Source organism: Kitasatospora sp. NEAU-69 (assembly GCF_057158765.1).
The window spans coordinates 1-48,999 of record NZ_JBWXUE010000049.1 but is presented as its reverse complement, the minus strand read 5'-3'; the positions used below and the strand labels follow the sequence as shown (position 1 = coordinate 48,999).

General features: G+C 69.4%; 33 protein-coding genes and 8 pseudogenes. 23 read left to right on the top strand and 18 right to left on the bottom strand.

Annotated elements, in window-relative coordinates; genetic code table 11:
• Nucleotides 1-830: 830 nt before the first annotated feature.
• Nucleotides 831-1,661 (bottom strand): M55 family metallopeptidase, encoded by an 831-nt coding sequence (locus tag AC060L_RS34775; RefSeq protein ID WP_483802968.1) that lies wholly within the window; start codon nucleotides 1,659-1,661, stop codon nucleotides 831-833.
• A 141-nt stretch (nucleotides 1,662-1,802) separates the two neighbouring features.
• On the opposite strand from AC060L_RS34775, the pseudogene AC060L_RS34770 reads away from it, so the two are divergent.
• The 5 genes and pseudogenes from AC060L_RS34770 to AC060L_RS34750 form a co-directional block, all read left to right on the top strand.
• Nucleotides 1,803-1,967 (top strand): annotated as a pseudogene (locus AC060L_RS34770) (transposase); the annotation flags it as partial.
• Between the two features lie 78 nt (nucleotides 1,968-2,045).
• The gene (locus tag AC060L_RS34765; protein WP_483802967.1) at nucleotides 2,046-2,828 is read left to right on the top strand and encodes a GNAT family N-acetyltransferase; all 783 of its coding nucleotides are present in this window, start codon (nucleotides 2,046-2,048) and stop codon (nucleotides 2,826-2,828) included.
• Between the two features lie 140 nt (nucleotides 2,829-2,968).
• Nucleotides 2,969-3,656: pseudogene (locus tag AC060L_RS34760) on the top strand (transposase family protein); the annotation flags it as partial.
• A gap of 273 nt (nucleotides 3,657-3,929) precedes the next feature.
• Nucleotides 3,930-4,193: a hypothetical protein gene (locus AC060L_RS34755; RefSeq protein WP_483802966.1), complete on the top strand. Its 264-nt coding sequence runs from the start codon at nucleotides 3,930-3,932 to the stop codon at nucleotides 4,191-4,193.
• Nucleotides 4,194-4,350: 157 nt separating this feature from the next.
• A pseudogene (locus tag AC060L_RS34750) lies at nucleotides 4,351-5,540 on the top strand (IS110 family RNA-guided transposase).
• 951 nt (nucleotides 5,541-6,491) lie between these two features.
• Here AC060L_RS34750 and AC060L_RS34745 read toward each other — a convergent pair.
• Nucleotides 6,492-6,839: a 3-isopropylmalate dehydratase small subunit gene (locus AC060L_RS34745; RefSeq protein ID WP_483802970.1), complete on the bottom strand. Its 348-nt coding sequence runs from the start codon at nucleotides 6,837-6,839 to the stop codon at nucleotides 6,492-6,494.
• Nucleotides 6,840-6,879: 40 nt separating this feature from the next.
• A pseudogene (locus tag AC060L_RS34740) lies at nucleotides 6,880-7,735 on the bottom strand (aconitase family protein).
• Between the two features lie 414 nt (nucleotides 7,736-8,149).
• Here AC060L_RS34740 and AC060L_RS34735 point away from each other — a divergent pair.
• Nucleotides 8,150-9,622 (top strand): NF041680 family putative transposase, encoded by a 1,473-nt coding sequence (locus AC060L_RS34735; protein WP_483802965.1) that lies wholly within the window; start codon nucleotides 8,150-8,152, stop codon nucleotides 9,620-9,622.
• 364 nt (nucleotides 9,623-9,986) lie between these two features.
• Here AC060L_RS34735 and AC060L_RS34730 read toward each other — a convergent pair whose 3' ends face one another.
• From AC060L_RS34730 to AC060L_RS34720, 3 genes are read right to left on the bottom strand one after another with little or no spacing between them, the layout of a single operon-like run.
• The gene (locus AC060L_RS34730; protein WP_483802964.1) at nucleotides 9,987-11,000 is read right to left on the bottom strand and encodes an NAD(P)/FAD-dependent oxidoreductase; all 1,014 of its coding nucleotides are present in this window, start codon (nucleotides 10,998-11,000) and stop codon (nucleotides 9,987-9,989) included.
• Entirely contained in the window at nucleotides 10,997-11,518 is a 522-nt protein-coding gene (locus tag AC060L_RS34725) for an isoprenylcysteine carboxyl methyltransferase family protein (protein ID WP_483802963.1), read from the bottom strand. Before AC060L_RS34725 ends, AC060L_RS34730 begins: the two co-directional genes overlap by 4 nt.
• Before the next feature lie 6 nt (nucleotides 11,519-11,524).
• Nucleotides 11,525-12,589 (bottom strand): type III polyketide synthase, encoded by a 1,065-nt coding sequence (locus AC060L_RS34720; protein ID WP_483802962.1) that lies wholly within the window; start codon nucleotides 12,587-12,589, stop codon nucleotides 11,525-11,527.
• Nucleotides 12,590-12,669: 80 nt separating this feature from the next.
• Between AC060L_RS34720 and AC060L_RS34715 the strand changes: the two genes are divergently transcribed.
• Nucleotides 12,670-13,554, top strand: coding sequence for a UbiA family prenyltransferase (locus AC060L_RS34715; protein WP_483802961.1), 885 nt, complete (start codon nucleotides 12,670-12,672; stop codon nucleotides 13,552-13,554).
• Between the two features lie 178 nt (nucleotides 13,555-13,732).
• Here the strand turns inward: AC060L_RS34715 and AC060L_RS34710 are convergent, their stop codons facing one another.
• From AC060L_RS34710 to AC060L_RS34690, 5 genes are all read right to left on the bottom strand, one after another.
• Entirely contained in the window at nucleotides 13,733-14,212 is a 480-nt protein-coding gene (locus AC060L_RS34710; RefSeq protein ID WP_483802960.1) for an NUDIX hydrolase, read from the bottom strand.
• Nucleotides 14,213-14,427: 215 nt separating this feature from the next.
• Complete coding sequence (locus AC060L_RS34705; protein WP_483802959.1) at nucleotides 14,428-15,201, bottom strand: PP2C family protein-serine/threonine phosphatase; 774 nt, start codon at nucleotides 15,199-15,201, stop codon at nucleotides 14,428-14,430.
• 322 nt (nucleotides 15,202-15,523) lie between these two features.
• Entirely contained in the window at nucleotides 15,524-16,048 is a 525-nt protein-coding gene (gene pyrE, locus AC060L_RS34700) for an orotate phosphoribosyltransferase (protein WP_483802958.1), read from the bottom strand.
• Nucleotides 16,049-16,669: 621 nt separating this feature from the next.
• A complete protein-coding gene (locus AC060L_RS34695) occupies nucleotides 16,670-19,738 on the bottom strand; it encodes an nSTAND1 domain-containing NTPase (protein ID WP_483802957.1) in 3,069 nt (1,022 codons plus the stop codon).
• A 477-nt stretch (nucleotides 19,739-20,215) separates the two neighbouring features.
• Entirely contained in the window at nucleotides 20,216-23,326 is a 3,111-nt protein-coding gene (locus AC060L_RS34690; RefSeq protein ID WP_483802956.1) for an NACHT domain-containing protein, read from the bottom strand.
• A 330-nt stretch (nucleotides 23,327-23,656) separates the two neighbouring features.
• Here AC060L_RS34690 and AC060L_RS34685 point away from each other — a divergent pair, with 330 nt between their 5' ends.
• Both AC060L_RS34685 and AC060L_RS34680 read left to right on the top strand, forming a co-directional pair.
• Nucleotides 23,657-24,892, top strand: a complete 1,236-nt coding sequence (locus AC060L_RS34685) for a hypothetical protein (RefSeq protein ID WP_483802955.1) — start codon at nucleotides 23,657-23,659, stop codon at nucleotides 24,890-24,892.
• Between the two features lie 590 nt (nucleotides 24,893-25,482).
• Nucleotides 25,483-26,853, top strand: a complete 1,371-nt coding sequence (locus AC060L_RS34680; RefSeq protein ID WP_483802954.1) for a hypothetical protein — start codon at nucleotides 25,483-25,485, stop codon at nucleotides 26,851-26,853.
• Nucleotides 26,854-26,885: 32 nt separating this feature from the next.
• On the opposite strand, the gene AC060L_RS34675 is transcribed toward AC060L_RS34680, so the two are convergent.
• The 3 genes from AC060L_RS34675 to AC060L_RS34665 all read right to left on the bottom strand — a co-directional run bounded on the left by AC060L_RS34675 (nucleotide 26,886) and on the right by AC060L_RS34665 (nucleotide 28,581).
• Nucleotides 26,886-27,632, bottom strand: coding sequence for a hypothetical protein (locus tag AC060L_RS34675; RefSeq protein WP_483802953.1), 747 nt, complete (start codon nucleotides 27,630-27,632; stop codon nucleotides 26,886-26,888).
• Nucleotides 27,629-28,117: a GNAT family N-acetyltransferase gene (locus AC060L_RS34670; RefSeq protein ID WP_483802952.1), complete on the bottom strand. Its 489-nt coding sequence runs from the start codon at nucleotides 28,115-28,117 to the stop codon at nucleotides 27,629-27,631. Before AC060L_RS34670 ends, AC060L_RS34675 begins: the two co-directional genes overlap by 4 nt.
• A 116-nt stretch (nucleotides 28,118-28,233) precedes the next feature.
• Complete coding sequence (locus AC060L_RS34665) at nucleotides 28,234-28,581, bottom strand: GNAT family N-acetyltransferase (protein ID WP_483802951.1); 348 nt, start codon at nucleotides 28,579-28,581, stop codon at nucleotides 28,234-28,236.
• A gap of 753 nt (nucleotides 28,582-29,334) precedes the next feature.
• Here AC060L_RS34665 and AC060L_RS34660 point away from each other — a divergent pair.
• From AC060L_RS34660 to AC060L_RS34645, 4 genes and pseudogenes are all read left to right on the top strand, one after another.
• Nucleotides 29,335-30,356 (top strand): annotated as a pseudogene (locus AC060L_RS34660) (IS5 family transposase).
• 199 nt (nucleotides 30,357-30,555) lie between these two features.
• Nucleotides 30,556-31,761 carry an IS701 family transposase gene (locus tag AC060L_RS34655; protein ID WP_483802969.1) on the top strand — a complete coding sequence of 402 codons (1,206 nt, stop codon included), beginning with the start codon at nucleotides 30,556-30,558 and terminating at the stop codon, nucleotides 31,759-31,761.
• A 319-nt stretch (nucleotides 31,762-32,080) separates the two neighbouring features.
• Nucleotides 32,081-32,605 carry an NUDIX domain-containing protein gene (locus tag AC060L_RS34650; RefSeq protein ID WP_483802950.1) on the top strand — a complete coding sequence of 175 codons (525 nt, stop codon included), beginning with the start codon at nucleotides 32,081-32,083 and terminating at the stop codon, nucleotides 32,603-32,605.
• Nucleotides 32,606-32,710: 105 nt separating this feature from the next.
• Nucleotides 32,711-33,364 (top strand): annotated as a pseudogene (locus AC060L_RS34645) (transposase); the annotation flags it as partial.
• Here the strand turns inward: AC060L_RS34645 and AC060L_RS34640 are convergent.
• The gene (locus tag AC060L_RS34640; protein WP_483802972.1) at nucleotides 33,305-33,562 is read right to left on the bottom strand and encodes a hypothetical protein; all 258 of its coding nucleotides are present in this window, start codon (nucleotides 33,560-33,562) and stop codon (nucleotides 33,305-33,307) included. The pseudogene AC060L_RS34645 and the gene AC060L_RS34640 sit on opposite strands and share 60 nt — an antisense overlap.
• Before the next feature lie 933 nt (nucleotides 33,563-34,495).
• Between AC060L_RS34640 and AC060L_RS34635 the strand changes: the two genes are divergently transcribed.
• The 3 genes from AC060L_RS34635 (at nucleotide 34,496) to AC060L_RS34625 (ending at nucleotide 37,458) form a co-directional block, all read left to right on the top strand.
• On the top strand, nucleotides 34,496-35,857 hold the full coding sequence (locus AC060L_RS34635) for an AAA family ATPase (RefSeq protein WP_483802949.1): 1,362 nt from the start codon (nucleotides 34,496-34,498) through the stop codon (nucleotides 35,855-35,857).
• A gap of 44 nt (nucleotides 35,858-35,901) precedes the next feature.
• A complete protein-coding gene (locus tag AC060L_RS34630; RefSeq protein ID WP_483802948.1) occupies nucleotides 35,902-36,684 on the top strand; it encodes an HNH endonuclease in 783 nt (260 codons plus the stop codon).
• Nucleotides 36,685-36,891: 207 nt separating this feature from the next.
• Nucleotides 36,892-37,458, top strand: a complete 567-nt coding sequence (locus AC060L_RS34625) for a hypothetical protein (protein WP_483802971.1) — start codon at nucleotides 36,892-36,894, stop codon at nucleotides 37,456-37,458.
• Nucleotides 37,459-37,513: 55 nt separating this feature from the next.
• Here the strand turns inward: AC060L_RS34625 and AC060L_RS34620 are convergent.
• A pseudogene (locus tag AC060L_RS34620) lies at nucleotides 37,514-37,960 on the bottom strand (integrase); the annotation flags it as partial.
• 390 nt (nucleotides 37,961-38,350) lie between these two features.
• On the opposite strand from AC060L_RS34620, the gene AC060L_RS34615 reads away from it, so the two are divergent.
• Together AC060L_RS34615 and AC060L_RS34610 are read left to right on the top strand one after the other, a co-directional pair.
• Nucleotides 38,351-40,063, top strand: coding sequence for a hypothetical protein (locus tag AC060L_RS34615; RefSeq protein ID WP_483802947.1), 1,713 nt, complete (start codon nucleotides 38,351-38,353; stop codon nucleotides 40,061-40,063).
• Nucleotides 40,064-41,792: 1,729 nt separating this feature from the next.
• Entirely contained in the window at nucleotides 41,793-42,659 is an 867-nt protein-coding gene (locus AC060L_RS34610; protein ID WP_483802946.1) for a PhzF family phenazine biosynthesis protein, read from the top strand.
• Here the strand turns inward: AC060L_RS34610 and AC060L_RS34605 are convergent, their stop codons facing one another.
• Entirely contained in the window at nucleotides 42,660-43,415 is a 756-nt protein-coding gene (locus AC060L_RS34605; protein ID WP_483802945.1) for a metallophosphoesterase, read from the bottom strand.
• Nucleotides 43,412-44,296: an NAD(P)-dependent oxidoreductase gene (locus AC060L_RS34600; protein WP_483802944.1), complete on the bottom strand. Its 885-nt coding sequence runs from the start codon at nucleotides 44,294-44,296 to the stop codon at nucleotides 43,412-43,414. Before AC060L_RS34600 ends, AC060L_RS34605 begins: the two co-directional genes overlap by 4 nt.
• A 68-nt stretch (nucleotides 44,297-44,364) precedes the next feature.
• Between AC060L_RS34600 and pdxR the strand changes: the two genes are divergently transcribed.
• The 5 genes and pseudogenes from pdxR to AC060L_RS34575 form a co-directional block, all read left to right on the top strand.
• Nucleotides 44,365-45,786: a MocR-like pyridoxine biosynthesis transcription factor PdxR gene (gene pdxR / locus AC060L_RS34595; protein ID WP_483802943.1), complete on the top strand. Its 1,422-nt coding sequence runs from the start codon at nucleotides 44,365-44,367 to the stop codon at nucleotides 45,784-45,786.
• A gap of 268 nt (nucleotides 45,787-46,054) precedes the next feature.
• Nucleotides 46,055-46,666 carry an ISAs1 family transposase gene (locus tag AC060L_RS34590; RefSeq protein WP_483802942.1) on the top strand — a complete coding sequence of 204 codons (612 nt, stop codon included), beginning with the start codon at nucleotides 46,055-46,057 and terminating at the stop codon, nucleotides 46,664-46,666.
• The gene (locus AC060L_RS34585) at nucleotides 46,633-46,761 is read left to right on the top strand and encodes a hypothetical protein (protein ID WP_483802941.1); all 129 of its coding nucleotides are present in this window, start codon (nucleotides 46,633-46,635) and stop codon (nucleotides 46,759-46,761) included. The genes AC060L_RS34590 and AC060L_RS34585 overlap by 34 nt, the downstream gene beginning before the upstream one ends.
• 456 nt (nucleotides 46,762-47,217) lie before the next feature.
• On the top strand, nucleotides 47,218-47,427 hold the full coding sequence (locus AC060L_RS34580) for a hypothetical protein (RefSeq protein WP_483802940.1): 210 nt from the start codon (nucleotides 47,218-47,220) through the stop codon (nucleotides 47,425-47,427).
• Between the two features lie 1,156 nt (nucleotides 47,428-48,583).
• A pseudogene (locus AC060L_RS34575) lies at nucleotides 48,584-48,999 on the top strand (hypothetical protein); the annotation flags it as partial.

Here is a 48,999-nt window from a genome sequence, read left to right as displayed (position 1 = left end):
TCGACCGGACCCAGTGCCGTGTAGCACGCGATACGGGTAGCGTGTGTTGCGTGACGGAGGACACGCGGCAGCAGACGGAACAGGCACTTCGAGGCCGGGCTCGACACGGGGACGAGATCGAGGCCGAGCGGGACCCGCTGATCCTCCCGGCCGGGGTGGCGCAGGCCGACTGGGCCTCCCGTACCGACACCGACCGCATCCTGGCTCTGGTCCAGCAAGGTGTGCGCACACAGGAGATCGCAGGCCTGAGGGCCGCAGATGCCGACGGCGGAGCCGTCAAAGTGAGTCCGGGTCACGCCCGCTGCCGAGAGCTGCCGTTGCCCGACGAGGCTGCGCAGCGACTTGCGGACATCCTGGGTGCGGCCGGTGCGACCGGTCCTGTGTTTCCCGGCGAGCCTCGGCGTCGGCCACGGCCCGACTCCTCCGCTCCGCCCGCTCCGCCGGCTCCGCCCGCCGTGCACGAGGTCGGCGAAGGGCGGCGCCCGGGCCGGCCGACCGTCATCGAGATGCGCCCTGTCAGCTCCGTCGATCTCCAGGCCCGCGAGATCGATCCTGCCCGCTACCGCATGCCATAGGGCCAGCGTGCCGAGCCGTTCGTCGGCACGGGTTCGCCTGATAGTGCATGCCTGAGCAGAGGCGTCGCTGGATCGGAGACTACCCCGCCTGCACCAGCTCCTCCGCCGGCACGGCGGACGGCGACCATCGAGCCGACCTCGCCGCGGACGACCCCACCGGCCAAGAACGTTGGGCCCGGCTGTCAGTGAACGTTGCGAAGGCCCGGAGGCCTCTGACTGCGGCGTCCTGATCCGGACCAGGGGCGGAACGTGCGGTCAGCAGTACGGCTGCTGGTTGGTCAGGGACGCTGCCACTCGCGTCCACACGCCGAACAGCCGGTAGAGGACGGGCTGGCTGCCCTGAGCCTGGACGGTCCGGGCATCGACCGAGGTGACCCCTGGAATTCCCAGAAGCGTTGAGGCCACGGAAGCCGACTGCCAGCGGACCGTGAGAGTGGATGGGGCCGCATCGATGACCGGGGCCTTCGGAGGTACGGAGAGACTTGTAGCGACCGCTTGCTCGATTGCGGCACGCGCTTCTTCCGCCGGGCGCAGATCTGCCGCGAACCGGTCCCGCGCGTACTTCACGGCCACGGTCGTCACCGAGGCGTCCCATTCCGTCATCTCCGTGCAGGCACGGTCGTCACCGGTCAGGGCCGTCACCGGCACGCCGATGGCGGCCGCGGTGGCGTGTGCCAGGCCTACCTCACCTACGGGCCGACCGTCCAGCCACATGTCTTCGATCTCGTGCCCCATGAAGCTGTGACTCAGCACGCCGAGGGCACCGGCCCGCGCGTGGTAGCCGACGCAGATCACGGCGTCGTGCTCGGGGGTGAGGCCTTCGAGCATGCCCATCTGTTTGGGTTTTCCGCGGATGAGACGCGCCGCCGGGTGCAGCGACTCGGGCAGGAGGTTGCGCATCGGGCCGTGCGCGTCGTTGACGGTGATGTCGGTGGCGCCGGCCCCGAGGGCGCCTCTGATGGCGGCGTTGACGTCCTCCGCCATCATCAGCCGTCCACGCTCGTAGTCCCGGCCGCCCGGCTGGACGTCGTCGGCGTCCACGAGACCTGTGACGCCTTCCATGTCCACGCTGATGTAGATCCGCACTGGGTCATCTCCTCAAGCTTGATCGCTTGGGAGACGTCAACCGCTCTTCGCCTGGTTCCCCGTCACTAGGGCCTGTGTGTGTTGTGATCAGTATTGCGGTTTTGCGCCCGCCTGAAGGTGCGACACGGTAGGACGCCGTGCGTGTCGCGCAGGCAACTCACTGATGGGCAGTGGATGTTCATCGAGACGTACTTGCCGATCGGCGAGTACGGTCCCTATCCAGAGAGACTGCGCGACCAGTTCGAGGGAGTGATCTGGCGGTTTCGCTCCGGCGCCCAGGGGCGGGAGATGCCCTCCGAGTTCGGTCGCCGGTAGTGGCCCCACCACGGGCCCCGGGGTTTGGCACCGCCGGGCGGCCACGACGGGACGGTTAGGATGCGGCGCATGTTAAGAGCTGCTGATGTTGCGGCCGCGAGTGCGGCCTGGATGTGGGCCCCGGACGATGCGGAGGTCGTCGAGGGCGACGAGTTCACGATCGTGCGGCTGCCCGAGCATTTCGCCTGGGACCTCTCGGTGCTCGCCTTCACACCGACCGGGCCGCTCGGTCCGGCCGTGGACGCGGTGATCGAGCGGGCGCGGGCGTTCGAAGTGCCGGTGTTGGACTGGGAGGTGGGGCTCGGCGCTCCAGCCGGGCTGGCCGCCGAGCTGACAGCGCGCGGCGGGCAGGTGAAGCTGACCGCGGAGGTCCTGGCCAGGGACCTGAGCCAGGACGTGCCCGCGCTGCCGCCGCCCACGGCGGACATGACGATGCGGTGGGCGACGGACTTCGAGACCGCACGGGACGGATCGGCGGTCGCGGTCACCGGGTTCGGTGGGGCGCTGCCGCCCGACGAGCAGATCGAGGCAGCGGCCACCAAGCACGCGGCCGCCGTCGCCGCGGGTGGTGGCGGCATGCTGGTCGCCTACGTGGACGGGACGCCGGTCGGCTTCGGCGGCCTCTCGCTGGTGGACGGTGTCGCACGGCTGTCGGGTGGGAGCGTGGTGCCCACCGAACGCGGCCGGGGCATCTACCGGGCGCTCGTCGAGGCGCGGCTGTCCTACGCGACGACGCACGGCGCGACGATGGCCCTGGTGAAGGGGGACGTGGTCACCTCGGCCCCGATCCTGCGCAAGGCGGGCTTCACGTCCTTCGGTCAGGAGCCGATCTACGCCGTCCCGCTGAGCTGATCCCCTGCTGCCCGGCCTCGCCGGCGGGGCTACGCTCGGGCTGGGAGCTTCTGCCAGCAGGCATTTCAAGTGGTGAGCAGAGCAGGCACGGTTCACCCGATCATGGAATTCTCTGCACTTCATGATCACCGGGGGGATCCCTGCCTGCTATCCCAGGATGCATTCCCGACCCGATGCGAGACCAATTGCTCGCACTGCTGTCCCCGTGTGAGGACCGGCACCCACTCGGCTGCCACCGGCCCCGGATCAGCGACGCCATCGTCTTCGGCCGCCTGGTACAGGTCCTGGTCTTCGGCTGCGGATACGAACGAGCCGCCGACGAACAATGCTCGGCCACCACCATGCGGCGCCGCCGCGACGAGTGGGCCGCCGCCGGCGTGATGGGCCAGCTCCACTTGCTCGTGCTCGCCGCCTACGACCGCGTGGTTGGCCTCGAACTCGACCGCCTGAGTGCCGACGGCTGCATCGCAAAGGCACCCTCCGGCGGTGAATGCGCTGACAAGAGTCCAGTTGATCGAGCCAAACTCGGCCTGAGCGCTCGCAGTTGACCGATGGCGCCGGCATACCTCGGTCATCGAGCCGGCACCCGCCAACATTCGCGACGACACCCTGCTGCCCGCCACCCTCGACCGCTTCACTGCCCTGGAACCGGCCCTTGGCCCCCTGCCGGAGCATCCGCGCCTGGCTTTGGACGCCGGCTACGACTACCGCCCGGTCCACGACCACCTGGCCGAGCGCGGGATTGGCGCCCACATCGCCCCGCGCGGCGTGAATACCCCGATCCAAGCCCGCGGCCGCTGGGTGGTGGAGCGCACGAACTCCTGGGTGACGTGGGCGGCTCGCTGAGTAGGGCGGTCGCCTGACGTTCGAAGACGAGGTTCGGAGTTCTCGGCTCAGCCTTGTCTGTGATCCGGGGATGGGGAGCAAGGTCCGCGGTTGTCGATCCGAGCGTGCGGTTTCGTGGTCGGCGGTGGCGTGGATCTTCGTCGTCTGGCGCAAGGACAGTTCGTAGGTGAGTGCTCCCGTGGGCTGGTCCTCGCACAGGCACCCGTACGCCTGGCCTGGCTGGCCTATCCGGGCGGGCCTGGTTACACCAGAGGCATGGACGCTGGCGACGCGATCGAGGTGGGCGAGGCGGGCGAGGAGCCTTCGAGTCCGGGGGTGTCCCGCCGATGCGACCTGTGCGGCTCCCCTCCCACTGACGATCCTGAGATCTTCGCTCTCGTCCTGGATTCTTCGTTCGTTCATGGCACCGACCGGAGGTTCGACGGGCAGCGCTTCCTGACCTTGTCCTACCTTTCAAGCGGGTCGGATCTGATCATTCGTAGGATCGGGGAAGCCCAGGGGTTACGGGTATGGCTGTGAGCTTGTCGCCGCCTGATGGCCCAGACGACTTGGCCGCCCGGAGCTCCGCGACGACTCGACCGCTAATTGGGATACGCGACTTGATCGCTTCGTAGGACAACGCCGGCGAGGTCGTCTGCTGGGAGTCATGTGAGACGACGAGCTGACGGAGGTGACCGTGCCCCAGATATGGGCCGGAGTGGACATCGGCAAGGAGTATCACCACTGCGTGGTGATCGACGCCCAGGGCAAGCGACTCCTGTCGCGCCGGGTCCTGAACGACGAGACGGTCCTGCTGGAACTGATCAGCGACGTGCTCGCGATCTCCGCCGACGTCCTGTGGGCGGTGGACATCAACCACGGCGGCGCGGCCCTGCTGATCGGACTGCTGCTGGACCACGGCCAGCCGATGGTCTACCTCACCGGCCTGGCGGTCCACCAGGCATCCGCCGGCTACCGCGGCCAGGGCAAGACGGACGCCAAGGACGCCTTCGTCATCGCCGACCAGGCCCGGATGCGCAACGACCTCGGCCGCCTGCGGCCCGGCGACGAGATCGCGGTCGACCTGCGCACGCTGACCGGACGCCGCACCGACCTGATCTGCGACCGTACTCGGCAGATCAACCGGATCCGGGCCCAACTCCTGGAGATGTTCCCAGCGTTGGAGCGAACGCTTACTGTGACAAACCGGGGCCCGGTCATGCTGCTGACCGCTACCAGACCCCGGCCGCTATCCGACGCAGCGGCGCGAAGCGCATCGAGACCTGGCTTCGGAACCGCAAAGTCAAGAACGCCGCCGTCATCGCCGCCACCGCGGTCGAGGCAGCAGTCGGCCAGCAGGCTTCCCTGCCAGGCGAGAAGCTGGCTGCCGCCATGGTGGCCCGCCTCGCGAAGGGGATCATCGCCCTCGACGAGGAGATCGCCGAGCTCGACGCCCTCATCGAAGCACGCTTCCGTGACCATCCACACGCAGAGATCATCCGCAGCATGCCCGGGATGGGCACCCTGCTCGGTGCCGAGTTCATCGCCGCGACCGGTGGCGACATGGACGCGTTCGGCACACCGGACCGCCTGGCCGGCTTCGCCGGCCTGGCCCCCGTGCCACGAGATTCTGGACGCGTCAGCGGCAACATGCGTCGCCCTCGCCGCCACCACCGTGGCCTCCTCCGGGCCTTCTACCTGTCCTCCATGGCCAGCATCAGATCGTGCCCGGCATCGAGGGCCTACTACCAGCGCAAACGCGACGAGGGGAAGGGCCACAAGCAAGCCGTGCTCGCCCTCGCTCGCCGCCGGGCCAACGTCCTCTGGGCGATGATCCGTAACGGAGCGTTCTATCAACCGGCACCATCAGTCACGCTCACCGTTTGACATCCGCATTGGGAAGTCGTTTAACGTCCGGCTTCGAACAGCCGGGTGGCATGCCCTTCCGCGCCCGGGCGGGCGCGGAAGGGCGCGAGCGGTCGTGTCGATGGTCAGCCGAGCCGCTCCAGCCACCAGAACAGGAGGCCGACGGCCCCAGCTCCCAGCGCGGACCCGGCTCCGCTGACCATCCGACTGACAAACTGCTTCTTGTAGCGCTGGACCGCGTTCTGGGCGACACGCGGACTAGGCCCCGCACCTGCCCCTTCCTTGGACATATCCTTCACAGTGGTGACCTCCTTGTTTGAAGCACGGGTGATCGCCGAACGGGCCCCGACCCTTCTCGCCAAAGATCCGGTTGGGGCCCTTCTGCTCAATTCACACGCTAGGCGTGTGTTTGCGGACCTTCAATTGCCAGACGCGCGAATCACCCTAGTGTCGCAATGGATTTGCGCGTCCGTGACCTCAGCCGTGGGGCGGTCGCCCCTCATCGAGGTCCTACACAAAGCGGGTCAACCACCGCGCCGCCTCCAGGAGATCGCGCTTGGCGGTCTCGGTTGCGATCAACAGCCGCCGAATGGGGCACGGTCTTTGCTTCTGCCTGCCGGCTACGGCTGCAGACCAGGGCTACGGGCTGACGAAAGGAAAGCGAAGTCAGGCCATTCAAAAGAGCTAGATCTTTATATATCGACCTGCGATAAAATGGCACAAATTGGCCTGATGTCACATTGGGAATTCTCTGGGTGGGTGGCGGGCGGCGGTGATCTATTCCTATCTGCCCCGCCGGTGCATGCTCTGATTGTGCCATCAACTCGGAGTTGTGACGTGTGAGCCCCGTCTTCCGGCAAATGGAGACAGCATCCGGGACGTACTCCCAACCGGGTGTGAGGAGTGAACTCCCCCCCGCTACGACCGATGGTCCGCCCCCAGGAAGGGGGCGGGCCATCGGATTTGCGGTGGTCAGGCGACCGGTTGGGCGCGGGGCTTGAAGATCGGCCGGGCCGTCTCGAAGGCCGTGATGTCATCAGCGTTCGCCAGCGTGATGCTGATGTCGTCCAGGTCGTTGAGCAGGCGCCAACGGACGTTCTCGTCCAGCTCGAACGCGGCGGTCACGCCCTCCGCGCCCTCCGCGCGCGCCTCCAGGGCCACGGTGATCTCGGTGTTCGGGTCGGCCTCGACCAGCTCCCAGGGCTGATCGACCGTCGGCTGCGGCAGCACCACGGTCAGCAGGCCATTCTTCAGCGAGTTGCCGCGGAAGATATCGGCGAATCGCGAGGAGATCACGGCCTGGAAGCCGTAGTTCTGCAGCGCCCAGACCGCGTGCTCGCGCGACGATCCGGTGTCGAACTCAAGGACCGGCGACCAGCACGGTCGCCCCCCGGTACTCGGGCTGGTTCAGGATGAATGACTCGTCCTTGCGCCAGGCTTCGAACAGGCCGTCCTCGAAACCCGAGCGGGTGACCTTCTTGAGCCAATGGGCGGGGATGATCTGGTCGGTGTCCACATTGCTGCGGCGCAGCGGGACGGCCCGGCCGGTGTGGGTGGTGAACTTCTCCATGGGAACATTGACGGTCGACAGGTCGGCGGGCGCGGCCAGGTGGCCCAGCACTGCGGTGGCGACGGCGACGAACGGGGTCAGCCGGCTGGCGTCGATCAGCACCTCGGCGTCGAAGACCGCGTCCTCGTCGGTGGCCAGGGTCTCCCAGTAGGCGACCGCGGCGTCCCAGTCCTCGCCCTGCGGGGCGTGCGGACGGCCCTGCATGTAGGGGAGGTGGTCCGGTCCGGGGTGATCATGCCGGCCCGGGCGCCCGCCTCGATGGACATGTTGCAGATGGTCATCCGAGCCTCCATGGGTCAGGCCCTGCTGCGGTCCCACCACGTGGACGACACCCTGCTCGACGTCGCCCAGCGAGTGGTTCCGGACGCCGAACTCGGCCGCGTTGCGGCGCACGGTCTCCAGCTGCATCTTGGAAACCGGGTCGGCGATCGGCTTGTCGATGTCCAGGGTCGGGGTGTTGTGGTCCTCGGTGGCGATCGTGAGGTCGGTCCGGCGGACCTGGCGGTCGGCCAGGCGCAGGCCGTCGAAGGCCTGCGGGCTGGTACCCCGTGCAGTAGGTGCAGGTCATGTAGAGCAGGTCGGGCTCGCCCTCGGCGCGCCGGACGACGTGGTCGTCCCAGACCTTCTCTGCCAGTGTCCGTCCCATCGCGTTCGATCCAGCCGGCCGCTCTGCTGGCCTGGTCGTGGTCGTTGGGTGCCCGGTCCCCGGGGATTTGTCCGGGGTGCTCCGTCCAGGGTGGCGGTCTTCTCGCGAGATTGAACTTGCGTCTCGCTCACTGAGACTGCAGTATCGGCATATGGGCAACACTAGCGGCGTCGGCGTTCTCGGCAAGGCCGCTTTGGTGCTCAGCGCACTGGAGGCGGGGTGTCGCGCGCCGTGCTCAGGTCGTGCCGGTTCGGTGCGTACTGCGCGGTAAGTCTCACCTTGTGATCTATCCAGCGGCCTCGAACAAGCGGCCCCGGTGATCACTCGTCCGGGTGTTCCCGGGACAGCAGAACGGCCTTCGCGTGATCCTGAACTCGACCAAGAGGTAGAGGACTTGACGCGAAGGCCGTAGTGATGAGTGTGGTGGAACAGGGCGTGCAGTGCGAGCCGTTCGCGGAACTGTCACGCTTCCGGGGGGTCTTCTACGACTGCCTGACCGGACGGCGCGACGCCCTGTTCGAGCTCACCGATGCGGTGCTGTGCACCGACGGCCCGGTGAAGACCCTGGTCGGCCTGGCGCTGGCTCCCGAGCACCGGCGCGGCCACGGCGCTCTGAACCGGGGCCGCCTGGATGTCGACCGGCTGCGGGCCGAGCTGGCCGAGCTGGCCGACCTGCCGCTGCCCCGCGCCGCCGACGGCCGTCTGGTGCTGGCGGTGGACGTCTCGCCGTGGCTGCGGCCCGACGCCGGCACGAGCGACGCCCGCTCATTTTGCCACACCTACGGCCGTGGCGACGCCAAGCACCAGATGATCCCGGGCTGGCCCTACTCGTGGGTCGTGGCCCTGGAATCGGGCCGGACCTCCTGGGTCGCTCCTCTGGATGCGGTGCGGCTGCGGCCCGGCGACGACCTCGCCGCGGTCACCGCCGCACAGCTGCGGGCCCTGGTCGAGCGCCTGATCACCGCCGGCCAGTGGAGTCCGGGCGACCCGTCGGTGCTGATCGTGGCCGACGCGGGCTACGACGTGATGCGGCTGGCCTACCTGCTGCGCGACCTGCCCGTGGAGATCCTGGGACGTCTGCGTTCGGACCGGGTGATGCGCCGCCCGGCACCGACCCGTGCAGAGTTCGCCCTGGCCAACCCGGCCGCCGGGCGGCCGCCCAAGCATGGCAGCGAGTTCATCTTCAAGGACGCCAGGACCTGGGGCGCCCCGGACGCGGAGGGGAAGACGGAGATCACCCGCTACCGCACCGCCCACGCCCAGAGCTGGGACCGGCTCCACCCCAAGCTGCAAGGGCGCGCCGCCTGGCGGGACCACCCCGGCCAGCTCCCGGTCATCGAGGGCACCGTCATCCGCCTCCAGGGCGACGACCTGCCCAGCGGCGGCGACCCCAAGCCGCTGTGGTTGTGGTGGTCACGGCCCGTGGCCGATCCCGCGGAGACCGACCTGGCCTGGCAGACCTTCCTGCGGCGCTTCGACATCGAGCACTTCTTCAGGATGATCAAGCAGACACTCGGCTGGACCGCTCCGAGACTGCGGGAAGCCGAGGCGGCGGACCGCTGGACCTGGCTGATCGTCACCGCCTGCACCCAGCTCCGCCTCGCCCGCTATCTGACCACCGACCTGCGACGGCCATGGGAGAAGCCGGCCGAACCGAACAAGCTCACCCCGGCCCGAGTCCGACGCGGATTCCGACACCTGCACGCCAGAACCTCAACGCCGGCCGCAGTGCCGAAACCCGCTCGCCCCGGCCCCGGGCGCCCGCCCGGCTCCAAGAATCGCCGCCCCGCGAACCGCTACGACGTGGGTCTGCTCCTGGTCACCGGCGAGTCCTACCGCCGACCGGCTCACCACAAGGTCGGCACCAAACCACGCCGCACCGGATAAATCACAAGCTGACGGCATGTGGCCGAGTGCATCTGGCAGTTCTCGTGGAGCGATATCAGCATCGGCCGTTTGTCGAGGAAGAGCTGTGGGCTGGCCAGATCGCGGTCGCGGCCGAGCGGCTCGGGCGCCTGCGCGCCCCCTATGACCTTGGCTCCTTGGCGGAGGCGGCGGGTTTGACGCTGGACGAGCTCTCGTGTGCCGTCCGTTGGACGGCCGAGCGGGTTGGACGGCATCCCGAGCACGAGCCGCACTCCGCTCCCGCCCAGGGCGCCGGCAGCCGGCAGGGTGCGATTGCCGCCGGTCCCTGTCTGCCGGCCGGATCCGGGAGCCGGCGGCGATCGGGCGGCAGTCCAAGCCGTCGTGGTCAGGTGAGGTGGTTGACCAGGGCGGTGAACAGTGCTGGTGCGCGGGTGGCCAGCGGGACGATTCCCGGGGCCAGCATGGAGCTGGCGCGGATGCGGACCAGTGTGTCGGTGAGCAGGCGGTGGCGTCGGGTGGAGCGCCGCCACGCGTGCTCGTACTCGTACGGTCGGTCGGTGCGCAGGCAGCGCACCAGGTGGGCGGCGCCGGTGAGGGCGAGGGAGATGCCTTCGCCGGTGAGTGCGTCGATGTAGCCGGCGGCGTCGCCGACCAGCAGGACGCGTCCGGCCACCCGGGCCCGGACGCGGCGGCGCATCGGTCCGGCGCCGCGCACGGCGGAGGCGGACCGGGTGGGGAGGCGGTGGCGGAGGGCGGGGAACGCGGCCAGCAGCTCGTCGAACGGCAGGCGCTCGCCGGTGAGGATGGCCACGCCGATCGACTCGGGGGCCAGCGGGGTGACGTAGGCCTCGCCGAGCGCGGACCAGTGGACCTCGACGCAGTCGGTCCAGGGCGCCACCGCGAAGTGCCGCCGCAGCCCGTAGCGCGCGCGTCGGGGGTCGGGGCGTTCCAGGCCCAACTGCCGCCTGATGGGCGAGTGCAGGCCGTCGGCTGCGACCAGGTAGCGGGCGGCGAGGCCGGCGGCGGTGACGCTGCCGCTGTCCTGGTGGATGGTGGTGACCTTCCTCGCCAGCACGGGCACGCCGAGGTCGGCCGCCCGGCGGTGCAGGGCAGCGTGCAGGACGGTCCGCCGCACGCCCATGCCGACCTGATGCCGGAACCTGCCCTCGGCGAGGTGGCGCTGGTCCAGATAGCGGATGCCGTGGATCGGGTACCCGTCGAGTGTGACGCCGAGTTCGGCCAGGGCGCGGACGGCCCCGGGCATCAGGCCCTCGCCGCAGGCCTTGTCGATCGGTGCCGGGCGTGGTTCGAGGACCGCCACGTCGAGCCCGGCCTGGGCGGCGTGGATCGCGGTGGCGAGGCCTGCGGGGCCGCCGCCGACGATCAGCAGGTCGATCACGCCGGCACCGGTGTGCAGCGGGTCAGGGCGGCGTTCTCGCAGCGCAGCCGGGTGGCGAGCAGCGGCAGGTTGAGCAGGGTGAAGCCGGTTGCGGTGAGCCAGGCGCCGTGGACGAGCGGCAGCGCGGCCCCTTCGGCAACGACGGCGAGGTAGTTGGGGTGGCTGAGCAGCCGGTAGGGACCCGTGGTGACCAGGGGTAGGCCGGGCACCACGATGACCCGGGTGTTCCAGCGCGGCCCCAGCGCGTGGATGCACCACCAGCGCAGCACCTGGGCGCCGAGTGCCAGGGCGAGCATCGGCCAGCCGAGGGCGGGCGGGAACGGGCGGTGGGCGAGGTGGACCTCGGCCAGGCAGCCGGCCAGCAGCCCGGTGTGCAGCAGCACCATCACGGGGTAGTGGCCGCGCCCGTACTCGATGCCACCGCGCGCCAGGCTCCAGGCCGCGTTGCGGCGTGCGACGGCAAGCTCGGCGAGGCGTTCGGTGGTCACCAGCAGGATCAGCAGGGTGTAGGGGGACACGTGGACCTACCAGCGCAGCAGGACGAGTTCGGAGCAGAAGCCGGGCCCCATGGCGAGCAGCAGGCCGGGCGTGCCGGGCGGCGGCGGGCGCAGGGCGAGGGTGTCGCGCAGGATGTGCAGCACGGAGGCGGAGGAGAGGTTTCCGACCCGGGCCAGCGAACGCCGGGTCAGTTCCAGTGCCCGGTCGTCCAACCCGAGTGCCTCGCGCAGGGCGTCCAGGACCTTGGGGCCGCCCGGGTGGGCGACCCAGCCGGTGACGTCCGGCGGCTTGAGGTCGTGCTCGGCGAGGAAGGAGCGGACGTCCTCGCCGACGTGCAGGCGGACCAGCTCGGGCAGCTCGGCGCCGAGCACGATCTTGAAGCCGGTGTCGCCGATGTCCCAGCCCAGCGCGCGCTCGGTGCCGGGGTACAGCCGGCTGTGGGTGGCCACCACCTCCGGACCCGCGTACTCCTGGCGGCTCGGGTGTTCCCGGCCGACGGCCACCAGGGCGGCGGCGCCGTCACCGAAGAGAGCGCCGGCCACCATGTTCTGCACCGAGGTGTCGGTGCGCTGCAGGGTCAGGGAACACAGTTCGACCGAGAGCAGGACCGCGACCTGATCGGGATGGCCCAAGAGGTAGTCGTGCAGCCGGGCCAGGCCTGCGGCCCCGGCGACACAGCCCAGACCGAAGATCGGCACCCGCTTCACGTCCGGGCGCAGGCCCACGCGCCCGGCCAGCCGGGCCTCCAGCGAGGGCGCGGCGATACCCGTCACGGAGGTGGAGATCACCAGGTCGACGTCCTCGGCCGCCAGCCCGGCCGCCGCCAGGGCGCCGGTCAGCGCCTGCTCGGCGAGCCGCACGCCGGCTTCGATGAACAGGTCGTTGGCCTGCCCGAACCCGCTCAACTCCCGGTACTGCTCCAGCGGCAGGACCAGGTGACGGGTGCCCACCGTGGCGGTGGCGTGCAGCCGCTCCAGGACGCCGCGCTCCGCGTCCTGCGGCAGGCAGATCGCCGCCAGGGCCTCGGTGATCTCGCCCTGTTCGTACCGGTACGGCGGGAGGACCCCGTGGACGGCGGCGACTCTGGTCATCGGGCCAGCATAGGGTCGAGCTGACCATTCATCACGAAATGGTCGGGATTCGGCAATTCGCCCGATCTAGGATGAGGGGCGTGCACACCGCCGGAGCCCAGCACACACCTGCAGCCACGGAATCGCGTTCCGGCGCGGGCGGGCTGCTCCGGGGGCTGCTCGCCGCCTCCCACGCCGTCCCGTCCCTCGCCGTCACCGCCGTGATCACCGCGCTGGCCGCCGCCTCGGGGCGGGGCATGACCGGCATCGTGCTGGTGGCCCTGGCGGTGTTCGCCGGGCAGCTGTCGGTGGGCTGGTGCAACGACCGGGTCGATCTTCACCGGGACCTGGCCACCGGCCGGGGCGACAAGCCGCTGGTGAACGGCGCGGCACACCCACGGACCGTGGCCGTGGCCGCCGGGTGCGCGCTCGCGCTGTGCGTTCCGCTGTCACTGGCCGGCGGGCTCGCGGCCGGCGCGGCCCACCTGGCCGGTGTCGCCGCGGCCTGGTCGTACAACCTCGGACTCAAGCGCACGGTGCTCTCCTGGCTCCCGTACGCCGTGGCCTTCGCGCTGCTGCCCGCCTTCGTCACCCTCGCGCTGCCCGGCCACCCCTGGCCTGCCACCTGGGTGATGGCAGCCGGCGCGCTACTCGGCGTGGGCGCCCATGTCACCAACGTCCTGCCCGACATCGACGACGACCTGCGCACCGGCGTCCGGGGCCTGCCCCAGCGCCTCGGCCCGCGACGCTCGCGGATCCTGGCGGGCGTTCTGCTGCTCGCCGGGGCCATCGTCCTGGTCCTGGGGCCGACCGGGCCGGTCGGTACCGTCGGCTGGATCTCGCTCGCCGTCACCGGCGCGCTCGCACTCGGCACGTCGGCGCCGAGCCGCACCGACCAGCGAAGCCGGCTGCCGTTCCTCGCCACCCTCGCCCTGGCCGCCCTCGACATCGCGCTGCTCCTGCTGCGCGGCACCGCTCTCACCTGACATCCCGTTGCGCGCGGGGCGGCCATCTGCCCAGGGTTGCGCCGGCGGTGAGGGGTGCCGCTGACGGTGTCGGCCGAGCGCCAACCGCCCCCGTCGGCTTGCTGCCCTCAGTGGCGTCGGTGCTGTCAGCTTTGATTCCCTCCGGGGAGTACCGGACGGCAGGCGCTGTGACGGTCCGTCATGCACGATCCCCATCACGCCACGGACCGTCTGGTACCAGGGCGCCGAGCACGGCCAGCAACTGTGGAGGCTCAACCGGGTCCGGCAGGGAGCTCAGATCCGACCATTCGATCCAGACGTGCGTGTCCAGGTTGACCTGCTCATCGGGGAGCAGGCCGGTCCGCACTAGCGACGGTTGCTCGTCGGCGAACTGCGCAACGAAGAAGTGCTCCGTTCCGATGTACCGCTTGCCGTTCCACTGGACATCACGGTCGACTGGCCCAGACCGATCAATCACCGCGGCCGGGTCGAGTCCGGTTTCCTCGGCCACCTCGCGTCGTGCCGCCACCAGCGGCGTCTCGCCTGGCTCGATACCGCCACCGGGGGGCTCCCAGAGCCACGTCCCATCGAACGGATCACGCCAGTGCAGAAGAAGCAGGCGATGGGCAGCGTCCAGACATATGACCCGGGCGGCGGGCCGGTGCGTTGTTTCCACCATCCTGACGCTATGCGAGGCTCGAAATGTGGATCAAGACCTGGGTCTTGTTGATCGACATTTCAAACACGCTCTAGTCCAGGAGGATTGCCTGGGCAACTCAACGGTGGACGCCTCACCCGGGTCCAGTACTTGCCATGTGCGAGCGGTTGTCGGGGCAGTGATTGTCGCAGCAGCAGCCACCGCCTGCCCCCTGGGGGGCTGGAGGTGCCAGCGTTTCATGGCGCGCGAAGGGATTCAGAGGCGACACGGGTCTTGTGGCCGGCGTAGGTCAAGTTCGGGAGGTGGTGGCCGGACTGCGGGGCGGGCGTGCGTTGAACCGCGATGAGAGCGGCGTCGTCGCTGAGGTATCCGCCGACGTGGGTGAGGAGGTCCTGGTGGATGTGGTGGAGGAGTTCCTCGGGGCTGCTGTCGGTCCACTGGGCGACCCGTTCCGCGAGCGGGTAGAAGACTCCGTCAGGGTCGCGGGCCTCGATGACGCCGTCGGTGCACAGCAGGAGGATGTCGCCGTGTTCGAAGCTGAACGTATCGATGGTGTGACTCGCTGGTCTCATGCCGCACAGGCCCAGTGGGGGCGCGGGGTCGGGACTCGAGACTGTGGTGACGTGGTCTCGGCTCAGCAGCAGGGGTGGAGGGTGTCCGCAGTCGGTCATCCGGGCGGTAGCGGAGTTGCCGGGGATCTCCAGTAGCAGGGCGGTGATGAAGTGCTCGCCGGCGTCGTCCTGTGTCTCGGCAAGATCGTTCAGGTACTGGCAGACGCTCTCGTCGAGGGCTGCGGCGAGGGCGGGCAGCGTGGCGCATTGGCGCGAGGCCTGGCGGAAGGCGCCGACCAGGAGGGCGGACTCGCCGATGGCTGCCAGGCCCTTCCCACGGACGTCGCCGATGATCATTCGTGCGCCCGTGTCGGTGCGTGTCGCCGCGTACAGGTCGCCGCCGATTTCGGCCGGGACCGCGACCCGCTGGAGCCGGCCGCGACCCGCGACTGCCCGCACTGCGATCAGCCGATCACCATCGTCGCCCTGCTCGCGACGCCCGAGGCGGCCCGGCCGAGCCTGTCCAGCTGCCTCCCCGAACCCGCCCCGCTGAGGAGGGTTCCCTGACCCGGCCGACCACCGGGAATCGCTGACCCGCTGTCAACCATCGGGCCCGGGGGGGGGGGGGGGGGGGGGGGGGGGGGGGGGGGGGGGGGGGGGGGGGGGGGGGGGGGGAGAGGGGGGGGGTTGGAGGCAGCCGAAGGTGGAGTCCCCCCCCCGCCCCAACCCTTGGTCCCTCCCCCTTTTTGTTCGCCGTGCCCCGGCACGGCTGGAACGGAGTTTAGGCAGAGGCACGCAGGTCGGTGGCCGTCAGCAGCGACAGCAGGTCGATCCCCTCGGCCTTGAGAGCCTCGGCACCGCCCTGTTCGCGGTCGATGACGCAAAGAGCCTCGCGAACATCGGCTCCCAAGGCACGCAGATCGGCAGTCGAGAGCACGATCTGTCCGCCGCTCGTGACCACGTCTTCCACCACCAGCACACGTCGACCAACGATGTCCGAGCCCTCGGCCAGGCGGCAAGTGCCATACTCCTTGGCCTGCTTGCGGACGAAAGCGCACGGCAAGCCCGTGTGTCGGCCGAGCGCGGTGACCACAGGGATGCCGCCCATCTCCAACCCCGCCAGCACCTCGATGTCAGCCGGCATCAGCGCGGCCATCTCCTTGGCGATGGCATCCAGAAGAACCGGATCGCCCTCGAAACGGTACTTGTCGAAGTACTCGGTGGCGGTCCGTCCTGATCGAAGGACGAACTCACCAGTGAGGTGAGAAACGGAATGAATACGGCTGGCAAGCTCTGAGCGCGTCACAGACAACCAGTGTCCCAGCACGCCGCTACGACCCCGCAGCCGGGGGCACCCCAGGCGATGGCCGCCGCCAACGGCACCGCAAGCCATACCAAGGACCACGCGGCGTACAGGCGAGTGCACTTGGCCATGCTGCAGGCCTATCTGGAGTTCGTGAACGCGGCCAGGCTGTCTCTGGACAGATCGCAGGGCCGGCTCGATGACCTCGCCGGGGGCCCTCCCCCCTGGCTTATGGTCGAACGCTTCCTGGTGCGATGACCGCATGTGTTCTGAGCTGGTCGGCCGGCCGGCGGACCACCACATCTTCACCTGAGGTCAGGTGGCAACTCTGCAGGGGTACCCGGCTCGGCCCGCTCCGGCGGCGGTCTGGCGCTGCTCGGCCCAAGTATGGTGGGCAAGCTGCTGGGCAAGCCGGCCCGGAGTCGATCAGGGCTACGCCGTTCTCTCGCAGCTGGCTCGGAGGGAGACGGAACCAGGCACGGCCACCAGCGATTACGAGGCCAAGGAATCCCCGATCGCCACAGCGGAAGACCATGCCTGCACGTTCATCATCGCCCGTACCCACGGGCCTGCACCGACATCGCCGCAGGGCTTCGTCACCATGCCCGCGACCTCACGGGGGTGTCAGCGCTTCTCCGGCAGCAGGAACGCGCGGCGCTCCTCGGCGCTGAGTTCTCGGAACACCCTCGTGTGGGCGCGCCGCAGTAGGCCGTCAACGTCGTGTCCGGCCAGGGTCCAGATGCGTACGGTTCGGTCGCGGGAGGCGGTCGCGAGGCGCGTGCTGTCGGGGTGCCAGGCGAGGCTGTTGCCCCAGTCGGCGTGGACGCCGAGTACGGCGGCCTGGGTGGCGGTGTCCGGGTGCCAGAGTCGGACTGTGCGGTCGCGGGACACGGACGCGATGCAGGTGCCGTCGGGTGACCAGGCGACGTCCTGGACCGGGCCCTCGTGGCCGGCCATGAGGGCGAGTTCGGTGCCGCCGAAGGGGTCCCACAGGCGGATCGTGCGGTCGCGGGAGCCGGTGACCAGGCGGCGGCCGTCGGGTGACCAGTGGACCTTCCAGACGGAGTCCTGGTGGCCGTGCAGGGTGGTGACGGGGGTGCCGTCGGTGGTGTCCCAGACGATGGCGGTACGGTCCGTGCCGGACGTGGCGAGGTAGCGGCTCTGCGGTGACCAGGCCGTACCGCCGATCCAGTCCGTGTGGCCGCGCAGGATGTGGACGGTCGCACCGGTGGCGGCGTCCCAGATGCGGGCCGTGCGGTCGCGGGAGGCGGTGGCTATGCGGTTGCCGTCGGGGGACCAGGTGACGTGGGACAGTTCATCGGTGTGCCCGTTCAGGACGATGTCATCGCCGCTGCCGGCCGCCCGCCGCACGACGGCGGCACCGTCGCGCAGGGCGGCGACCAGACGGGTGCCGTCGGGGGACCAGGCCACCGCGGACGCCTCACCGCCGCTGTGGAGGCGGGTGGTGCGGCCGGTGGCGATGTCCCGGATGCGTACGGAGCCGTCCCGGCAGGCGGAGGCGATGGACGTCCCGTCGGGCGCCCAGGCGACCTGGAGGACAGCGTCGGCCTGGCCGCCGAAGACATCGGTCGATTCGGTGACGTCCCACACGGCCGCGGTCCGGTCGCGGGAGGCGGTCGCCAGCCACCTCCCGTCGGGGGACCAGGAGACGCCGTAGATGGTGTCGGCGTGGTCGGTGAGCCGGAGTTCGAGTTCGGTGCCGTCGAGACTCCAGACGTGGGCCGTACGGTTCGCGTCACCGCCGGCGAGGCGGGTGCCGTCCGGAGACCAGGCCAGGGAGTTGATGACCTCCGGGTTTACCAGCGTCCGCTGTGCCTGCCAGCTGATGGTGCCCCAGATCCGGACGGTGCGGTCGCCGGAGGCGGAGGCGAGCCGACGGCCGTCCGGCGACCACCGCACGGACTCGATGTTGCTCCGGTGGTCGGTGAGCACCGTGACGACGACTGCCTCGGTTGCGGCCCAGACCCGCACCGTGCCGTCTTCTCCGCCGCTGGCCAGGTGTTCTCCGTCCGGTGACCACGTCACGCTCCAGACCATGCGCTCGTGCCCGCGCAACACCGCGCACTCGGCGTACGTGTCGGCGTCCCAGATCCGCACCGCGCAGTCGCTGCCCACGGACGCGAGCCGGACGCCGTCGGACGACCAGGCGACGCCGCCGACCCCCTCCTCCCGGTCGCCGGCCGTCTCCTCGTGGCGCAGGACGGCCAGTTCGGCCCAGGTCTCCGTGGACCAGACACGGACGGTGGAGTCCCGGCAGCTGACGGCAAGCCTGAGCCCGTCGGGGGCCCAGGCCACTGCCTGCATCCAGGTGCCGTCCCCCTCCAGCACGACCGGTTGGTCGCCACCCTCCGGGCGCCACACGCGGACGGTGCCGTCGTCGCTCGACACGGCCAGCAGCTGAGCGTCCGGCGACCAGGCCACCCCGGATGCGCCGCGTTCGAAGCCGCGCAGCACCGCGCGTAGCCGTGAGGCGCCCAGGGCTGTGTGCAGCGCCTGGACCGCACCGGGTGTGGCCGCGCACTCCTCCACTGCCGCGAGCGCGGCGGGCTGCGGCTCGCTGTCGACGCTTTCGAGTGCCCGCAGGGCCACTGCGTCCGCGGCGCGTTCCATCGTTGCGCGGTCCGCCCGTAGCGACCGGTCCACGAACTCCTCGACCAAGGGCGTCGTGCCGAGCGCCCGCGCGGGTTCCGCCAGCCACCGCCGGGCGACCGACAGCCGCTCCCCCGTCAGGAGGTACGCGTCCTGGTGCTCCGCACGGTCCCAGTCCTGCGCCCAGCGTTCCAGCTCGGTGCGGCAGCGCAGGTCCTCGCTCCGGGCGACGACGGCCTGGCGCAGCGGCGCCCACTGGCGGAACAGCGCCTCGTGCGCCACGTCCAGTACGCCCCCGTCACTGGTGAGCAGGCGTCCGGCGACGAAGGCGTCGGCGACCTCCTGGGCATGCGGGGCGAGGTCGCCGCGGCGGACCCGCCGGCGGGTGGCCTCGTTGCCGTCGACCGTCACGAACTGCAGCAGGGTGGGGACGACGGGTGCGTCCGCCAGCTCGGCGGCGATCCGGTCCGCCCTCTCCGACAGGGCTCCGGCGACGCCGCCGAGGGCGCGGTAGGTCTCCTCGGTCACCGTCCCGCCCGTCCCGCCGGCGCGCAGGTACAGCTCCTGGAGTGTGTAGGCGAGCAGCGGCAGCGCGTCGCCGCCTCCGCAGTCGTCAACCATGCGGGCCACCACGCCGGGCGCGAAGGTCAGCCCGGCTTGCTCGGCGGGCTTCTCGATGACCTCGTACAGCGCGTCCCGGGCGAGCGTGCCGACGATCGTCGGCTCCCGGACCAGCTCGGCGAAGCCGGACTCCAAGAACCCGGTGAGGAAGTCCGAGCGCAAGGTGGCAACCAGCCACAGCCGCGGGTCACGGCGCAGCGCGTCCCGTACGGCGCTGAGGAACGCTTCGCGCTCCTCGGGCCCGGACAGGGTGAGCAACTCCTCCAACTGGTCGATGGCGAGCAACGCGGGTCGCTCGTCGGGAAGTTGGGTCAACCGCCGTTGCAGGGTGCCGACCGGGTCCGCCCCCGGCGAGAACGGCGTCGCGACCGTCCAGCGCCCCCGCCGCCGGACCAGCGCCGGCAGCAGCTCGGCCCGTACCAGCGAGGACTTGCCGCTGCCCGACGGCCCGACCACGGTCACGAACCGCTGCGGGGACGGTCGCGGACCGGCTCCAGTTGGGCGTGCCGATGACGGCGATCCTGGCGCTGACGAGGAAGCTGGAGGCGGCCGACCTGGACGTGCGGTAGCTCCGCTCAAGGGCATCGTCAGCCCCCTCGGTGCCGGGGGCGTGATGGGCGACGTCCGTGGCGAGGATCTCGGACAGTGCCGTCATGTCCCCTCGGGAGAAGGCGTCGTAACCGTTGCGTACCAGCGTGACGTGCGGATGCTCGGCCATACCGGATCACCCCTCTGGTCTCGTAACTCCTGACCTCTAGCTTGTCACCGCGGTGGCGATCCAACGATCCGGCGGGCGTGCCCCGTCTCGGACGTTCGCACGGGCCGTCACGGTGTGGTGCGGCGGCTGACCGGAGCAGTGAACACCGGTCACGAGCGCCGCTACCGGGCGCCAACGTCCCGAGGCGCCGGTATGCCCGCCGCGCATCATTGACGGCTCGGTCAGGGGCGCAACCGCGTGAGCCGGTCCCGGAGCCGGCGGCTCCGGCCGGCCTCCTCCTCCAGACGGTCCGCGTCGCACACGCGCTGCGCCATCGCCTTCCAGAATCGTCTCAGGTGTCTCTTCGTCCAGAGTCGCCAGAACCGTGTGAGGTGTCCGCGTGCGTACAGCTGCTGCCTACGACAGAACGCCTCGCTCGGCTCGGTCCGCACGAAGCTGTCCCGGGCCTTCGGCGGGTACGGGCAGAGCCCGAAAGAGCAGCCGGCCTTGCACGTGTCTCCCGATGCCGGAACCGTCGCCTGGCCGACCGTCAGGCCCAGAGTGAGTGGGCGGCGGTCCTTGCTGAGACAGGGCGGGACGTTCGGGCGTGCCGTCTGCTTGAGGCGGTGCTCATGGTCGCCCGACAGACTGCCCTGATCGCCCAGGTCGCGCAGGAGTACGACGTCGGTGACCAGCTGTCGAGCTTTCGGAGTGAGGGTGACCCAACCGGTCGAGGGCGGGATCCACAACTGTCGGCTCTCGGCCGGGGCGGTTGAACGGGATCCCACGTGTGTCATGACACCGGCCTCGTCGATCCAGAGGAACCGCTCGGGATTTCCTTGTTTCAACGCTTGAACGGCCAGGTCGGCAGCCTGCCTGACGAAGGGGTGCAGCTTGTCGACGCGCCCCTGCTCGGTTTGGGTGCCCGCGATCTCGCACCAGTGACGGACGATCTTCTTCGGGCGAGACCTGCCCCCTTGATAGGGCCTCTGCACACCCGTGTCGGGCAACTTCCACAGTGAAAGGGCCTGGACGAGCGTGAGCTGAGAGAACCAGAAGCCGGCTCTTGGCAGCATGTTCGACGCTGCCTCGCAGAGCGCGTCCCGCGCCCACTTCTGAGCGTCCGGGTGGCTGGGGGTCCGGTTGGCCGCGTACTTGAAGCCCTGTGCGAGGGCCATTTCGAAGGAGATCGACCGGCATGCCTTCTCCTGGCCGTAGTCTCCCCAGCCCATCAGCCACTTCTTCAGGTCGTGCCCACTGCCATGCGACGTCACTTCTGAAGCCTCCCGCATCGAACCGAGCAGGAGCGGGGTGAGCCACGCGCACATGATGAGGTGGCGCCGATCCTCAGTGGTGCCCTCCGTGATTTTTTCCCGCTTGGCGTCCCATGTTTGATCGAATTTGTTTCGGAGAGCCAGGAACGCGTCCTTGCCGCCGGCGCCGATCTCCAGCGTGATGGCGATCCGTACCTCGTAGCAGTTCTCCTCCAGGCCGATGTCGAAGAGTGCCTGGTATGCGGATTTGACCGCTTCGCCCAGGTGCTGCGGGCGATCGGATCCGCCACGCTCGGAGGCGGCCCGTGCGGCCTCGGCGAAACGGTGAACGAGTCGCAGCTTGGCCTCGACGAGGCTCCGCTGGTCCACCGCCTGAAAAGCTTTCCACCGCCCTTCGAGTTTGGCAGCAAGCTCGCCGATCCGTGGATTCACGTTGATGCTATCGATCTCGAACGCCGCGGCAAACGCATCCGTGATCCTGATGGCATCGGCGTTGCCGAGCCTCGACGTGTGCTGCAGCAGGCGCTGCATGATATCGGAATTCTTGCGCGATGCGCTGCCGTCTTCGTCGAGCACGGCACGGGAGTACAGTACGGTCGCGATAAGGAATTCTCGTCCGAAGACGGATTCGGTATCCGGGTCCGTCAGGCCGTCGACCCCAAGGTAGGTCGGGTCTTCGAGGGCCACGTCCAGGAGCCGGGATCCGAGGTATGCCTGCATGACGCTGTGCTGGAAGCGGACCCCGCTCCGGTACACCTCGACGAGCCCGATCCGTTCGCCCACCGTTGCGGCCGACAGCAAATCGGCAGCTGAAACGGCAACCCCGGCCGACGATTTCAACGGCTCCCGAAGTCTTTCGTATCTCCGCGAGTGCTGGTCTGCCAGCAGGTCATCGAACCGGACGTCGAGACGGTTCATCTTCAGCGCGACACAGGCCAGCGCGGCGAGCCGCTTGACCGCGTGCTCCCGCTCCTCCGATCCCAGCGGAAGCTCCGGGTGCAGGCCGCCGTCGATGAGCGCCTGCGTCCAGTCGTGCAGCAGGCGCCATCTGAGCCCCGCTCGGTCGGCGCCGCGGGTTTTGAGCTGGCCCAGTTTGCCCGCGGCACTGAGCTCGCGGGTGATCTGCAGGTAGAGCGGAGCTGCCGCCACATCGGCGGTTTTCACGATCTGCTGCAGCCGTTGGTTCTGCTTCCCCCGGCCGAGCTCCTCCACGAAGCTGAGCGCCGCCTCCTCACTCAGCGGCTCCAGATTCATCATCACGGCGTCGGCGGCCTGAAGTGAGTCGTGCGGCCGCGACGTGATGATCAGCGGCAGCTTGTCCCGCTCGGCTCGACGGATCGCCAGGCGGATGAGACTGTCCCGGTTGCTGGCGCCTTCATCGCCACTGAGGCACTCCTCCAGGCCGTCCGCGAGTACGACGATCTTGCTGCTCACCACGAGGCGCCGCCATACCCGCTCGGCTTCGCTCGAGGACAGCAGCCTCGCTCCCACCTCCCTGCGGAACCGGTCGAAAGCCAGCTCCCGGAAGTTCAGTTTCTCCTGATCCTGGGCGTCCCTCAGTCGAATCGGTACGGGGATCGCGCCACGTTTGGCCAACCGTTGCGTCAGTCGGACCAGGACTGCCGTCTTGCCGGCGCCCACGTCGCCGACCAGAAGGTGCGGGCGGCGCAGGTCGGGGTCACGCAGGTTGTCCATGATGACCTTGCACAGGTCGTCGCGACCGACCACGTCGTGTGTGATCTTTCCCGCCGTTTCCACCAGCTCGCCGGGATTTTTCTTGGCGCCCTTAACAATCGGCCGCCCGATGTAGTGGATCCGCAGAAAGAGAACTGCCACAGAGGTGAACACGACAGAGAACAACGGTGCCAGAAATCCGGCTGCAAAGCCGCAGGACAACGAGTTCGCCATGCAGACGCCGTTGAGTTCCGCCAGGAAGGCCGGTGGATTCCACCCGATCCAGTCGTTGCCGATGAAGAAGTATCCGACCCAGAGCAGGATGAAGATGGAGGCGGCATACGAGAAGTACTTCGTCGCCATCACCCATTTGCCGCGACCGGACCACCTCTTCGGCTTCGTCATTCGTCCGTACTGACGACCGCCCGGAAATCCGACAACCATACGATCTCCCGATCCCTGGGCATTCAGGAATACTGCACGAACAGTAAGGACGCATCCGAACTCTTCTATCACACGGCCACGGTCAGCCGATGCACGGTGCGGGTGAAGCGGCCTGGCTGATCTCGACACCGTTCAGGAAGTGGCGCGGCCATCCGGCCTATAGTGAGAGTGTCCGAGATTTTCCGGCCGGGGTTCGGTCCGCGGCCGCCGAACCCCGGCACCAGCCGTATCGCGGCGACCTGGCGATCGGCCGCCGTGGACCTGCCGCATTCCCGGGCCGGAAGAGGGCCGATGATGACTCAGATCCAGGGACTGACCTACCAAGAGGTCAGCTTCGACAAGGACGGCAACCACCTCGACGGTGGGCAGCAGCTGATCGACGCCGCCCGTTCGCAGTCGGCCAACAACGTCTTCGTCATGGCGCACGGCTGGAACAGCAGCGACGACTCCGCGCGCAGCATGTACCAGAACATGTTCCGCCTTCTCGCCGCCATGCTCGGACCACATCTCGCCACCACCATCGCGGTCGGGGTGTTCTGGCCCGCCCGGGCACTGCCCGGCGACGACGGCACCACCGCCGGGGCGGTGCCGGGCGGCGACACCAGCGGCACAGACCTGGCCCAACTGCTCGCGCCCGTCTTCCCGGGCGCCGACCAGCAGCGGATCCTCAAGGCCATAGCCGTCCAGGACGCCTCCGGAGCGCCGGTGTTCGGCCCCGGAGGTATCTACGACAACGCGAAGAACCTGGTGACCTCTGACTCGTCTCCGGACCCCAATCTCGACGAGGACGCTCCGCTGGGCAGGCCGAACCTGCTCGGCCTGGAGATCGAGAAGTTCGCCGAGCACGTCGGCGGAGGCGTCCTGGACGTCCTGCGGCTGTTCACCTACTACGAGATGAAGAACCGCGCGGCATTCGTGGGCCAGCGAGGGCTCGGTCCGTTGATGAGCCGACTGGGCCAGGAGGCCCGGGTGAGGATCCACCTCATGGGCCACAGCTTCGGCGCCCGGCTCGTCGCCCACGCCCTGGCCGGTCTCGGTCCGACGAACAACGCCGGTGACACGCCGGTCAAGTCCCTGACTCTCTGCCAGGGAGCCTTTTCACACTTCGCGTTCGCACCCGCGATCACCCGCGCTCCAGTGGAGGGCGCCGCCGGCGCACTGTGCCCCCTCGCCGCGTTCGTCGACGGACCGTTGCTGGCCACCTTCACCGGCGCCGACCGCGCGCTGGCCGAGTGGTACCCGATGGCGACGATGCTCCAGCACGAGGACATCGCCCTGCTGGACCACCCGTTCTACCGGTGGGGCGCCATGGGCCACGACGGCTTCCAGCAGCCGAACGCCGTGACGGTTCCGCTCGCACCCCAGGGAACCCGGTACGACTTCACCAAGGGCGCCTTCTACCGCCTGGACGCCAACACCGTCATCAACGCCGACCAGTCGCCGTTCTCCGGCGCGCACAGCGACATCTGCCACGCGGAAGTCCTCTGGGCGGCAACCACCGCCGCGCAGCTCACCTCACCGCGATAGGCCTCGCCCCAGCCGACGCGTACACCGGCACCCGCACTGCCGTGAGCTCTCGTCCGGGCCGTGGGGTGGCCCCGGGGCAGCGTGCCGCTGGCCGACGAGTGGATACCGAGCTCCTGGAGTGTTGCACACTGCATCCTTGTGGCTACCTGTGGTGACTATCGGTCTCGGGGTGTGGAGCTCGGGCCAACAAGGGAGTGACATGCCGCCCCTCCAGCCGCCCGGAGACCGCGAGGTACTGCGACGCCTTCTGGCGGAGAAGGCATTCGTCCGTGCGGCCGACGGCCATGACCTGCGCGATCGCTCCGGTGCCCGGGTGCCCTGGCTGTACTACGGCGCCGAGGTGAGCCTCACCCCGCAGGGGGCGCGGCTCATGGCGTCGGTCGTCCTCGACCGGCTCGGCACCTTCGAGGCGACGCAGATCGCGACGTACGGCCTCTCCGCCGTACCGCTGCTGGCCACCTGCCTGGCCCAGGGGGCGGAGCGTTACACCGGGCTGGTCGTCCGCAAGGAGCCCAAGCGGCACGGCCTCGTCCGAAGGAACGACGGCCCCGTCGATCCGGGGCGGCCCGTGGTGCTCATCGACGAACTCGGTGAGTTCCGGAACCACGCTCCAAGAGGCCGTCTGCCTTCTGGAGGCCGAGGGACTCCGCGTCGAAGGTGCCGTCTGTCTCATCGAGTTCTCCGGGTACGGAGTACGCGAGTGGTTCACCGCGAGGGGCTACCGGCTGGAGAGCGTCTACGACGTCTGGCGCGACCTGGAGCGGCCAGGGGAGCGGCTCGCCGCGGCGCCGGCGCCTGTTGCGCCGTGGTCGGCGGACCGGCTGCCGCCCGGCCTGTCGCCGGCCGCTGCCGCGCGGCAGGTCGCCGACCATCTGCTGCGCACGGGTCGGCTGATCCTTCCGCCGAGCCACCTGGACCGGCAGCACGACGCAGCGGGCGGCACCTTCGTCAGTATCCGCAGCCGGGCGGACGACGTCCGGCTGGCCCGGGCGGGATTCCGCCACGATGGGGACCAGGCGGATGCCCGCACCGATGTCGTCCTTGCCGCCGGTGAAGCCGTGCGATCTGCCGGGCTGGGCACACCGGCTGAACTCGACGCGCTGAAGTTCGCCGTCTCCTGTCTGTCCGGTGCAACGCCCGTACGGCCGGGGCAGATCGACCACCGGCACCGTGCGCTCGTCGTACGCGGCCTCGGGCCGCTCGACCGTATCGGTTTCGCACTGCCGAACTCCCCCCATTACGACGACGAGATCGAGCAGTACCACTACGCGCGGACCGTCTCCGGGCGGTTCTGTCGGCTTGAGCCGCACGCCCTCTACCAGCAGTCCGTGGAGCGCTCGTGTGAGCCCGGTGCGGACTGGCCGTCGTACGGGGCGCCGCCGGCCGCCTCGGACTGGACCCGGCCACCGGATCTCCACCCCGCGCTCGTCGGGCAGTTGGCGGCCGGCCTGCTCCTCTACCTGTGCGCCCCCAGGCAGTCGGGTGACCGGATGCTGAATGTCCCGTGCCGTGATGAAGCGCCACAGAGCGGCCGGATCGCGAAGCGTCTCCCGTTCGGCCGGAGTGAGCTGTACTGCGCCAAAGCCCCGTCAGGATCGGACTGGGCTGAGAGGCAGAGGGCGAAGTCTGTTTGTGCTCGATCCACGACGTTGTCGAGAGCGCCCGTTCGGAGCCCCTTAGAACGGGTGATCGCCTCGGCGACCACGATCCAGCGACTGCTGCCCGCTTCCTCGGCCCACCCCGCAGCGGCCACCAATGGCACGGCTGACACCAGCGAAATCCCCGCACACAGGCGCTTGCGTCGCTGCCCTTCGAGCATGGCGCAGGCCGTCATGAGCCACAACCAGGGGTCGAGCACTACCGCGCGTGATCCTCCCGGAGTTTGCTCGGCGGTGCGACGCCTTTCGATCGCGGGCGCGTCGGCCTGTCCGAGGACGTCCGGGTGTAAGAGGACGTTCTGAGCCGCTTTGCCTGAATCGACTGTTGGCCCGGGTCAGGAGGGCTGGTGGGCCGGGGAATCCGGGTGGGGCCGCATCAACAGCAGGTCCTCGCCCCAGGCGTCCAGCACCGCCGCGTGGCCGGCGGCCCGGGCAGCCGTCTCGACCCGGGCGAAGAGCCGCTGCTGCGGCGCCACCTCGCCGGTCGCGGTGATCCGGGCGACGGCGTCCAGCAGTGCGGCGCTCTCCCAGCCGGGCAGTGGGAACCGGTCGAGCTCCCAGGCCAGGTACTTGTTGTAGGGGCGCGGTCGGCGGTTCAGGGCGAAGAGCAGGTCGAGCAGGAATCCGACGCCGGCGGCCGCGTCGAGGCGGCCGGCGAGCGGGTTGCCGTCACGGTGGTTCTTGACCGAGCGGTAGAGCGAGTTGCAGTAGGCGTCCAGCAGGGCAGCGCTGGAGCGGAAGGCCTCCTCGGCGCCGAGCCGTCCCATCGCGGCGACGATCCGGGTGACCTCCCCGTCGCTGCGGTCGAGCAGCACCCGGGAGCGGGCGATGGCGTACCGCTCCCAGTCGGCGGGCCGGCCGAAGGGTTCGAGGGTGGTGACGACCAGATCGAGCCGCGCGGAGCGGTAGCCGTCGAGCGCGGCCAGATCGCTCGCCGAGCCGTCGGCGAGGATCACGTAGAGGTCGTGGTCGGAGTGGCGAGTGGTCATGCCCTCGTGGGCCCGGGAGCCCTTGAGGACTAGCCCGACGACGGCCGGGTCGGCCGTCGCCTCGGCGGTGAAGGTCGCGAACTCCAGCGTCACGTCAGCTCCTTGCGCATCACCGTGCACATCGTCTCGTACCGCCGGAGCGAGCCGCCCTCGGCCTCCACATCCCAGGCGTCGAGCTCGCGGCCGATGGCCCGGTAGTCCAGGCGTTCGTAGAGGGCGCGGGCGCGCGGGTTGCTCTCCTCGACGGCGAGTTCGGCGCGGGTCAGGCCCCGGGCGCTGATCCGCTGCTCGGCGGAGTGGATCAGCAGCGTGCCGATCCCGCAGGACTGCAGGGCCGGGTGGACGCCGAGTTGCCAGAGCGTGCCGGCGCCGGGCTTGACCGTGTAGTCGATGCCGCCGACCGCCACCAGGAGCCCGACCGGCGTGCAGACCGCCAGGTAGTCGATCTCGCCCGCCTCGGCGCGGCGGATCTGGTGGACGAGCTCGCGCACGTGCTTGGGGGAGCCGGCCCAGCCGCAGGCCGGCAGGTCCGCGTCGGCGAGGCCACACATCGGCAGGTGCAGTCTGATCTCGGTCATCGCCGCATCCCTTCGACTCCGACAGCGGCCGTCTGCCATTTCAGCAAGCCGGTCCCCGTGCCGTCCAAGGGGTTTCGGCTCAGGGCCGTGTGTCCCGAGCCGGTTCCCGCTTGCTGTCAGTGGTCAGCACCATGGGCTGGTTCGCGGGACAGATTGCGGACGTACCAGTCGAACCGGTTGCCGTCCGCGTCCAGGACTTGCTTGACGTAGGTGAAGCCCGCCCTGATTGTTCCTGCGAGGGTCTGCTCGACGCCCACTCGGATTCCGAAGGCACACAACGGTCCCTTGGCGGCCCACTGTTCCATGCAGCGGCGGATGTATCTCTGGGCGCCGGCCCGAGTGCCCGGCCCCCCGTTCAGCCAGCGCACCAAGAGGTCGTCCTCGCCAGCCAGGTGGGCGTTGACGTCGGCCGGGCTCAGGGGCGACAGGGTGAGATCGCCGACGATCAGCTTCAGATCACGCATCCGCCGACTCTCGGTCCTTCCACAGTGGCCAGGCAATCCGATATCCAGGTTGTGCCACCGATTCAACCGTCGACCTAGGTCGGGTGCGCTGGTGGTGCGGAGTTGCTCGGGCGGTGCTGGGCGAACAGGCCGGGTTTGGGCTCGGCGAGGACGCCGAGGCTGACCAGGCGCTTGAGCTTGTGCCGGGTGCTCTCGCATGTTCTTCGGCATGATGGCGAGGTCGAGGCGCTCGCACAGGTCGCGGGCGCGCATCGGCCCGGCGGCCTCGGCGAAGACGGTGAGGATCTGCTGGCAGACCGGGCGGGCCGGCAGGACGGGCGGCGATTCGGCCGACTCCGGAGCGGTCGGTGGGAGGGCCAGAAACGTCTTGCGGTCACCGCCAGGTTCCCGATCTCCTCGTCGAATTCACACAGGCGCACGGTGAGCTCGTCGATCTGGATGCGGAGCTGTTCCGCGGCGATAGCGAGCTTTCACTCGCGTGCGTCGATCCGCTCCAGGAGCAGCGTGATCTGGGCATCCATGCGGTCACCCGTGCCAAGTGGGCGTGGTCTGATCGGTCAGCCGGCGCGCTATCACGTCGATCATGGCCCAGCGCACCCTGGACTCCGATGACTTCGGCCTGCTCTCGTAGTCCCGCACGCCCTACCGTGCCAACAGGACGATCCTGACCAGCCTCCTCAACTAGGAGCTGTTCGAGGTTCGGATCTAGGTAAGGCCCGGTGGTGTGTTGGCTGTGGCTGGTAGAACTCGGGTGTGGCGCGTTTTGATGTGACGGATGCCGAGTGGGCTCTGATCGAGCCGCACCTGCCGCTTGCGGCCACCGGGCCGCTGCCGCGGCAGGTGCGGGACCAGTTCAACGGGATCCTTTGGCGGTTCCGCACCGGCAGCGGGTGGCGCGATGTCCCGGAGCGGTACGGGCCTTGGTCCACGCTCTACTCCCGCTTCAACAGCTGGGCCAAAGCCGGGGTGTTCCAGGGTCTGATGGATGCGTTGATCGCCGAGGCGGCCGCTCGCGGGCAGGTCGGCCTGGAGCTGGTCAGCGTGGACTCCACGATCGTACGGGCGCACCACGAGTCAGCCGGACTGGCCATCGCCGGAGAGACCCTGGACGCTTTGGAACAGGCCCTGACGGAGGAAAAGGGGGCTCCACTTCCGAGGCAGCCGCCGGTGCTGCGGGTGATCCGGAACAGGACCCACCGGCCGGCGGCGGCGCACAGGCGCCACCGGACCAGGATCGTGCCACCGCACGCCGACGCCGCAAGGCCAGGGAGAGGGCGGCGCGGCTCGGCCGCTCCCGAGGTGGACTGAGCAGCAAGATCCATGCCGCCGTTGACGCCAGAGGCCTGCCATTGGCATTCGTGCTCACCCCGGGACAAGCTGCCGACTGCCCGCAGTTCCGCAATGTCCTGGCCGCGATCCGCGTGCCCGGGCCCATCGGCCGGCCCCGAACCCGTCCAAGCGCCGTAGCCGCCGACAGGGCCTACTCCTCCAGGGCCAACCGTGACCACCTGCGCCGGCGCGGGATCAGCGCGGTGATCCCGGAGAAGAGCGACCAGCAGGCCAATCGGAGGAAGAAGGGCTCAGCCGGAGGCCGGCCCGTCACCTTCGATCCCCAACGCTACAGACAGCGCAACACCGTTGAACGCTGCTTCCAGAAGATCAAGACATGGCGCGGCCTGGCCACCCGCTATGACAAGGCCTCAGAAAGCTACGAAGCCGGTCTCCATCTCCGGGGATCGATCATGTGGTTGAAGCTCCTCACCTCAGCCACATGATCCGAACCTCAAACAGCTCCTAGTACTCCAGCCGGAGTTCTCCATTGCTGCTGGTCAACGGCCTGGGAGTGGGGAGTGTAGCCGGGTGGGATGCGGTGCGGGGCGGTCTTTGCCGCCCTGTCCCACCCACGGGTGACCACGCCGCATGAAGTGACAGTGTTCCGGGCAGCGCTCCCATGTGATCGATGCAGCAACCAGCATGTGGGAACAGGAACTTGGCGAACTTCTCCTGAGGATCGGGGTCCGTTTCCCCCGCGTGGAGCCCCGGCGCCGTGTGCGGGACTACGTCCGCGGGCTGCTGGGCCCGGTGGGCCGCAAGAACGGCTGGCAGCTGGCCGAATACGCAGGCCACGCCACCCCCGACGCGCTGCAGCACCTGCTGTCTCGCAGCCGCTGGGACGCGGACGAGATCCGCGACGACCTGCAGGCCTACGTCGCCGAACACCTCGGCGCCAACGACGGCGTGCTGATCATCGATGACACCGGCTTCGTGAAGAAGGGCACCACCTCCGCCGGAGTCCAGCGCCAGTACTCCGGCACCGCCGGCCGCACCGAGAACTGCCAGATCGGCGTCTTCGCCGCCTACGCCACCAGCCGCGGACACGCGCTGGTCGACCGGGACCTCTATCTGCCCAAGTCCTGGACCGAGGACCGCGAACGCTGCCGAGCCGCCCGCGTCCCCGACGACCGCGCCTTCGCCACCAAACTGGAGATGGCCCGGGCCGTGATCCGGCGGGCCATCTCCTCGCCCTTGCCCATCGCCTGGGTCACCGCCGATGCCGCCTACGGACAGGACGCCCACTTCCGCCGCTTCCTCGAAGACGCCCAACTCTCCTACGTCGTGGCCGTGCCCAAGTCCCAACAGGTCCACGGCCCGCGCATCGACCACCTCATCAAGCAGGCCCCGCCCGAGGCCTGGCAGCGGCTGTCCGCCGGAAGCGGCGCGAAGGGCGAGCGTTTCTACGACTGGGCCGCTGCCCGCCTGCCCACAGTCTGGGAGTTCGACGGCGACGAACCCACCCGGCAGCGGTGGATGCTGGCCCGCCGCAGCATCGCCAAGCCCGACGAGATCGCCTACTACCTCGCCTGCGCGCCCCTTCAGGCCACCATCACGGACCTGGTCGGGGTCGCCGGCTGCCGCTGGAAGATCGAGGAGTGCTTCCAGAGCGCGAAGAACGAATGTGGCCTGGACCAGTACGAGGTCCGCCGCTATGTGGGCTGGTACCGCCACATCACGCTCGCCATGCTCGCGCACGCCTTCCTGGCGGTGATGGCCGGTCAGGAGCGCGAAAAAGGGGTGACGGGCGGGACACACCCGACCTCGTGGACCTCACACCGGCCGAGATTCGCCGTCTGCTGGCAGCTGGACCCCAACGCCGTCCTGCGGACCGTCACCACGTCATGACATGGTCCCGCTGGCGCCGCCGCCACCAGGCACGAGCCCGCCGCTGTCACTACATGCGGCGTGGTCACCCGTGGGTGGGACAGGGCGACAAAGACCGCCCCGCACCCCATCCCACCCGGCTACACTCCCCACTCCCAGGCCGTTGACCAGCAGCAATGGAGAACTCCGGCTGGAGTACTAGGGCCTATCTGGAGTTGTGATCGGTGTCGGCGATTGTTCGATGTGGCGTGGCGGTGTGCGCGGCCGTCGTGGCGATGGCCATTGCGGTGGCCCACCGCTGTAGCCCGGTGGTGTCGGTGGCGGTCCATAGCCTGTCGCAATGATCCGTAGCGTGTTTGAGCAGCGTCCGCTTGATGCTGCCGTCGCTGACGCCGGGAGCGCGACGCTGGAGTTCGACCGGGCCAGGGCCTGGTTGTGTTCTGCGCTGGTTGGCGCCGTGGAGCCGTTGGGCGCCGAGGTGTGGGTCCTGGATGCAGCCCTGGAGCAGATCGTGCTGGTCAGGCATCCGTGGCGCGGGCTGGTCCCGCCAGGTGGCGAGGTTGAGCCCGGAGAGTGTCCGCGTGATGGCGCGGCCCGGGAGCTGGCCGAGGAGGTTGGGCTGCGGGCACGGTTGTTGGAGCGGCCCGCCGCGGTGGTGGTGCGGTCGTTCGGCCCGGGTTTGCCGGAGACGCTGTCCCTCTCCTATGCCGCGATCGGCGACCCGGAAGAGCCGCTGATCGCGGAGGACGGGCAGCCCGCGGCCTGGATGCGGCTGGACCAGGGCTGGACCAGTTGCTTCCCCGATGATGTTCTGCGCATCCGACGGTACGTGGAGCTTCTGAGATCGGGGTCCTCTGCCTGGTGAGTGTGGCCGCGCCTGGTTCTGGGAGGTCGTTGTGCGGAACTTCGGGCCGCGGCCGGTGCGGATGCTGGTAGAACGCTGCTGTGACGCGACGCGACGCGACGCGAACTGAGCCACAGCGAGTGGGAGTTGATCGAGCCGTTCTCGCCGGTCGGCCGCTACGGCCCCTACCCGCATCGGCTTCGTGAGCAGCTCGAGGGTGTGATCTGGCGGTTCCGCAGCGGCGGCCAGTGGCGGGAGATGCCTGCGGAGTTCGGTGCCTGGCAAGCGGTCTACGACCGCGCGCCCAGTGGCGTGACGCGGGCGTGTTCGCCGCGCTGATGGAGGCGATGATCGCGGAGGCCGCCCGGCGCGGCCAGGCGGACACGTCCCTGGTAAGCGTGGATCCGACAGTGGCTCGCGCGCACCACGACGCGGCGAGGATGGTGGTCGCCCCGAGGTGCTGGCAGCGCTGGAAGAGGCCGCCGCACAGGAAAAGGGGCACCGGAAACCGGGTAGACCGCCCCGGTGACTGCGGCATCGCCAGAGCTGGAGACGGAGCGGACCGAACGCCGGAAGTTACGTCGATGGCGCTGTGCCCGACTCAAGGCAGCCGCGCTCGGGCGCTTGCGTGGCGGGCTGACCAGCAAGGTCCATCTCGCGGCGGACGGGCGCTGTCGCCCGTTGGCCTTCGTGCTCACGCCCGGGCAGGCCGCCGACAGCTCACGGTTCGTCGTCGTCCTGGAGGAGGCCGGGGTGCGCGGGCCCGTCGGTCGTCCGCGGAATCATGAACACGGCCACCAACCAGGCATCCCGCTGGTTCTTTCCGGCCGACGGGCGGGCCAGCCCGCCCGTCCCGACCGCCTGTCCGCGCTCATGGGCGGGATCGGCATCCCCGTCGCAGCCGCCCGCGGCGCCGCCATCCGACAGCAACTCCTCGAAGTGCCCGCCCCCGTCGTCGCGGACGCTCTCGGCTACCACGACAAAGCCACCCGCCGCCTCCTCAGGAAGACCGGCGGGACATGGAGTCGGTACGCCGCAGGCGATCACGGAAGGTCACCGGCAGGCTGGGCCCCGGGGAACCATCGACCGTCGAAGACGAGAGCCCACCAGAAGAGCCCCAACGGGCTGAGGAGATAGATGATGTCTTCCCCAGGTGTGGGAATCCACCCCGACTTCCCCGACACACTCATTCACTTCACCGCTTGGCCTCGGCGTCCCTTCTTCCGCAGCGTCCTTGGTGTAGTCATCCACCCACCGCCACTCATGTCTGCAGTTGCCGGTGGCATGACCACGGGTGTTGAGGCACTGGAAGCGCCAGTAGCCGTTTACGCCACCGGTGTAGGACGGTCGGGGCGGAGGGCTTGAGAGGCTGGAGCTGTCATCCTCTTCCGCAGCGGCTTGGTTGAGGATGCGGGCGACCTCAGCAAGGATGCCGCCGGACTCCGCGACCTCGTCGTCGGTCGCAATTGCGGTCGTGCGGGCGTGAGCGATGGCGATGACGCCTCCGACCACGGCAGCAGCCACGCCGACCACTCCCACCTTGCTGGCGGGCCCGAGCTTGTTCCAGACGTCAGTCACGCGCTTCCGCAGCGGCTTTCGCTCGACGTCGTCTTCTGGCGGAGGGCCGGCTGGCGGTTCGGACGGTGATGCCCCATCGGTCATGCGTCCCCCTTGGCGGAGAGTTGCCAGGGTCGTCCCCTGCCGGTCCCATCCTGGCCGGGCACCAGGGTACCGACACATCGTAGATACAGAGAGTGAAACCTGCCCTGATGCGGTGGGGCATCGACAACAGTTGAATACGCGAGCCCGCCACTGCCGACGCCGTTCTCCGGTACGGGGCGGGGCGCGGATAGAGTCGTGGCTGCGACCCCGGACTGGGACGCAGCGGAGGAAAGGGCTGGAGGACGGGGCATGTACCTCAAGAACGTGCGGGTGCGGAACGTGCGTGGTTTCCGCGGCGCCCGTGAGGTGGACCTCGACCTCACCCGGCCCGATGGCTCCTATGCGGGGTGGACGGTGCTGGCCGGCCGCAACGGGTCCGGCAAGTCAACCCTGCTTCGTGCCGTCGCCTTGGCGGTCAGCGGTCCGAGCGCGGCACGCGGGCTGGTGTCCGGCTTCGACTCGTGGATCAGCGATGAGCGCTCGCAGGCGGTGGCGGAGGTCTGCCTGCACCCGGACCCGTCGGAGGACAGGTACACCGCTACGGGGCGGCCTCCGGCCGGCGTGTTCTGGGCGGGCTTGAAGTGGACCGCGCCGGAAAACGTCACCGCGGGTGGCCGGCATGCCCAGCCGGCCCTGAGCCCGGTGGCGTACCAGAAGGCGCGGACCGCTGCTCAGCGCGGGCCATGGGCGGACAACCCGGTGGGTTGGTTCTGCGCTGGCTACGGGCCGTTCCGCCGGCTCGTCGGAGGATCGGGGGACGTTCAGCGGCGCATGGCCGGGTCAGGCGCTGTAGCGCGGTTGACGAGTCTCTTCCACGAGGACGCCTCACTCGCTGAGGGAGTCAGCTGGCTGATCGAGCAGCACCTTCGGTCCCTCGAGAATCGCCCGGGCGCGGCCGAGTTGAAGCGCACCGCGCTGGAGATCCTCGGCGACGAGCTCCTGCCTGACGAGTACACCATCGAGGACGTCGACTCTGATGGGCTGTGGGTTGCGCACGAGGGCCGGTCCTTCGCCCTGCGGGAGATGAGTGACGGCTACCGCACCGTTGCCGCGCTGGTGGTCGACATCCTCAAGCAGCTCCACGACACCTACGGCGCCCTCCACGTCGAACGCGTCAGCGGCCGCCCCGTCGTGGTCGTCCCCGGTGTCGTGATCATCGACGAGATCGACGCTCACCTGCACGTGTCCTGGCAGAAGCGCATCGGCGGGTGGCTCAAGCAGCACTTCCCGCTGGTGCAGTTCCTGGTCACCACCCACAGCCCGTACATCTGCCAGGCGGCCGACCCCGCCGGTCTGATCCGCCTGCCCGGACCGGATGTCGACGAAGCCCCCGAGGTTGTCGGGGCGGACCTGTACGACCGGGTGGTGTTCGGCAGCGGCGACGACGCGGTGCTGTCCGAGCTCTTCGGCCTCGACACTCCGTACTCGCAGCGTGCAGACGAGGCCCGGGCCCTCCTGGTCACACTGGAGATGAAGATCGTGTCCGGCGAGGCCGGCGCGGAGGACCAGGAGCGTTACCGGCAGCTGAAGCGGATGCTGACCAGCTCGCCGTCCGCCCGGGTCGACGAGGTCGCTGCACGGCTGCACTCCCTGACCGGGCACGTCGCGTGATCCGGATCCGGCGGCTCCCCCTACCGGAGCCGCCGCGCTCGCGCATGGCCGACTGCACCTGCGAGATCGTGCTGGCCGCAGAACCCGAGAGCCGGGCGCGACAGCTCTGGAAGAACACCACGGTGCGACGCCACGTGCACGCGCCGCTTCGGGACCTCCTCGGGGACATGGCCGCCGGACGCGAGCGGTGCATGTACTGCGGGGACAACCAGGGCACCGACATCGACCACTTCGAGCCGATCGACCGGCACCCGATGCGTGCCTTCGACTGGACCAACCACGTCCTCGCCTGCTCGCTGTGCAACAGCCACCTGAAGGGCGCCGCGTTCCCGCTCGACGAGCAAGGGAAGCCGCTGCTCATCGACCCCACGGCCGAGGACCCGACCCCGCATCTCCGCCTGATCCTGGCGGTCGGCAAGTACCACCCGCTCACCCCCAGAGGCGAGGCCACCATCGAGCTCTTCGACCTCAACCGGGGCCTGCTGGCCAAGGGCCGGGTGAACGCATTCCACGTCACGAAGGCCTGCGTGGCCCAGTGGGCCGGCGCCACGGCCCAGGGCGACCACGAAGCCGCCGCCCAGTGGGCCGCGTGGTCAACGAACAGCCGATGGCCGACGTCGTCCAGGCGATGCTGCACCAGGCCCTCGATCCAGCCGCCGCGATCCTCTTCGAGGACGACCCTCAGCTGCTCGCCCACCTGCGCGAGCCCCGGCTCCGATCGGCCCTGCTCATCGGGTAGGACACCGCCGTCGGGCCAGTTCGGCCCGGGCTTGACGCCGTGCAACGCTGCGTTGAGCCGGCGCGGATGTGGACCAGCGTGTCGGTGAGCAGGCGGTGGCATCCGGTGGAGTGCCGCCAGGCTTGCTCGCACTCATACGGTTGGTCGGCATGCAGGCAGCGCATCAGGTGTGCGGCGCCGCTGAGGGCGGGGGAGATGCCTTCGCCGGTGAGTGCGTCGATGCTGTTCCCCCGAACCGGCACCCGGATGCCTCGCCCGGCTGGCTTGCCTGGGTAGGCCCGACTAGACCGGAGTCATGGATGCTGCCGACGCGGTCGAGGTGGGCGACGACCCCGCGAGTGCGGGGATGCCCCGCCGGTGCGACCTGTGTGGTGTCCCGCCCACCAGCGATCCTGAGATCTTCGCCCTCGTCCTGGATTCCTCGTTCGTTCACGGCACCGACCGGAGGTTCGACGGGCAACGGTTCCTGACGGCCTGTGGCCACGTGCATCTCGTTGCCCTCGTGGAGCGATACAAGCGTCGGCCGTTCGTCGGGGAAGAGCTGTGGGCCGGCCAGGTCGCGAGGGCGGTCAAGCGGCTCGGTCACCGGAGCATCCTCTACGACCCCCAGTCCCTCGCGCGGGTCGCGGGCGTGACACACGAGGAACTCCTTCGTGCCGCCCGCTGGACGGCCGGCCAGGGTGAGCGACAGCCCGAGCGCGAGCTGGACCCCTACCTCGCCGCCAAGGACGACAGCACGGTGCGAGTCGGTCCGATGCCTCAACTGCTAGCCGCATCCGGGCGCTTGCGAAGACGAGCCGGATCAGGGCTGCAGAAGCGGCGACTTGAACCGATTTCGCCGCACGCCGCTGTGGTGCAGTAGGGGGACGTTCGCGCGGGCGTGCCGGCGGCCGTGCCACCTGGCCCTCTCTTATGGATGTTGTCGGATAAGCGCGCGGCGTTGGGCGCCCGGCTGGGCGTGCCTGCGTCTTTGAGGATTCCCAGACCGTGGAGGCGGCCACTTGATCCCGAGGGCGAGTAGCTCGCCGTGCAGGCGCCGGTAGCCCATGTCGGGTTCTCGCCGGCCAGGCGCAGCACCAGGGGCCGGACGGAGCGCATGGTCTGCGGTCGGCCTCCGCGCTGGGGCCGGCCCGGGCGGCGTGGCGGCGGGAAACGAGGTCACGATGCCAGCGCAGGGCCGTTGCGAGGAACGCACGGTCGCTCGCATCGAACCGTACCCGCTGACCGCTCAGCTGCCGCTCCAGCAGAGCGATTTGATGGCGCAGGGCCAGGATATCCACGTCCTTCTCGCGGTCACTCATCGGCAGCAGCTGCAGCATCGCGAGCGCGTTGGCCGGGCCCAGATATGCCAGTCGCAGCAGCATGACTGATCATCATGCTGAGGTTCTCGCCGGCCCCGCCAGAGCGCTGACTTGAGAGACCGTGCCCGAAACGGCGGCCGCCCTCACCAGTCCGGATGATGTATTCGGCAAGGGCAGGGTCACTGTGCAGGCCCCCGCGCGGCGTCCCGCGAGTGGTGCTACTCCGGCTGGAGCAGTGTGCCGTCAATCGGCGGGTATGGCTCGCTCACGAACGAGCGCCGTGACCGGGCTGGGGCCGGGTGAGACGGTAGCTGTACGGGCATGATCATCACTCGTCGGCGGTGGCGTCGGGCCGCGCACCTTGCCGCCACTTTGTCCGTCTGTCTGACCTGGGGCCTGCTCGCCGCACCGGGCTCCGCCCATGCGACCGGTCGCGCACCTGCCCTCCAGTCATTGCCTGCACCCCGCTCTCCGGCCCTGGTCCCAGGCCTGACCGTCGTCGATGCCACCAGGTCCGCCGGAAGCCTGGGGGGTCGTGAGCCGAGCCTTGCGGTCAACCCCGCCAACCCCAGCCAGGTCGCGATCACCCGTTTCCATGACACGTGGACCGGGCCCAAGGAAGGATCTGCGGACCTGCTCTACAGCACCGACAGCGGATCCACCTGGACCGACCAGGCGACCATTCCCGCCCCGGATGTGCCCGGTGTGGCCGACTGCCCGTGCGATCAGACGATCGACTACGACCAGCACGGCACGCTCTACGGAACCTTCCTGATCACCGGCAATGGGGACGACGACGGCCCCGCTACCAGTAGCAACCCCAAGGCCGTGGTCACCGGATCCACCACAGACCCCACCAGCGCCGCGTCCTGGAAATGGGGTACACCCCTCTACGGCGCAGACGACCCGAGCGATCTCGACCAACCCCAGATCCTGACCAACCGCGATCCGGACAACGGGGACCGGCAGAACGCCTACGTGGCCTACGACGACTTCGCCGCCTCGCGCGCCCAGGTGGCCGCCTCGCGCGGGAACACGCCGGTGAAGTTCACCCCGCCCAGCGGTGGTGTCTCTCCTGCCGGCCCGCTCTCGGGCCCGGTCAACCCAGGCCTGCGCTTGGCGACGGATCCGGACAACGGCACCATCTATGCTCTCTACGAGACGTCAACCAGCGCCCCGGGCAGCCAGCCCGTTCGGGTCACCTACATGCTCAACCGATCCACCGACGCCGGCCGGACGTGGAGCCTCAACGGCAGGCAGGCCGGCATCCCCGTGGCCTCCACCTCCAGCTACCAGAGCATCGGGTACAAGTTCGGCGGCGTCAACGCACTGCTGGGAGGGGTCGACGCCGTGGCCGTCGACCCCTCCAGCGGAGACGTCTACGTCGTCTGGGGCAGCGAGCGAGGTGTGAGCACGAACCCGTCCAACAACCTCGTCCTCACCCGTCTGACTTCCGACGGCCAGGACGGCCTGACCATCGTGGGACAGCCCTCGCTCCTCGACAGCGGCTCGGAGTCCGCCCTGCCCTCCGTCGCCGTGCTGACCGACGGAACCGTCGGCGTCCTGTACGACTACTACGTGGGAAAGTCCCCACAGGGCTTCCCCAAGTTCCAGACCTACCTCATGACCAGCACCGACCGGGGCGTCCACTGGACCGAGAGATACCAGCTGGTCAACTTCCAGTCCGATCAGCTCCCCAACGAGAGCAATCCCCGCCAGCGGGTTCTGGGCGACTACCAGCAACTCAAAGCAGCCGGGACGACCTTCTACGGCACCTTCGCCGGCAATGACGGCACCACCTCCACCATCGACGCGATGTTCGTCCGCTACACACCTCCGTTCAGCATCGACATGAAACTGGCGTCATCCCAGAACCCCTCCCTGCCCGGCCAGCCCGTCACCTTCACCGCAACCCTCAAGCGCGTGACGGGTCGCCCGCCGACCACTACGAGCGTGATCTTCATCGTCGACGGCGTCCCGATCAGCGAGCGGGTCCGCCCGGACCGCACCGGCACTGCGACATCGAGACCGCTCGACACCCTTACCCCCGGGACACACATTGTGATCGCGATGTTCGACTCCCCCTACTTCAGCCGGACACGCGAACTGCTTCAGAGAGTGACCGACGCCGCTCCTCGAGCAGCAGGAAGCTCGCCTCGGAGCTGACCGTCTGCGCGGGCGAGGTCGACGGCGTAGGTCCAGGTGCCGTGCTTCGCGTCCTCCAGCAGTGGCATGCACCAGGGGCGGAGCTGCTTCTTGTTCTCGTCCTGGCAGCCGCATCGACGGTAGACCCGGCTGCGCTTCGTCTGCTGTCCCATGGGCTTGTCCTTGTCGGATTGGTGGTTCCGAGTTCAGGTTCGCCGGGTGGTCGGGTGTGTCGGCAGAGCGCGCGGAGTGGGCTGTGAGGCCCTTCGGAGACCGACCGGGCAGGACGCGCTCAAGAAGACACACCGCCTGGAAGATGACGATGCGTAGCCGATGGGTAGTTGACCTCGATCTGCCCGCGCCCGCCCAGATGGAGAGCGTCGCTGGGGCGCGATCAGAGGGGCAACTGCACGGCTGCCTGCTGACACCGAACCCGTAGACGTCGACGGTCAGCGAGGCCCACGAAGGCACAGGAGGACATCGACGGACCAAGTCACCGTGTGCAGCACGAGTGCGGCGCGACACAGTTGATGTGTGAGCGAGGTGCCAGGAAGGTTCTCGTCGGAGTCGGAGCAGGCCGACGATGGGCTCGTGTTGTCGGTGGGGCCCGCAGCGTCGAATGAGCCCATGCCGCCCACTTGGCCCTTGCCGCGTGGGCCCAATGAATGTTGAAAAGAGCCGAAAGATTTCCCTGGGGACGGCCACCTGACGGGGAACATCTGGCCACGCTCATCGCTGCGGCCAGTGACGAACATCGGCTCGTCTTCCAGTGCAGCCCGGCTCAGTCATCGCGCAAGCTGCGGGGCGGTCGGGTCCTCTTCGAACCGGCCGAGTGGTCCGCGAGCCGGCCGTTACATAGTCAAGCGCACAGCGGGGTGGGGCCGCCCATTGGTCGGCCAGGGCTGATGCGTTCTCAGCTCGTGAGACCGAGCAGGTCGAGCGCGTGGTCGGCATGTGACCGGCAGTGGTCGGTCGCGGCAGCGATGTTGGTTCTGCCGGTCAGCGTATGAGGCCGATGGCGCCGCCCTCCCGCCAGCCCTCTCATGATCCGACAATGCATCGGGCGGCCCGGCGGTGTGCGCTCTGGCATGATCTCCGCCGTGACAAGGGGAAAGTAGCTCGGGGTAGTGCCAGCGGTGCTCGTACTGGCGTCGGCTGGTGGGACAGTGTGGTATCTGAATCGGCAAGCCGAGGACCGGGTGGTGTGCCGGGCGCTCCAGGGACTGGGCGGCCGGACCTACCAGCCCGCGTTGGTGGAACAGATCCACCGCGCCGGGCAAGAGGACAGCGGCGACCTGGGGGACCTCGCCCGGGACGTCGATGATAGCGAGCGGCCAGGGCACCTCTCACTAGACTCTGCCAGGTACGACCTTGCCCTGTCGACCTGCAGCGAACTCGGTCTGCCGGTACCGAACGTCGACTGAACCCCAGGCCCACTCGGACGGCGCTCGCACCCGATGGTCTGGCGTCACGGCCAGCACGGCGGAGCGACTGAGGATGGCAGGCCGCGCGCGCCTGGCTACTGCAGGCCGCAGGTCGGAGACGGCGGCAAGGCCGCGCGGCAGTGCTGATGCGGTGCCGAGTTCCGTCTACGTTCCCTGGTTTCAGCAGGTCGTGTTGTCATCCGGAGGGGCGTGTGCGGCGGGCGAGTGCAGCGAGGCCAGTCAGATAAGCGCCCCAACCAAATGTCAGTCCACTCATCCCAGATTGGACTTGGCCGGACTTCGTGCGGCATCGCTATGGTCTGGCCATGCGAGTACACGTTGTCGACGCCTTCACTGACCGTCCGTTCGCCGGAAACCCGGCGGGAGTGTGTCTCCTGCCCGCCGGCGAGTGGCCGGACGATGCCTGGATGCGGCAGGTTGCGGCCGAGCTGAACCACTCGGAGACCGCGTTCGCCATCCCGTTCCCCGTTGAGGCCGAGGCCGACTGGGCCATCCGTTGGTTCACCCCGCTCGTCGAGGCCAGACTGTGCGGTCATGCCACATTGGCCACGGCGCACGTGCTGCGCACCGAGCGAGGACTGCTCGGCACCGTGCGGTTCAGTAGCCGGCACCACGGCATGCTCGTCACGCGCGCCAACGAGAACGGCAGCATCACTCTGGATTTTCCGGCCGCGCCCGGCGCCGAGGTTCCGGTGCCGGAAGGACTGTCCGAGGCGCTGGGGGTCAGGCCTGAGGCCACCTTCCGTACCGGCGGGCTCGGTGATCTCCTGACAGTCCTGCCCGACGAGGCCACCGTCCGTGCCTTGGCTCCAGACCTTTACGCGATGGCGGCCCTGACGCGCCGCGAGGGCTTGCGAGGCGTCATCATCACGGCCTCGGCGGCTGGGGCCGGCCTGGACTATGACTTCGTCTCCCGCTTCTTCGCGCCGGCCAGGGGTATCCCCGAAGACCCGGTCACGGGAAGCGCCCACACCGCGCTTGCGCCTTACTGGTCGGCGCATCTCGGCCGGGACGAGCTCACCGGCCTCCAGGTGTCCGCGCGCACCGGCCTGGTCCGTACGGCCGTGCACGGCGACCGCGTCCACCTCACCGGAGACGCCGTTACGGTCTTGAACGGCACTCTTCACATAGAGCGTGGCCAGCGGGTCTCCTCAGGGTCCGTCGCCACGTGATCAGTCGCTGACGCACCGGTAATGGGTGGTCAGCCGTCCCCGGTCGTCAAGGACGTGGAAGGCGAGAGCGGGTGGCTGGTCGAGGTGGACGTAGTCCTCGGGGTGAGCGTGATGTTCCCAGGGGAGCCGGAGCGTGGAGACCACCCCCGGTGCCACCAGCAATGGGCGTCCGGCGAAGGTGGTCGCCGCCGGGGTGTGGGCGTGCCCGCACAGAAAGGCCGTGAGGTTGGGGTGGCGGTCCGTCAGCGCGGCGAGTCGCTCTACTCCGAACTGGCGGATGCCGTCGACAAAGGGGACGTGCAGCAAGGTCGGCGGGTGATGGAAGCCGACCAGTACGGGCACCGAGGCCGGTGCCTGCGCCAGGACGTCCTCCAGCCACGCCAGGGTCTCGTCCTCCAGGAAGCCCTCGTCCTTACCCGGCACCGAGGAGTCGCACAGTGCGATGACGAAGTCGGCGGTGTGGTGGACCTGGTTGACCGGTGCCGCCGATGGCGGCTGCCCCAGCAGGAACTGCCGGAACGCTGCGCGCTCGTCGTGGTTGCCGGGGCAGACCACTACCGGGTGCCGGGAGGTCAGCAGCCGGCGGGCCTGCTCGTACTCGGCGGGCAGGGCGTGGTCGGCGATGTCACCGGTGACCAGGATCGCATCCAGGTCGTAGGGGAGGTCTTCGAGGTAGTCCATGACGGCCCGGGTGCGCTCGCAGCTGCGCTGCCCGCTGTCGATGTGGGTGTCGCTGAGGTGGGCGATGACGATCACCGCTGGGGCCCTTTCGTCGCGGAGTGCAGGATGTGGGCAAGGACGGCCGAGTAGTCCTGGCCGGCGCGCCCCGCGCGCTCGGCGTCGCAGAGCCAGTCCCGGGCCGCAGCGGTCAGGCCGAGGCCGAGCCCGCCGGCATCGACCGCGTCGGCGACGAGGTCGGCGTCCTTGCGGGCCAGGGCGAGCGCGAAGCGCGCCGGGAAGTCGTCGGCCTCGATCACACGGCGTCGGCGTGTGGCCTGCTCCGCCAACGGCGTCACGCCCAGCACCTCGTGCAGGGCCTCCCACGACAGCCCCAATGCTCCGCCCAGCGCGAGAGATTCACCCAGCACGGCCAGCACGCCGAAGAGCGCGTTGTTGGCGATGAGTTTCGCCGCTGTGCCGGTCCCCAACTCCCCGACGTGCAGCGGTGAACCCAGCCGCTCCAGCAGGGGCAGACACCGTTCGACCAGGGCCGGCGGGCCACCCACCAGGATCCGCAGGCCTCCTGACTCGGCCTCGGCCACACTTCCGAGCACCGGCGCGTCCAGCAGTCCCGTGCCGGTGGGCAGCGCATTCGCCAGACGCGTCACCGACGCGGGCGACACCGTCGACATCTGGATGACCACCGCTCCGGGCCCGATCCCGGCGGCGATCCCGTGCTCGCCCTCGGTCACCGCCAGCAGCGCCTGCGGGTCCGCGACCATCACGATCACCGCCTCGACCCCGCGCACCGCGTCCGCCGCACTCACCCCCACCGCAGCGCCCGCCTCCTGCAATGCTGCTACCCGCTGCGGCGAGCGATTCCAGACGGTGACCTCGCAGCCAGACCTCAGCAACCGGCGGGCGATCGGCGCACCCATCGCGCCGAGCCCGATGACAGCAACCCGTTTCAAACCCACACCCCATTCGTTCAGGCTTTCGACCTCGAACGTAGAGGGCCACCGGACCAGGAATAAGATCCGGTTCCATGCCGAATTCCTGGTCCAGTTCCCGGCTCGACCTGCACATCTCCCTCGACACCGCAGGCGGGCGGCGCTCCGGCCTGGAGTCCGCGCTCCGGACGGCGATTCGCCAGGGACGCCTGCCCGCCGGCACTCTCCTGCCGTCCACCCGCGGGCTGGCCCAGGAACTCGGACTCTCGCGGGGCACCGTCAGCGCCGCCTACGACCAACTGGTCGAGGAGGGTCACCTCACCACACGCCCAGGATCGGGCACCAAAGTGGCCGAGGTACCGCAACGCGCCCAGGCCCCCGCCCGCCCCGCACCCGCGCCGACCACCCCCCGCCACGACCTTCGCCCCGGGCTCCCCGACGTCAGCGCCTTCCCCACCCGAGCCTGGCTCGCCTCCACCCGCCGCGTGCTCACCCACGCCCGCCCCGAAGTCTTCGGCACCGGAGACCCGCAGGGCCGGATCGAGCTGCGCAACGCCCTCACCGACTACCTGGGCCGCACCCGCGGCGTGATCACAACCCCGGACCGAATCGTGATTACCTCCGGCTACTACCAGGGCCTGGGCCTGCTCAGCGGCGTACTGACCGCAAGCGGCACCCGCACCGCGGCCGTGGAGGACCCGGGACACAACCTCTTCCGCGAAGTCGTCCAGCGCTCCGGGCTCACCACCCTCGCCCTGCCCGTCGACGCCCACGGCGCCCAAGCGGATGCGCTGACACAGCACACAGGAGCGGTGTTCCTCACCCCCTCGCACCAGTACCCGACCGGCGTTCCGCTGCATCCGAGCCGCCGCCAGACACTTCGCGCCTGGGCGCGCTCCACCGGCGGCCTGATCGTCGAGGACGACTACGACGGCGAGTACCGCTACGACCGCCAACCCGTCGGCGCCCTCCAGGGCATCGCCCCCGACCAGGTCGTCTACTGCGGTACCGCGTCCAAGACCCTCGGCCCCGCTCTCCGCCTGGCCTGGATGGTCCTACCGCCCCACCTGGTGCAACCGGTGATGCGGGCCAAACAGCAAGCCGACCTCTACACCGAGACCCTGGGCCAACTCGTCCTCGCCGACCTGATCACCACCCACGCCTACGACCGCCACATCCGCGCCGCCCGCCTGCGCTACCGCCGACGCCGCGAACTGCTCCTTGGCCGGATAGCTGCCCACCCCGGCCTTACCGCCCACGGAGTACCCGCCGGCCTGCACACCCTCATCACCCTCCCTTCCGACGGCCGCACCGAAGACCAACTCCTGGCCAGGTGTGCCCACCACGGCCTCGCCGTGCGCGGTCTCACCGAACTCCACCACGACCCCGCCGACCGTCCACAGGGCCTGTTGATCGGCTTCGCCGCCCCGTCCGAACGCGCCTACCCAGCCGCCCTCGACGCCTTGTTCACAGCCCTGGCCTCCGATAGTGCCGGTCGCTGTGATCGAAAGACATGAGAGACCGTGCCGTATCCCTACCCTCCGCCAACAGCACAGTCCACCTCGATCCAGCACGAACACAGCGCAGGTGGTTCCCGTCCGCTGACCCAACCCTGCGGAGCTGCCGGCACAACACGCTCAGACCTGACACGGAACTCGGCTGGCGGGATAGGCCGGTTCGTCTGCTCTGTGGCCTGATGCACGGTTTGCCGGAGTGGAAGCAAGAGACGCGACGCCAGATGATCAAGACTTCTGAGACCGAAGATCGTCCTGGAGTCACTTCCGCGTGCCATCCTCCCTGATCAACGTCCTCGCGCGCCACTGCCAGGACGCCAACGACCCCTGCTCCTCGATCCCGGCTCTGGCCCCACTGCTGGCCCGCTTCGACCTACGAGGCGTTATCGTCACCGCCGACGCGATGCACACCCAGCGCAAGACCGCCAAGAAGATCGTCGCGGCCAACGGGCACTACCTCCTGGTCGTCAACGGCAACCAGAAGAACCTGCGCCGGCAACTACGCCGCCTGCCCTGGCAGCAGATCCCGCTGCTGGACCGCACCCGCACCACCGGACATGGACGGCGCGAGGTCCGACGCCTGAAGGTGTGCACCGTCGGAGCCGGACTGCTGTTCCCGCACGCCGTCCAGGCCATCGAGATCAAGCGACGCCGCGTCAACACCAAGACCGCCAAGGTCCAGACGAAGACGGTCTACGCCATCACCAGCCTCACCCCCGGCCAGGCCGACCCCGCCCGCCTGGCCGAACTCATCCAGGGCCACTGGTCCGTGGAAACCCTGCACCACATCAGAGACGTGACCTGCGCCGAGGACGCCTCCAAGTCCGCACCGGCAACGCGCCTCGCGCCATGGCCACCCTGCGCAACCTCGCCATCGGCCTGATGCGCCAAGCCGGCTGGACCAACATCGCCGCCGCAGCCGACCACTACCGGTCACGCCCCGACCACGCCACCGCGCTCCTCAAGACCACCTGCTGAGAACGCATCAGCCCTGCGGCATTTGGTCCACTCCGGCTCGGTCAGCACCCGCTGGATCAGCAGGGCACTGGTGCCTCGTGCGGCTGATCCCCCTGGCTTCCGTGCGCCGTCCGGGGGATACGCGGACGCGGGCTCCGCTGCGGAGGCGATACTCATTCAGATGAAGGAGACTTCAGGGCCTACAGGCGCCGGTCGGCCAGCGACGGAGGGTGCACGCGCATCGGTGATCACCGGTGCGGCCGGGTTCGTAGGTTTGAAGGGCGACCACGGCGACCTCCTCAAGAAAGAGAGCGCCAACGTCAGGTGGGACGGCCCAGCGGGCAACCGGTGGGTGGGACCTGAAAGTACCGCTCGGGCTCTACTCCCAAGGCCCTCGTCCGGCCCATCCGTCGCGCACTTCTGCTCGGTTGACTCGTTGCGCTGGTGACAGATTTGACACCACGTTTGGAGATAGCGATGGCATTGGAGAAGAAGAACCCGCTGCTGGGAGGCTTGGAAGACGCGGACCCCACCTCACTCGGCGCGGCCGTCGAGGGCGCAACCCAGGGCGCCAGTCGCATCGCCCGTGAAACGGGTGGGACCAAGTCCGAGGAGGAGGGGGCAGGCGACTCATCGGAGGACGTGAAGTCGCAGGCGGACAGCTTCACCGACGCAGACGACGACTGACCAGGAACGGATCGTCGCGCCCGCATCGGCGCGTCCTCCATCGGGATCCCACAGGGCGAGCGGGGTCGCGCAGCCGGGCTGGTTCACCAGACAAGCCCGAACGGCCAGTGGGGCGTCCTGGCCCCCGTCGAGGGCGACCGGTGGATCGCCACACTCAGTGGAGTCGGGGCCGACCGGCCCTGGACAGCAGAGGAAGCCTTCCTGCCGTTCGCCCGCTCCCCGGCCACCTCGTGCATCGCCGACGTGCTCGAGCCGGCTGAGCCCCTCACACCGGTGGTGTGCAGCAACGCGACCGCCAATCGCCGCCGTCACCTGGAGCGGGCCACGGGGCTTCCGGACAACCTGCTCGTCGTGGGCGACGCCGCCTGCACCTTCAACCCCCGTCTACGCCCAAGGCATGACGGTGGCGGCACTCAGCGCGCTGGCACTCAGCCGCTGCCTGGCCACGCGCCCGCGCACCAGCCGCTCGTTCACGGCACGCTGCCACCGGCGGCTGAGCTCCCTGCACGGTATTCCGTGGCTGCTGGCCACCGCCGCGGACCTGTCCTTCCCGGACACCGACGGCCCGCCGCCCGCGCCCCACCAACGAGTACTGCGACGCTACCTCGACCGGGTCCTCGCCGCGGGAACCCACAACCGCCATGCCCAGGCGGCCTTCATCGGCGTCCTGAACATGGTCCAGCACCCCGCCACGCTCCTGGCACCGCGCGCGATGCCGTCCACCGCATCTGCCCGCGAGCCACTGACCGAACTCACCACCACCCCCCGCGACACAGACGCCAGGATGGCAGGCCCGACGAACTCCCGCCGCCGGCAAACCTCCTGGATGGCCACCGCTGACATCTGCTGGGTGTCTGTGCAGCCAGCCGCCCGGCTCCGACCGCTGGTCCATCCGGCGAGGACCTGGGATGTCTCCCGTTGGAGGCCACCGGGTCCGTCGGTGCGGTGGCCGAGACGGCCGAACGGCAGGTGGCCTGAGTTTCTGGGAGCAGCCTCGGTTCGACCGGACCCAGTGCCGTGTAGCACGCGATACGGGTAGCGTGTGTTGCGTGACGGAGGACACGCGGCAGCAGACGGAACAGGCACTTCGAGGCCGGGCTCGACACGGGGACGAGATCGAGGCCGAGAGCGGGACCCGCTGATCCTCCCGGCCGGGGTGGCGCAGGCCGACTGGGCCTCCCGTACCGACACCGACCGCATCCTGGCTCTGGTCCAGCAAGGTGTGCGCACACAGGAGATCGCAGGCCTGAGGGCCGCAGATGCCGACGGCGGAGCCGTCAAAGTGAGTCCGGGTCACGCCCGCTGCCGAGAGCTGCCGTTGCCCGACGAGGCTGCGCAGCGACTTGCGGACATCCTGGGTGCGGCCGGTGCGACCGGTCCTGTGTTTCCCGGCGAGCCTCGGCGTCGGCCACGGCCCGACTCCTCCGCTCCGCCCGCTCCGCCGGCTCCGCCCGCCGTGCACGAGGTCGGCGAAGGGCGGCGCCCGGGCCGGCCGACCGTCATCGAGATGCGCCCTGTCAGCTCCGTCGATCTCCAGGCCCGCGAGATCGATCCTGCCCGCTACCGCATGCC

Excerpts from the sequence above, each read along its gene's own strand:
- AC060L_RS34610 (WP_483802946.1), top strand. The coding sequence starts at position 41,793 with ATGCGAGTACACGTTGTCGACGCCTTCACTGACCGTCCGTTCGCCGGA.
- AC060L_RS34710 (WP_483802960.1), bottom strand. The coding sequence starts at position 14,212 with ATGGTGGAAACAACGCACCGGCCCGCCGCCCGGGTCATATGTCTGGAC.
- AC060L_RS34735 (WP_483802965.1), top strand. The coding sequence starts at position 8,150 with ATGAGTGTGGTGGAACAGGGCGTGCAGTGCGAGCCGTTCGCGGAACTG.
- AC060L_RS34650 (WP_483802950.1), top strand. The coding sequence starts at position 32,081 with ATGATCCGTAGCGTGTTTGAGCAGCGTCCGCTTGATGCTGCCGTCGCT.
- AC060L_RS34630 (WP_483802948.1), top strand. The coding sequence starts at position 35,902 with ATGGCCGACTGCACCTGCGAGATCGTGCTGGCCGCAGAACCCGAGAGC.
- AC060L_RS34655 (WP_483802969.1), top strand. The coding sequence starts at position 30,556 with ATGTGGGAACAGGAACTTGGCGAACTTCTCCTGAGGATCGGGGTCCGT.
- AC060L_RS34580 (WP_483802940.1), top strand. The coding sequence starts at position 47,218 with ATGGCATTGGAGAAGAAGAACCCGCTGCTGGGAGGCTTGGAAGACGCG.
- AC060L_RS34765 (WP_483802967.1), top strand. The coding sequence starts at position 2,046 with ATGTTAAGAGCTGCTGATGTTGCGGCCGCGAGTGCGGCCTGGATGTGG.
- AC060L_RS34755 (WP_483802966.1), top strand. The coding sequence starts at position 3,930 with ATGGACGCTGGCGACGCGATCGAGGTGGGCGAGGCGGGCGAGGAGCCT.
- AC060L_RS34665 (WP_483802951.1), bottom strand. The coding sequence starts at position 28,581 with ATGCGTGATCTGAAGCTGATCGTCGGCGATCTCACCCTGTCGCCCCTG.
- AC060L_RS34625 (WP_483802971.1), top strand. The coding sequence starts at position 36,892 with ATGGATGCTGCCGACGCGGTCGAGGTGGGCGACGACCCCGCGAGTGCG.
- AC060L_RS34670 (WP_483802952.1), bottom strand. The coding sequence starts at position 28,117 with ATGACCGAGATCAGACTGCACCTGCCGATGTGTGGCCTCGCCGACGCG.
- AC060L_RS34585 (WP_483802941.1), top strand. The coding sequence starts at position 46,633 with ATGGCCACCCTGCGCAACCTCGCCATCGGCCTGATGCGCCAAGCCGGC.
- AC060L_RS34635 (WP_483802949.1), top strand. The coding sequence starts at position 34,496 with ATGTACCTCAAGAACGTGCGGGTGCGGAACGTGCGTGGTTTCCGCGGC.
- AC060L_RS34690 (WP_483802956.1), bottom strand. The coding sequence starts at position 23,326 with ATGACGAAGCCGAAGAGGTGGTCCGGTCGCGGCAAATGGGTGATGGCG.
- AC060L_RS34685 (WP_483802955.1), top strand. The coding sequence starts at position 23,657 with ATGATGACTCAGATCCAGGGACTGACCTACCAAGAGGTCAGCTTCGAC.
- AC060L_RS34720 (WP_483802962.1), bottom strand. The coding sequence starts at position 12,589 with ATGACCAGAGTCGCCGCCGTCCACGGGGTCCTCCCGCCGTACCGGTAC.
- pdxR (WP_483802943.1), top strand. The coding sequence starts at position 44,365 with ATGCCGAATTCCTGGTCCAGTTCCCGGCTCGACCTGCACATCTCCCTC.